This is a genomic window from Sinorhizobium sp. BG8 (assembly GCF_016864555.1).
In the GTDB taxonomy this organism is placed as follows: Bacteria; Pseudomonadota; Alphaproteobacteria; order Rhizobiales; family Rhizobiaceae; genus BG8.
In genome coordinates, this window is record NZ_CP044011.1 from 168819 (window position 1) to 226489 (window position 57671).

At 62.6% G+C, this 57671-nt stretch carries 45 protein-coding genes, 1 tRNA gene and 1 pseudogene (1 of these 47 only partly in view); 23 read left to right on the plus strand and 24 right to left on the minus strand.

The window, feature by feature from the left end:
* Positions 1-396 carry the start of an ATP-binding cassette domain-containing protein gene (locus F3Y30_RS26115; RefSeq protein ID WP_246752831.1) on the minus strand. The gene continues 606 nt to the left of window position 1, outside the view, so the window shows 396 of its 1002 coding nt (coding positions 1-396); it begins with the start codon at positions 394-396; the stop codon falls past the left edge of the window.
* Positions 397-473: 77 nt separating this feature from the next.
* A complete protein-coding gene (locus F3Y30_RS00805; RefSeq protein WP_203424712.1) occupies positions 474-1517 on the minus strand; it encodes a BMP family protein in 1044 nt (347 codons plus the stop codon).
* A gap of 90 nt (positions 1518-1607) precedes the next feature.
* On the opposite strand from F3Y30_RS00805, the gene F3Y30_RS00810 reads away from it, so the two are divergent.
* Both F3Y30_RS00810 and F3Y30_RS00815 read left to right on the plus strand, forming a co-directional pair.
* Positions 1608-2012, plus strand: a complete 405-nt coding sequence (locus tag F3Y30_RS00810) for a hypothetical protein (protein ID WP_203424713.1) — start codon at positions 1608-1610, stop codon at positions 2010-2012.
* A gap of 276 nt (positions 2013-2288) precedes the next feature.
* Positions 2289-3056 (plus strand): SDR family oxidoreductase, encoded by a 768-nt coding sequence (locus F3Y30_RS00815; protein WP_203424714.1) that lies wholly within the window; start codon positions 2289-2291, stop codon positions 3054-3056.
* A 177-nt stretch (positions 3057-3233) separates the two neighbouring features.
* Here the strand turns inward: F3Y30_RS00815 and F3Y30_RS00820 are convergent, their stop codons facing one another.
* The 6 genes from F3Y30_RS00820 to F3Y30_RS00845 all read right to left on the minus strand — a co-directional run bounded on the left by F3Y30_RS00820 (position 3234) and on the right by F3Y30_RS00845 (position 9591).
* Complete coding sequence (locus tag F3Y30_RS00820) at positions 3234-3905, minus strand: GntR family transcriptional regulator (protein ID WP_246752832.1); 672 nt, start codon at positions 3903-3905, stop codon at positions 3234-3236.
* Positions 3906-4481: 576 nt separating this feature from the next.
* Positions 4482-5660: an alanine--glyoxylate aminotransferase family protein gene (locus F3Y30_RS00825; protein WP_203424715.1), complete on the minus strand. Its 1179-nt coding sequence runs from the start codon at positions 5658-5660 to the stop codon at positions 4482-4484.
* Positions 5657-7036, minus strand: coding sequence for an MmgE/PrpD family protein (locus F3Y30_RS00830; RefSeq protein ID WP_203424716.1), 1380 nt, complete (start codon positions 7034-7036; stop codon positions 5657-5659). The genes F3Y30_RS00825 and F3Y30_RS00830 overlap by 4 nt, the downstream gene beginning before the upstream one ends.
* A 1-nt stretch (position 7037) precedes the next feature.
* Positions 7038-7934 (minus strand): NAD(P)-dependent oxidoreductase, encoded by an 897-nt coding sequence (locus F3Y30_RS00835; protein ID WP_203424717.1) that lies wholly within the window; start codon positions 7932-7934, stop codon positions 7038-7040.
* Positions 7935-7963: 29 nt separating this feature from the next.
* Positions 7964-8746 carry an SDR family NAD(P)-dependent oxidoreductase gene (locus F3Y30_RS00840; protein WP_203424718.1) on the minus strand — a complete coding sequence of 261 codons (783 nt, stop codon included), beginning with the start codon at positions 8744-8746 and terminating at the stop codon, positions 7964-7966.
* Positions 8743-9591, minus strand: coding sequence for an N-acyl homoserine lactonase family protein (locus F3Y30_RS00845; protein ID WP_203424719.1), 849 nt, complete (start codon positions 9589-9591; stop codon positions 8743-8745). The genes F3Y30_RS00840 and F3Y30_RS00845 overlap by 4 nt, the downstream gene beginning before the upstream one ends.
* Before the next feature lie 174 nt (positions 9592-9765).
* Here F3Y30_RS00845 and F3Y30_RS00850 point away from each other — a divergent pair, with 174 nt between their 5' ends.
* The 8 genes and pseudogenes from F3Y30_RS00850 (at position 9766) to F3Y30_RS00880 (ending at position 18122) form a co-directional block, all read left to right on the plus strand.
* Entirely contained in the window at positions 9766-10176 is a 411-nt protein-coding gene (locus tag F3Y30_RS00850) for a carboxymuconolactone decarboxylase family protein (protein ID WP_203424720.1), read from the plus strand.
* Between the two features lie 62 nt (positions 10177-10238).
* Positions 10239-11729 (plus strand): 4-hydroxyphenylacetate 3-hydroxylase N-terminal domain-containing protein, encoded by a 1491-nt coding sequence (locus tag F3Y30_RS00855; RefSeq protein ID WP_246752833.1) that lies wholly within the window; start codon positions 10239-10241, stop codon positions 11727-11729.
* 66 nt (positions 11730-11795) lie between these two features.
* A complete protein-coding gene (locus tag F3Y30_RS00860) occupies positions 11796-12185 on the plus strand; it encodes a nuclear transport factor 2 family protein (protein ID WP_203424721.1) in 390 nt (129 codons plus the stop codon).
* A gap of 4 nt (positions 12186-12189) precedes the next feature.
* Positions 12190-13632: an amidase gene (locus F3Y30_RS00865; RefSeq protein WP_203424722.1), complete on the plus strand. Its 1443-nt coding sequence runs from the start codon at positions 12190-12192 to the stop codon at positions 13630-13632.
* Positions 13529-14287: pseudogene (locus F3Y30_RS26570) on the plus strand (amidase); the annotation flags it as partial. The gene F3Y30_RS00865 and the pseudogene F3Y30_RS26570, both read left to right, overlap by 104 nt.
* A gap of 673 nt (positions 14288-14960) precedes the next feature.
* Positions 14961-15428, plus strand: coding sequence for a flavin reductase family protein (locus F3Y30_RS00870; RefSeq protein WP_246752834.1), 468 nt, complete (start codon positions 14961-14963; stop codon positions 15426-15428).
* Between the two features lie 122 nt (positions 15429-15550).
* A complete protein-coding gene (locus F3Y30_RS00875) occupies positions 15551-16594 on the plus strand; it encodes a 2,5-dihydroxypyridine 5,6-dioxygenase (RefSeq protein ID WP_203424724.1) in 1044 nt (347 codons plus the stop codon).
* Between the two features lie 4 nt (positions 16595-16598).
* Positions 16599-18122, plus strand: coding sequence for a GMC family oxidoreductase (locus F3Y30_RS00880; RefSeq protein ID WP_246752835.1), 1524 nt, complete (start codon positions 16599-16601; stop codon positions 18120-18122).
* A gap of 105 nt (positions 18123-18227) precedes the next feature.
* On the opposite strand, the gene F3Y30_RS00885 is transcribed toward F3Y30_RS00880, so the two are convergent.
* Genes F3Y30_RS00885 through F3Y30_RS00895 form a run of 3 tightly spaced genes read right to left on the minus strand, consistent with a single transcriptional unit; the run spans position 18228 to position 23214 of the window.
* Positions 18228-21380, minus strand: coding sequence for an efflux RND transporter permease subunit (locus F3Y30_RS00885; protein WP_203424726.1), 3153 nt, complete (start codon positions 21378-21380; stop codon positions 18228-18230).
* Between the two features lie 31 nt (positions 21381-21411).
* Positions 21412-22551: an efflux RND transporter periplasmic adaptor subunit gene (locus tag F3Y30_RS00890; protein WP_203424727.1), complete on the minus strand. Its 1140-nt coding sequence runs from the start codon at positions 22549-22551 to the stop codon at positions 21412-21414.
* A 54-nt stretch (positions 22552-22605) separates the two neighbouring features.
* Entirely contained in the window at positions 22606-23214 is a 609-nt protein-coding gene (locus F3Y30_RS00895; RefSeq protein ID WP_203424728.1) for a TetR family transcriptional regulator, read from the minus strand.
* Positions 23215-23527: 313 nt separating this feature from the next.
* On the opposite strand from F3Y30_RS00895, the gene F3Y30_RS00900 reads away from it, so the two are divergent.
* Positions 23528-24181, plus strand: a complete 654-nt coding sequence (locus F3Y30_RS00900; protein WP_246752836.1) for a GGDEF domain-containing protein — start codon at positions 23528-23530, stop codon at positions 24179-24181.
* Between the two features lie 63 nt (positions 24182-24244).
* Here the strand turns inward: F3Y30_RS00900 and rfbD are convergent, their stop codons facing one another.
* The 11 genes from rfbD to F3Y30_RS00955 form a co-directional block, all read right to left on the minus strand.
* Positions 24245-25126: a dTDP-4-dehydrorhamnose reductase gene (gene rfbD / locus F3Y30_RS00905; protein WP_203424730.1), complete on the minus strand. Its 882-nt coding sequence runs from the start codon at positions 25124-25126 to the stop codon at positions 24245-24247.
* Positions 25123-26193, minus strand: coding sequence for a dTDP-glucose 4,6-dehydratase (gene rfbB / locus F3Y30_RS00910; protein WP_203426431.1), 1071 nt, complete (start codon positions 26191-26193; stop codon positions 25123-25125). Before rfbB ends, rfbD begins: the two co-directional genes overlap by 4 nt.
* 14 nt (positions 26194-26207) lie before the next feature.
* Positions 26208-26771 (minus strand): dTDP-4-dehydrorhamnose 3,5-epimerase, encoded by a 564-nt coding sequence (rfbC, locus tag F3Y30_RS00915; RefSeq protein ID WP_203424731.1) that lies wholly within the window; start codon positions 26769-26771, stop codon positions 26208-26210.
* Positions 26764-27645, minus strand: a complete 882-nt coding sequence (gene rfbA / locus F3Y30_RS00920; protein ID WP_203424732.1) for a glucose-1-phosphate thymidylyltransferase RfbA — start codon at positions 27643-27645, stop codon at positions 26764-26766. Before rfbA ends, rfbC begins: the two co-directional genes overlap by 8 nt.
* A 37-nt stretch (positions 27646-27682) precedes the next feature.
* Positions 27683-28840 (minus strand): glycoside hydrolase, encoded by a 1158-nt coding sequence (locus F3Y30_RS00925; RefSeq protein ID WP_203424733.1) that lies wholly within the window; start codon positions 28838-28840, stop codon positions 27683-27685.
* Positions 28815-29987 carry a polysaccharide pyruvyl transferase family protein gene (locus tag F3Y30_RS00930; protein ID WP_203424734.1) on the minus strand — a complete coding sequence of 391 codons (1173 nt, stop codon included), beginning with the start codon at positions 29985-29987 and terminating at the stop codon, positions 28815-28817. The genes F3Y30_RS00925 and F3Y30_RS00930 overlap by 26 nt, the downstream gene beginning before the upstream one ends.
* A gap of 137 nt (positions 29988-30124) precedes the next feature.
* Positions 30125-31303: a polysaccharide pyruvyl transferase family protein gene (locus F3Y30_RS00935; protein ID WP_203424735.1), complete on the minus strand. Its 1179-nt coding sequence runs from the start codon at positions 31301-31303 to the stop codon at positions 30125-30127.
* A gap of 36 nt (positions 31304-31339) precedes the next feature.
* Entirely contained in the window at positions 31340-34018 is a 2679-nt protein-coding gene (locus F3Y30_RS00940; RefSeq protein ID WP_203424736.1) for a glycosyltransferase, read from the minus strand.
* Entirely contained in the window at positions 34008-35489 is a 1482-nt protein-coding gene (locus tag F3Y30_RS00945) for a DUF6212 domain-containing protein (RefSeq protein ID WP_203424737.1), read from the minus strand. Before F3Y30_RS00945 ends, F3Y30_RS00940 begins: the two co-directional genes overlap by 11 nt.
* A gap of 184 nt (positions 35490-35673) precedes the next feature.
* Positions 35674-36921: a glycosyltransferase family 4 protein gene (locus tag F3Y30_RS00950; RefSeq protein ID WP_203424738.1), complete on the minus strand. Its 1248-nt coding sequence runs from the start codon at positions 36919-36921 to the stop codon at positions 35674-35676.
* Between the two features lie 44 nt (positions 36922-36965).
* Positions 36966-37541 carry a MarR family transcriptional regulator gene (locus F3Y30_RS00955; RefSeq protein ID WP_203424739.1) on the minus strand — a complete coding sequence of 192 codons (576 nt, stop codon included), beginning with the start codon at positions 37539-37541 and terminating at the stop codon, positions 36966-36968.
* A gap of 196 nt (positions 37542-37737) precedes the next feature.
* On the opposite strand from F3Y30_RS00955, the gene F3Y30_RS00960 reads away from it, so the two are divergent.
* The 10 genes from F3Y30_RS00960 to F3Y30_RS01005 all read left to right on the plus strand — a co-directional run bounded on the left by F3Y30_RS00960 (position 37738) and on the right by F3Y30_RS01005 (position 51514).
* Positions 37738-39498, plus strand: a complete 1761-nt coding sequence (locus tag F3Y30_RS00960; protein WP_203424740.1) for a type I secretion system permease/ATPase — start codon at positions 37738-37740, stop codon at positions 39496-39498.
* Positions 39495-40895: an HlyD family type I secretion periplasmic adaptor subunit gene (locus F3Y30_RS00965; protein WP_203424741.1), complete on the plus strand. Its 1401-nt coding sequence runs from the start codon at positions 39495-39497 to the stop codon at positions 40893-40895. Before F3Y30_RS00960 ends, F3Y30_RS00965 begins: the two co-directional genes overlap by 4 nt.
* Positions 40896-41170: 275 nt before the next feature.
* Positions 41171-41830, plus strand: a complete 660-nt coding sequence (locus F3Y30_RS00970) for a calcium-binding protein (RefSeq protein ID WP_203424742.1) — start codon at positions 41171-41173, stop codon at positions 41828-41830.
* 64 nt (positions 41831-41894) lie between these two features.
* Positions 41895-44150, plus strand: a complete 2256-nt coding sequence (locus F3Y30_RS00975) for a glycosyltransferase (RefSeq protein WP_203424743.1) — start codon at positions 41895-41897, stop codon at positions 44148-44150.
* Positions 44147-44986 carry a class I SAM-dependent methyltransferase gene (locus F3Y30_RS00980; protein WP_203424744.1) on the plus strand — a complete coding sequence of 280 codons (840 nt, stop codon included), beginning with the start codon at positions 44147-44149 and terminating at the stop codon, positions 44984-44986. The genes F3Y30_RS00975 and F3Y30_RS00980 overlap by 4 nt, the downstream gene beginning before the upstream one ends.
* On the plus strand, positions 44983-46236 hold the full coding sequence (locus tag F3Y30_RS00985) for a glycosyltransferase family 4 protein (RefSeq protein WP_203424745.1): 1254 nt from the start codon (positions 44983-44985) through the stop codon (positions 46234-46236). The genes F3Y30_RS00980 and F3Y30_RS00985 overlap by 4 nt, the downstream gene beginning before the upstream one ends.
* A gap of 8 nt (positions 46237-46244) precedes the next feature.
* Positions 46245-46976: a hypothetical protein gene (locus F3Y30_RS00990; RefSeq protein WP_203424746.1), complete on the plus strand. Its 732-nt coding sequence runs from the start codon at positions 46245-46247 to the stop codon at positions 46974-46976.
* A 43-nt stretch (positions 46977-47019) separates the two neighbouring features.
* Entirely contained in the window at positions 47020-49230 is a 2211-nt protein-coding gene (locus F3Y30_RS00995; protein ID WP_246752837.1) for a hypothetical protein, read from the plus strand.
* Positions 49227-50546, plus strand: a complete 1320-nt coding sequence (locus tag F3Y30_RS01000) for a glycosyltransferase family 4 protein (RefSeq protein ID WP_203424747.1) — start codon at positions 49227-49229, stop codon at positions 50544-50546. The genes F3Y30_RS00995 and F3Y30_RS01000 overlap by 4 nt, the downstream gene beginning before the upstream one ends.
* Positions 50547-50626: 80 nt before the next feature.
* Positions 50627-51514: a UTP--glucose-1-phosphate uridylyltransferase gene (locus F3Y30_RS01005; RefSeq protein WP_203424748.1), complete on the plus strand. Its 888-nt coding sequence runs from the start codon at positions 50627-50629 to the stop codon at positions 51512-51514.
* A 120-nt stretch (positions 51515-51634) separates the two neighbouring features.
* Here F3Y30_RS01005 and F3Y30_RS01010 read toward each other — a convergent pair whose 3' ends face one another.
* Positions 51635-52579, minus strand: coding sequence for a hypothetical protein (locus F3Y30_RS01010; protein ID WP_203424749.1), 945 nt, complete (start codon positions 52577-52579; stop codon positions 51635-51637).
* A gap of 317 nt (positions 52580-52896) precedes the next feature.
* Between F3Y30_RS01010 and F3Y30_RS01015 the strand changes: the two genes are divergently transcribed.
* Entirely contained in the window at positions 52897-54762 is a 1866-nt protein-coding gene (locus tag F3Y30_RS01015) for a hypothetical protein (RefSeq protein WP_203424750.1), read from the plus strand.
* 564 nt (positions 54763-55326) lie between these two features.
* Positions 55327-57078: a diguanylate cyclase gene (locus tag F3Y30_RS01020; RefSeq protein WP_246752838.1), complete on the plus strand. Its 1752-nt coding sequence runs from the start codon at positions 55327-55329 to the stop codon at positions 57076-57078.
* A 345-nt stretch (positions 57079-57423) separates the two neighbouring features.
* Here F3Y30_RS01020 and F3Y30_RS01025 read toward each other — a convergent pair.
* Positions 57424-57500 (minus strand) — tRNA-Met (locus F3Y30_RS01025).
* Between the last annotated feature and the right edge of the window lie 171 nt (positions 57501-57671).

Genomic DNA, 57671 nt, shown 5'->3' on the forward strand with positions numbered 1-57671 from the left:
CTTGGCGACGCCGCTTCGATCCGGCTTGCGCCACCAGACGCCATCGAGTGTGAAATTGTCCACGACCGTCAGGCTCGGCACCAGCATGGAATGCTGAAAGACCGTGCCTATTCCCAAGGACAGGGCCTGACGGGGGGAGGTTATGGTGACGGCCGCCTCATCGACCTCGATCGCCCCTTCATCCGGCTGCTGCAGGCCCGAGAGCATACCGACAAGGGTGGATTTTCCGGCGCCATTTTCGCCGAGCAGAACATGCACTTCGCCGGGCCAGATATCGATGTTGACGTTATTGTTGGCGATGACGCCGGGAAAACGTTTGGTTACGCCGCGCAGACCGATGAACGGCCTCGCGGACGCATGTGACGGAGAGGCTGCCGCCTCGATTGTCGCCTGCATCTCATTATCCTTCATGGAACGTCCATCTCGCCGCATGCCCGGAGCATGCGGCGAGACAGCTATCGGAGCAGGATGGCTCAGTCGGCGCTGACGGTCTTTACCAGCGCGTGAACGCTGTCAGCGTCGAACTTGGGCTCGACCTTGATCTTGCCGGAGACGACGTCCGCCCGAAGCGCTTCGATTTCGGCCCAGATGTTGTCGGGAACGTTAGCCGTCTTCAGCAGACGCAGGCTGCCGTCATCGAGCTTGATGTTGTAGTTCTGGCTACCGAACTTCCCGTCCTTGAGATCCTTGATCATCGCGCCATAGACCGGCGTCAGATCCCAGATGACCGACGACAGCAGGTGGCCCTTGTCGATGGACGTTTTGTCACCGATCACGTCGATGAAATAGGCTTTTCCGCCGTCGGTGGCAGGCGTGGTTTCCACGGCCTGCAACATGCCGAAGCTCGAGCCGTTGCCCTGGCCGAAGATGATATCCGCACCCGAAGCGATGACCGTTTCGGTTACGCGCTTGCCGCCGGCCGCATCCGCATAGGCAGCCGGTCCGATAACCGCGTAGCGAACTTCGACCGCCGGGTTTTCCGCCTTCACGCCCTGGGCGAAGGCGACCGACATGTTGTTCCACGACGGCGGTTCGCCCGAGACGACGATGCCGACGACCTTGGTGCGGGACATCTTGGCAGCCAGGCGGCCGGCAAGGTAGGAGCCGTCGCTGCCCGCTGCGGTGTAGTCGGCAACCTTGCCGGCGGCCAGCTTGTCGGGGCTATCGACGATTGCGACCGGGACGCCCAGTTCTTCGCCGATTTCCGGTGCAGCGGTGTTGTAGCCGGAGGCATGGGCGATGAGGAGGTCGGCACCGTCTTCGGCCAACTCGCGCAGGGTGGGACGCACGTCCCCGTAGCCGAGATTTTCGGCGACGATCACCTTGACGCCTGCAGCTTCCCCGGCGGCCTTGGCGGCATCCACGCCCTGCTGGTTCCAGCCCATGTCGGTGCCCATCTCCGGAGCCAGGATCGCGATAGAATCCAGATCTTCGGCCGATGCGAATCCAGCAACACCTCCGCAGATTGCCAGTGCAATTGCGAAACGGCTGACGGACGACTTAATATTTATCCTCATTTTATTGTTCCCATTTTCGATTGTTGTTGACCACTATTTGAAGTCTGTTTAAATTTTACTTGAAAGTAAAATCGAAAAACTGGATTTGATATGAGACTTCACCTCCTTTTTATTTCCGCCTCTCTTGCCATGGCTTGTTCCGCAACGGCCTCCGCAGCCACACAATCGCTGGACTTCGCGGTTGAGAATACGGGCGAGACAACGTTGGCCTGCAGCGCCGCCATCGCACACTGGTTTTCCGCCGATCTCGGAGAAATCGCTCCCGGCGCAAATCTTTCGTTCAGCCTCGGTATCGATGTTGATTCCGGCACCGTTTTCCAGATGAATGCGGTCGGCAACAAAATGGCGGTGCAGCGAGTCTGGTGTGGCCACAAGGGCGACGACTGGCGAACGAGAGAAGAGATACCGCTGGAACGCCGGGCTGGCGTGGTTCCCGAGGCGGTGCACCTGCGCTGCGCGGCAGAAGGGGACAAGACCCGCTGCTCGGCGCCGTAGCCGCCTTCGCGGCGCGGTGTCCGCCGTCTTGCGTCGCGCGACAAGCGACCGCCCTTTTCGTCTGGGGCGGGGTGGCAGCGCAAGAAATCAAAGATTGCCTGGAAACCCATAGCCATGTTCTCGATTGACAGCGTGAGAATACGATAGCATGATCATACCGTAATACAATAATGAAAAAACTTGATCGACGCGAATTTTGGAGTTCGCGACATACCACGATGATTTTAAAAGGAAATTTTGTAAATCATCGTCGCTGCATTCGAGAGGAAACAGGAAATGCGTACTGCAATTGTCACCGGGGCCAGCCGCGGATTGGGGCGGGCTTTCGCGATAGGACTGGCGAAGGACGGGTTCGCGCTGAGCCTTTGCGCACGCGATGCGGCCGCACTGGAAGAAACCGCCGAAATGGCCCGCGCCGCCGGCTCGCCCAAAGTCGTCATCATCGCCGCCGATCTTTCAAAGTCTGGCGTTGCCGAGGAGATCGTCAGCGAGACGCTTGAGGCGACCGGTCGCATCGACGCGTTGATCAACAATGCCGGCGCGACCAAGCGCGGCGACTTCCTCACCCTGACGGAGGAGGATTTTCAGGAAGGCTTCGCACTCAAGTTCCATGCGACGGTGCGTTTCTGCAGGGCGGCCTGGCCGGCGCTTTCCGAAAGCAAGGGTGTGATCGTCAACATTTCCGGCGTCGGCGCGCATACGCCCGAACCGGACTTCACCATCGGCGGCTCGGTCAATTCCGCACTGATCAATTTCACCAAGGCGATCGCGAAGCGCGCGCGCAACACCGGGATGAGGATCAATACGCTCTGCCCCGGCCATATCGTCACGGACCGGCTTGCCCGGCGCATTGAAACCCTTGCCCGCGAACGGAATATTTCACTTGAGGCCGCACGCGAGGAAATGCGCCTGGATCATGGCATCCAGCGCTTTGCCGATCCCGAGGAAGTGGCAAACGTCGTCCGGTTTCTCTGCAGCCCTGCGGCTTCCTATGTCCATGGGACAGTGATCAACGTGGATGGCGGAGCCACGCCGGGGATCTGATCCCCGGCTCTCGGACGGTTCTTAGGAAGTAGTTTAAGGAGGGGCCGGCCTGCTCGAACAGAGCAGGCGGATCGCTCTGAAACCGGCGCCGTCTTGCTCGGGCGCCATACGATATCCTTCGTCTGCCGCGTCGGAGCACTTCGGCCGGGCCTTGAAGGTCCGAGCCGAACCGGTCGGTCAGTTCTCGCCTTCTTCGGCCAGGCGCTCACGCAGAATGGCAATCGCCGTCTTTCCCGCGTTCATCACATGGCGTGCCGCCGCCTTGCGGGCTTCCTTGCCTCGCCGGGCGGCCAGGTGGCCAACCACTTCCTCGAGTTCTTCAAGGCTTTCGCGCGTTCTGCCGGGCGCACCGAGCGATGTTGCGCGCAACACCATGACCCGCGCATTCAGCGAAGACAGCGTATGCCCCAGCGCCTCGTTATGGGCGCCGAAGATCAGGCAATCGTAAAAGGCATTCTTCGCGGTCAGACGCTCCAGCGGATCCGTGATCTGCTCCCCGCGCTTCAGAACCTCGAAAGCCGCCTTCAGCGCCTCGATATCGCCATCGGTCGCATTGCGGGCAAACAGTTCGCAGGCCAGGCCCTCGAGCTCGACGCGCACCTGATAGATGCCTTCGGCCTGCTCCGGCATGAGGCGCGCTACAATCGGTCCGCGATGCGGCACGACCTGTACGAGGCCTTCGCTTTCCAGCTGGCGAAGTGCTTCGCGAACGGCCGTTCGGCTGACGCCGGTCATTTCGCAGAGATCTCGCTCCGTGATGCGCTCTCCAGCCTTGAAATAGCCGATCGCGATCGAATTGCGGATGCTTTCGGTTACGCTGTGGCGGACCGGGGCTGCAGCCTTAACCACTTTAAAATCAATGGGTGGGGTTCTCCCATGCATAGGCTTGACCATCCGTTTTCTCCCCGCTTGCGATACGGGTTCGATAATACCGTATTATTATACGGGAAACGCCTGTTTTGAAAGCGCTAGATTACACTCGGTGCCTGTTTGGGATGCAAAGTCGTACTCTTTCTGACACGTGCTTGCGAATATTATAGCCGCTTTTGTTCGTTCGCCCTGATCTTGCGCCCGTTAACAGGATCGGCGCGCATGGTGTCAGGGACGGTTGGAAAGAAGCGAGGATCCGAAGCAGATCCAGATGAACCAAGATCAGAAAGACCTGGACATCGTGGCGATCCGACTCGAAGAAAGAATCACACTATGACGACACGGATCGACAACGGCAACTGGTTGTGCCGAAAGAACGTAAGCGCCTCCGTCTCCTGGTCAATTCACAGAGTTGCTCGCGATTGTATATCTTTATCTTGATGCCGAACGAGTCTTCTTGTCGCCTGAGGTGTGGTGCCCGTCCACATCCTTCCGGAAAAGAGTTTCATTTCCGGAAGGATGGGAATTCCTGCCTTTAGGAACGAAACATCATGGTTATGCCTCGTCTATGACAGACATTGCTTGGGCCACGCCGGCCCCGACATCAATTCCCTTTGCGCCGGCGGCCTTCAGTCCACCCGCGATGGCCGCGACTGATATGAGCGAATAGGTCGGCCGCGCTGTCGGTCCCATGTGGCCGATGCGTGTCAGCTTGCCGAGCGTCTCGGCCCGGCCTGACGAGAACACCACGCCGTATCGCTCGCGAATGGACGCGCGCAGCTTCGCTTCGTCGATACCCTCGGGGATGGCGACTGCCGTGCAGGTCGGCGAGGAAATCGCTTCGCTTGCGGCCCACAGCTTGAGGCCTGCGGCCTGTATGCCTGCCCGGCACGCCTTGGCCGTCAGCGCATGGCGCGCCCAGACCGCCTCCTCGCCTTCCTCCAAATAGAGATCGAGTGCCGCATCGAGTGCATTGATCTCCGAGACAGAGGGTGTGAACGGGAACGGTTGGCCGGCCTCATGGGCGCGCTTCCAGTCGCTGATCGACAGGATCGAAGCACGTGGCGCATCGGGATTGGCCGCGATCTTCTCCCAGGCCGCTTCGCTGACATGCAGGAGAGACAGTCCCGGCGGGCAGCCGAGGCACTTGTTCGGGCCTGTCACGAAGATGTCGGCACAGGAGGTTTCAGGAAGGACCTCCATTCCCCCGAAGGCCGAGACGGAATCCACGATGAGGAATTTTCCGGCTGCCCTCACGACCGCGCCGATCTCCGCCACCGGATTGACGGTGCCCGACGGCGTATCGTGGTGGCAAAGCGACACGACTGCGATATCCGGGCGCTTCTTCAGCATGTCGGCGACGGCGTCGGCAGTCAGCGCCTCGTTGTAGGGCACTTCCAGTTCCACCAGTTCCTTTGCATAGCGCGCTGCCCAATAGCCGAAGCCCTTCCCGTAGACGCCTGAAACGAGATTGAGCACCACGTCATTCTTCGCGATCAGCGAGGCGGCGGCGGCTTCCAGCCCCAGAACCGGTTCGCCCTGCAGGATCACCGGCGGCGTTTTGGTGTGGAAGGCCCGCTGGACCTTGGCATTCACGGCCTCGTAGTGGGCGAGGAAGGCCGGATCATAGTCGTAGAGCACCGGCCGGGACAGCGCCCGTAGCACGGCCGGATAGGCATCGACCGGGCCGGTCGTCAGCGTGAAGATGGGATCTGCGAATGTCGTGCTGCTCATGACGGTGATTCCCCCTGTTCGTCACGATAATTGGTCTGTGTTGCGCGCAGGAAGGCTGCGCCATCGGCCGCGCCCTCGATGTTTGCAAGGGCGGCAATCAGCGCGTCGCCATCCAGCGGGAGGCGACGCCATTCTATCTGCGTGCGAAATTTTCCGGCGAGGTCGGCATCGCTCATCGGGTGATCGAGCCCGCCCGCGGCGGCGGCCACATGGTGCAAGACCGCGCTTCCGTCGGTCAGGCGCAGGCGGACCTCCACGGCGTCCAGTCGATAGGTGGGATCGTCGCGGAAGAGGAGCTTGTCGCCGAAGGCCCGCAGTTGCGGATCGGCAACCGCCTCGTCGGAAAAGGCTGCCAGATCGGCTCGGCCGCGCAGCAGGCTGACCGCGACCGCGTGCTGGGCGCTGACCTGCGCCAGCCTGCCCGAGGTCACGCCCGGCCGATCCGTGCGCTGGCGCAGGAGCGGATGCCCGGTAAGTTCCACCGAAGCGATATCGGCCGCGTCGAAGCCACCCCTGGCATGGAGGGCCAGGCAGGCCTCGATCACGGGGTTGAGCACGACGCCGCAAGGATAGGGCTTGAAGGTGTTGTTCAGGATCTCCCAGCGCGTGCCGAGTTCTCCGGTCAGCGCGGCATGGTCTGGCGCATCGGAATGAAGGGCAAGAAATCCGCGTTGGCCCTCGAGCGGCGCTTCGGGGCCGGTATACCCATCCGCCGCCAGCAGCGCCGCCATCAGGCCGCCCCGCGCAGCTTGGCCGACCGAGAGGCTTTTCGACATGGTGCCCAGCGTCTCGACCGACCCCGCCCCCTGCGCCAGCGCGTGTCCCAGAGCGTCGACGAGCTGCTGGGGAGACAAGCCCAGGAGCCGTCCTGCCGCCATGGCGGCACCGAAGACGCCGCAGGTCGATGTGATATGCCAGCCGCGCGCATAGTGGACCGGATGAACCGCATTCCCCAGCCGGCAGGTGATCTCCATGCCGAGCACGAGCGCTTCGATCAGCGCATCTCCGCCGACCGGGCGCCCCCTGGATGCCAGTGTCTCCGCCAGCGCCAGGAGAGCGGGCGCGACGGGTGCCGAAGGGTGGATCACCGTCGGGATATGCGTGTCGTCGTTGTCGAAGATGTTGGCCGAAGCCGCATTGATATAGGCGGCCCAGAGCATGTCGCCCCGCTCCGGCCGACCGATCAGCGTTGCCGTCGCCGGACCGGAAAAGACCGGTAGCAGGGCCGCCAGTTTGTCGATCGCCGTTTCGCCCGAACCGCCGATGGCCGTGCCGACCATGTTGAGCAGGGAACGTCGCCCGGCCGCGCGTACCCCCTCGGGCAGCGCAGGCGGACGATGTACGAATTCGGCGAGCGTGGCGCTGAGATCGGCCATGTCAGGCGCCGGCGGCCTTGCCGCGCACCTCGGCGCCGGCCCACTGTTCGAGCGGGCGGATGATCGCGGTCATGTCTGCCTCCGGACCAAGGTCGGCCTTGGTAATCGAGAAGAGCATGCGCACGGCGTTGCCGACCAGCATCGGCACGCCGAGCCGATCCGCCTCTTCAAGGCAAAGCCTGATGTCCTTGAGCGACAGTCCGATAGCGAAGCCGAAATCAAAGCTGCGGGGAAGAACAAAGCGCGGAATCTTGTCGACGCTCGCCGACGTGCGGCCGGAGCCCGCATTGAGCACTTCGATCATGACGTCGGCATCGAGGCCCGCCTTGGCACCCATCACCATCGCTTCCGAAGTGATCGCCAGCGCGGCGGCCGAGCAAATGTTGTTGATGAGCTTCATCACCTGGGCCTTTCCGGGCTCCTCGGCGACGCGGATCACCTTGCCGAGCGCAAGAAGCATTGGCTCCACCACCGCAAAATGCGCGGATGGCCCGGCGGCCATGAGGGCCAGGGTGCCCTTCGTCGCGCCTGCGACGCCGCCAGAAACCGGGCTGTCGATCACGGCAATCCCGGCTGCAGACAGGATCTCCGCGAAATCCATTTCGGCCTTTGGTCCGGTCGTGGACAGATCGACCACGCGCTTCACGACGCCGGGGTTTGCCGCGATGCTCCGGCCCACGGCAATAACGACCTCGGGTGTCGGCAGGGAGAGGAAGATCGTTTCGACCCTTCCGGTCATTTCGGCGATGCTTTCGGCGGCGTGCGCTCCAGCCGCGGTCAGGGCTGCGACCGCCGCTTCGGCACGGTCGTTCACAACGAGCTTGTGGCCGGCACCGATCAGGCGCTCCGCCATCGGGCGCCCCATATTGCCAAGGCCTACAAAACCGATTTCAGTCATTCCACTCTCCTGTTATCGCGGCCACGCCCTCAGGCGAACGACCAGCCGTTGTCCACCGGGATGGCCGCGCCGTTGATTCCCTCGCTGGCGGGGCCGCAAAGGAACTGCGCAAGCGCCGTCACCGTCTCCATCGGAATAAACTTCCCGCCCGGCTGCCGGGTGGAAAGGAAAAGGCTCGTCGCCTCCTCGCTGCTCACTCCCTTTTCGGCCGCCAGCGTCTCGATGCGCGCAAGCGCCGAATCCGTTGCCATCAGGCCGGGGCATATCGCGTTGCAGGTGATGCGTGTGGCGGCGAGTTCGAGCGCGACGGTGCGCGTGAGGCCGATCATTGCGTGCTTGGTGGTGACGTAGTCGGCCCGTCCTGCGAGCGCGATCAGACTGTAGACCGAAGCCATGTTGATGATTCGCCCCCAGCCCCGCTCCCGCATGCTTGGAAGGCAGGAACGTATCAGTCGGAAAGGAGCGGAAAGATTGACCTCCAGCGCCCGATCCCAGTCCGGGTCACCAAGCGCCTCCACCGGCGACATTTTGCGAATGACGGCGTTGTTGACGAGAATGTCGATCCCGCCGAGATGCCTTTCTGCCTCAGTGGCGAGACTGTCTGCCGCGCCTTCCCTGGAAAGGTCGATTTCGAGCGCGCCTACGCGCCGGCCGGTTTCCGCTTCCAATGTGGCCGCCGCATCCGTCACGCCGGGCAGGATGTCCGTCAGGAATACCCGGTCTCCCGCCTTGGCAAAGGTTCGCGCCAGTTCCAGTCCCAGGCCGAGGGCCGAGCCGGTGATCAAGACGCCACGTCCGGCACCGGTCCTCATCGCGACAACTCCTCCCATGAGAGTTTCGGCTGCCTGTCCAGTCGAACGACGATGCCTTCCAGTGCGCTCGATGGTGCCGGATAGGCGCGCATCACCGCCGGATCGTGCCCCGGTACGATGTGATCGAGGCTGGGAGCGAGTTCGGCCAGCCGCGAATAGCCGCGAATGAGAGCGGCTTCGTCAAACAGGACGGGAAAGGGATTGCGCCGCTCCATATTGGCGTAGAAATGCGTGGCGTCGGAGGCCAAAACCACCCATCCGCGCTCGGTGAAGACCCGAATGACCTGCAATCCCGCGCTATGACCGGGAACCGCGTGCAGCCAGAAACCCGGCGCGATCTCCCTGTCTCCTCGGTGGAACTCGATTCGCCCGGCATAGAGGCTTCGGATGTAGGCGACGATGTTCTCGACGTCGAACGGTGCGCGCGCCTTGGGGTCGCACATGCAGGGTCCCGTGGCGTGCCCGGCCTCGTCGACCTGAAGGTGAAAGCGCGCCGCCGGAAAGGCGCCCAGCGTTCCCGCGTGATCATAGTGAAGGTGCGTCAGAACCACCTGCGGCACCTCGCGCGCGTCGACGCCGAGAAGCGCAAGCGCCTCCGCTGGGTCGCGCAATAGCGTACGTCCACGTGCCTTGGCGGCATCCGCGCCGAAACCGGTATCGATGACGATAACCTCCTCGCCGCGGCGCGCGAGCCAGACATAGTAGTCGAGATCTGCGCCCGATTCATGCGGGTCCGCATGGAGGAAATTGTCCTTGGCGGCCCGGCCTGCGTGGGTGGCGTAGCGCAGAGCGTAAAGCTCGAAAGGCACTATTTCTGCGTCAGGCGTTGCGGCCGGATCCACCATGATCGTTCCAACTCTTGAGCCCGCATCTGCATCCGGCTCGCTTTCAGTATGACCGTAATCTTGTCATACAATCTATTGACAGGTCAAGTCTGGCATGTCTAGATTTGAGGCAATCAGAACGGCAAGGCTCTGAACTCGACAACCGCCGGACTGCCCACCTTAACGGAGAGATGCATGACTCGTCCCGAATTCAGCGGTGAACAATTCCAGAAAGGGTTGCAGGTGAGGCGCGAAGTCCTCGGCGATGCATATGTCGCCCCTTCGCTGGCCAATGCCGACGACCTGACTGCCCCCTTGCAGAAGCTCGTTACCGAGTGGTGCTGGGGCGAAATCTGGACCCGCCCCGGACTGGAGCGCAAGACCCGCAGCTTTCTCAATCTGGCGATGCTGACGGCGTTGAACCGTCCGCACGAGATCAAGATTCACGTTCGCGGCGCGCTCAACAATGGCGTGACCGAGGAAGAAATCGTCGAAGTGATTCTGCAGGCCGCGATCTATTGCGGCGTACCGGCTGCGCTCGACGCAATGCGCGTGGCCACGGAAGTAATCCGCCAGATACGCGACGAAAAGGCTTCGAACACCTGACTTTAACCGCAGGCGCCCTTTCGGGGCGTCGTCGGCTATTCCAATTTCAACAGGAGGCCCAAGTGACAGAAACGGGAACGCTCAAGTCTGCAAAAGAGATACCGCACAGACTTAAAACTGGAGAGGAATACAAGGAATCGCTCAAGGACAACCGCCAGATCTGGGTTGGCGGCGAGAAGCTGAACTCGGTCTATGACGAGCCGGCGCTGGCCAGGGGCATCGATCTTCTGGCGTCGATGTTCGACGACCAGTTCACCGAAGAGCATGCCGACGCCACGACCTACTATGATGAAAAGGCTGGCGCCGTCCTCAGCCGCTCGTGGCAGATTCCGCGCACCAAGGAAGATCTTGCCGCTCGTCGCAAGATGATCGAGTACACCTCGCTCAAGACCGCCGGCACCTTTGGCCGTCCGCCGGATCTAGCCCCTTCCATCGTTGTCGGCCTCTATGCCTATCTGCCGACCTTCAAGAAGAAGAAGTCGCTGATCGAGGGGATCGATCCCGATTTCGCCGAGAACATCGAGCGCTACATGGAGTTCGGTCAGAACAACAATCTGACCGCATCGGAAAGCCTTGCCGGCCCGCAGGCGGACCGCTCGTCGCCCAAGGCCTCCGAGGCTTCGCTGCTCAAGGCACGCAAGGTCACGAAGGATGGCGTCTACATCTATGGCGCCAAGACCGTCGGTTCCATCGCCGCCCAGGCGAACGACATCTTCTTCACCAACCTCGGAGGCATCCAGGAAACACCGGCTGACGCCTGCATCTGGGGTTCGGTTCCGATCGACACCCCCGGTATCAAGATGATCTCGCGCGAAATGGTCTCGCAGCCGCTGTCGAGCAAGTTCGACCACCCGGTGTCCAGCCTCGGTGAGGAAGCCGACCAGTTCATCGTCTTCGACAACGTCTTCGTGCCGAAGGAGCGTCTCTTCAATCTCGGCGACCCGACGGCCATGAGCTACTACGGTCCGGTCTGCGTTTTCGCGCATTGGCACGTACTGACGCGTCTGGCGGTAAAGGCCGAGCTGTTCGTCGGCGCTGGCCAGATGGTGCTGGACTATCTCGGAACGGGCAAGATCCCGGCCGTTCAGATGATGCTCGGCCAGCTCGTCGAGTATGCCCAGACGCTGCGCGCCTTCGTGACGGCGGCCGAGGCGCTCGCCGTTCCGACTGAGGGCGACGTCATGCGCCCGGATGTCGGCATGTTGACCGCCGGCCGTCTCTACTCGATCGAGAACTATCCGAAGATCATCCATATCCTGCAGGAAATGTGCGGCCAGGGCCTGGTCATGCGCTTCGGCAAGAAGGCCTTCGACAATCCGGACGTCGGTCACTTCCTGCACGAGCTCCTGCCCGGACACGGCGTCTCGGCAATGGTCAAGGAACAGCTGATGAACTTCATCTGGGACATGACCTCGGGTTCGCTCGCCGGCCGCGTGGCGCTGTTCGAGAATGTCAACGCCACACCGGCGCCCGCCCTTCGCGCGCGGCTTTACAACGAAGTCAAGCGCGACGGCTATGTCGCCCAGGTGAAGAAGATCGCCGGGATCGAGTAAGCCCTCGACGACCCCGCCCGACCACTGATCGGGCGGGGTTCTTTTTTAGTGCATGTGGAGGCCGCGATGGATCATGCCGACCTAATCGACCGCTTTTATCGCGCTTACGCGTCACGCGACGCGGAGGAGGCGGCATCCCTTTATCATCCCGACGGCTGGCACGAAGAAGTCGCCATGGCAAAGCGCCGCGAGGGGCACGCCGCCCTTGCCGAAGGGCTGGTCGGCTTCTGGCGCATGCTGCCTGACGTCTCCTGGGACCGGCGCGGCTATGTCCGGGCGGGCAACAGCGTCGCCGTCCCCTACCACATGACCGGCACGTTTACGCCACGTGGCGAGGGCGCGGCGCCACGTCTGATCGCGCTCGACGGTCTGCATCTCTTCGAATTCCGCGACGGGCTGCTCGCCGGAACCAGGGACATGTGGGACCTCGATCTTTTCAAAGCGCAGATGAGTTGAGACGATGGACGATCTTGAAAGAATCGACGGGATCGCCCTTTCCGCGCTGATCGCGAAGGGCGAGATCAGCGCTGGCGAGGTGCTGGAGACCACGATCGCGCGCGTCGAACGGCTGAACCCGAAACTGAACGCGGTCGTCCATGAGCATTTCGATCTCGCACGCCAGCAGGTTGCGAGCGGGCTACCAGAGAGCCCGCTTTCGGGCGTGCCCACTCTCTTGAAGAACACCGGCTTCGAAGCCGAAGGCATGATCCTCTCGACCGGCTCGGAGCTGCTGCGCAACAACGTCAGCAAGCGCGACTCCACGATCACCGCGCGCTACAAGGCGGCGGGCCTGGTGATCCTGGGCAAGTCCAACACGCCGGAATTCGCGCTGAGCTTCACCACGGAGCCCGATGCCTTCGGTCCGACGCGCAATCCCTGGGATCTGAACCGCACGGCGGGCGGCTCCTCCGGCGGCTCCACCGCCGCGGTCGCAAGCGGATTGGTACCTCTCGCCAACAGTTCGGACGGAGCGGGATCGACAAGGCTTCCGGCAAGCCATTGCGGGCTGTTCGGTTTCAAGCCCTCGCGGCTCGTCAATCCCGTCGGTCCCGTCGTCGCCGAAGCAATCGGTGGCATGTCGACACCGCATGCCGTCAGCTGGTCGGTGCGCGACAACGCCGCCATGCTCGATGTTTCGGCAGGTGCCGACCTGGGCGATCCCTGGGCATCGCCGGCCGCGCCCGGCAGCTATCTTTCCGCGCTGGAGACGGCGCCGTCCCGCCTCAAGGTGGCATTGCTCGTCACCTCCCCTACCGGCAACGTCATCGAGCCGGAAATGACCCGGAGCGTTCGCGACACGGCGCAGCTCTTGCAGGACATGGGCCATCATGTCGAGGAAGTCGAAAGCGCAGGCTATGATGCGGAAGCGCTGAAGGCTGCCTGGCGCATCGTCGTCGGCGTCAATGTCGCTCTGGGCGTGACGGGCGGAGATCCGGCGTCGGCGAACATTTCGAAGCTCGAGCCGGTCAACCAGGAATGGGTGCGCGAAGCTCTATCCGTTCCCGGCACGCGCTATCTCTGGGCGATCGGCCAGCTTCATGCCTCTTCCCGCGCCCTGGCTCGGTTCTTCGACCGTTACGATGTCATGCTCACCCCGGCGGCGGCCGAGCCGGCGCCCCTCTTGGGCAAGCTCGCCGGCAGAGGCAAAAGCCTCGACGAGTTCTACGATCTGTTCTGGTCCCATTCGCCGTTTACCGCGGTCTTCAACACCTCGGGCTGCCCTGCAATGTCGGTGCCGCTCGGCATGAGCCCCACCGGTCTGCCAATCGGATCGCATCTCGGCGCAGCCTTCGGGAAGGATGCCATGCTCTTCTCGCTGGCAGCGGAACTGGAACGCGCCGCCCCATGGATCGACCGGCGTCCCCCTCTTTTCGGTTGCGGAGAATCCCGTGAAAAATACTGAAATCCTCGCCCTGACCGCCCGGGAAATCGCTTCAGCCGTCGGCTCCGGTGCGCTTACCGTCCGTGCGGTCGCTGAGGCGCATCTGGAACATGTTGCGAAGACCGACGGCCCCGTTATGGCCTGGCAGCATCTCGACGCGGATCATGCACTGGCGTGTGCCGCCGCGATGGATCGCAAAGGGGTCAAGGGCGCCTTGGCGGGCGTGCCGATCGGCGTCAAGGACGTGATCGACACGGCCGACATGCCCACCGGCTACGGCACCGCGATTTATGAGGGATTTCAGCCGCCGTGGGATGCCCCGGCAGTGCAGATCGCGAAGAATTCGGACGCTCTCATTCTCGGCAAGACGGTCAGCACCGAACTGGCGATGGCGAGCCCCAACAAGACGCGCAATCCGCACAATCCCGCCCATACGCCCGGCGGCTCGTCGTCTGGTTCCTGCGCCGCGGTCGCTGCCGGCATGGTGCCGCTGGCTTTCGGCACGCAGACTTCCGGCTCCGTGATCCGTCCGGCGAGCTTTTGCGGCGTAACCGCCTTCAAGCCGACCTTCGGCATGATCAACACGGTCGGCATCAAGGTTCTGTGCCACGGACTCGATACGCTTGGCATCATTTCCCGCAACATAGGCGACGCAGCCCACTGCGCCGCAGTGCTCGGCGGAAGGCCGGAGCTGGCACAGCTGACGCCGCCCGCGCGTCCGCGCATCGGCATCCTGCTTGGAACCCGTCTCGAGAAGGCCGAAACCAGTTCGATCGAGGCGGTCAACCGACTCGCCTCCATCGCTCAAGTCGCGGGCGCGGAAGTCACGACCATCCCGGTTCCCGCCTGGTACGACGGCATCTTCGACCTGCATGAGGCGGTCATGGGATGGGAAGTGACCCAGTCGCTCGCCTTCGAGATCGGCCGTCACTGGGATGAACTGACGCCGGTCACGCGCGCCATGCTGGCAGACCAGGGCCGCGTCGGCGAGGTCCGCTATCGCTCCGCGATGGCCGAAATCCCGCCCATTCGTCACCTGATGGATTCGATCCTGTCGCGCTTCGACGCCGTTCTCACGCTTGCCGCTCCCGGCGAGGCCCCCGAGGGCACGGCGACCGGCGATCCGATCTTCAACCGCCTCTGGAGCGTGCTGCAGGTGCCGTTGATCTGCCTGCCCGTCGCCAAGGGCCCAAGGGCCTGCCGGTCGGGGTTCAGCTCGTCGGGGCTCGCGGCGCGGATCACCGCCTCGGTTCCGCCGCCCTGTTTCTCGAAACCGCCATCGCGGCAAATGGAGAGATCGCATGACCCAACTCCCGACCGATCAGCTGGCCGACGATTTTCGCACGGCAATGCGGCAGTTGGCGGCAACGGTGAACATCATCACCGCCGGGGAGGGCGAGTCCCGGCGCGGATTGACCGCGACCGCGGTCTGCTCGATGTCGGTGACCCCGCCCTCGATGCTCGTCTGCGTCAATCGCTTCGGCGAGGCGCACAAGGCGATCACGGCGGCTGGCAGCTTCTGCGTCAACATTCTCGCTGACGGACAGCGCGAAATCGCGATGCGCTTCGCAGGCCAGATCGGAGAGCGGGGAGAAGACAAGTTTGCGCCTTACGGCTGGACGCGTCTGGCAACCGGTGCGCCGGCGCTCGATGGCGCTATGGCCAACCTCGACTGCGAAATCGCATCGGTGTCCGAGACGGAGAGCCACTCCATTTTCATCGGCAATGTGAGGGCCATCCGCTTCGGTCCGGAAACATCGCCGCTACTGCACTACAATCGCAACTTTTTTTCACTGGCCAATCAGATCGCGCTCTAGAGAGGCCCACAAAAGAACGGGAACGGGCTTCGACTTTTAGCGTCTGCGAGCATGCTCGCCAGGCGCACGCGGTCGCGGTCACAAACATCAAACGGGCGACGCCCAACAGGAGGTATCAAACCATGTCTATCAGTGACGCTCAGTTCTTGAAGGGCTGGAGGCAGGTGCTCGAAATGTGCAACCTGAAAGCCGGCGAGCAGGTCACGATCCTGACCAGCGACGACAGCAACAAGCAGATCGCCTATATCGCCAAGCTTGCCGCTTCCGATCTGGGCGCCGTCGTCACCGAACTGAACCTTGCCCCGGTCAACAGCGAAAAGGCGATCTCGCCCGACAAGTCCGGCTACATCGGCAAGACGCCGCTGGACGGCAACTCGGCCGCGCTCGCCTGCCTGAAGGCGTCGGACATGGTGATCGACACGCTGCAGCTCTTGTTCTCGAAGGAGCAGGAAGAGGTGCTGAAGACGGGCACGCGCATGCTGCTGGCCGTCGAGCCGCCGGCGATCATGATGCGTCAGATCCCCCGCCCCGAGGACAAGCTGCGCGTTCTGGCCGCGGCCAAGAAGATCGGCGCGGCGAAGGAAATGCACGTCACCTCCAAGGCGGGCACGGATTTCCGCTGCCGTCTCGGTCAGTACCCCGTGCTCACGCAATATGGCCTTGCCGACGAACCCGGCCGCTGGGATCACTGGCCGAGCTGCTTCTCTGCCCGCTGGCCGGATGAAGGCAGTGCGGAAGGCACCATCGTCATCGACGAAGGCGACATCCTGCTGCCGTTCAAGAAATATGCCCGTGCGCCGATCACCGTCACGATCGAGAAAGGCTACATCGTCGACATCAAGGGCGGCTACGACGCCGAGTTCATGCGCAAGTTCATGGAAAGCTTCAACGATCCGCGCGCCTACGCCATGGCCCATGTCGGCTGGGGTCTCGAGAACCGCGCGAACTGGACCGTGCTCGGCCTCTACAATCCGGAAGCCCAGCTCGGCATGGATGCGCGCTCGTTCGCCGGCAATTTCCTCTGGTCCTCCGGTCCGAACACCGAGGCTGGCGGCGACCGCGATACGCCCTGCCACCTCGACATTCCGCTTCGCAACTGCTCGGTCTCGCTCGACGGAGAAGTCATGACGCTGGATGGCGTGGTCGTTCCCGAAGACCAGAAGTAAGCCTATGGCCCAATATGATGTGGCAATCATTGGCGCCGGTTCCGCCGGCGCCCTCCTCGCGGCACGTCTGAGTGAGGACCCGTCACGCTCGGTGGTGCTGATCGAGGCGGGCGGTGAACCGACGGATCCGGACATCTGGAAGCCCGCCATGTGGCCGGCGATCCAGCATCGCAGCTACGACTGGGACTATCGCACCGTGCCGCAACAGGGCACTGCCGGACGCGTCCATTCCTGGGCGCGCGGCAAGGCCCTGGGTGGATCGAGCCTGCTGCACGCAATGGGCTATATGCGCGGACACCCCGCCGATTTCGCCGCCTGGGCCGAGGCAACGGGCGACGAGCGCTGGAGCTGGGAGGGGCTGCTGCCGGCCTTCCTGGCGATCGAAGACCATTCGCTCGGAGGTGACGGCGTGCACGGGAAAGACGGACCGATGCCGGTCTGGATCCCGGGCGAGGAAGTCAGCCCGCTAGCGCGGGCCTATATGCAAGCCGGCGCCGCACTGGGCCTGCCCCACATCGCCGGCCACAGCAGCGGTGAGATGATCGGCGTCACGCCCAATTCGCTGATGATCCGGGACAATCGCCGGATCACCGTATCGGAAGCGTGGCTTACGCCGGCCGTACGTGCAAGACCGAACCTGACGATCATGACGGGAGCCCTTGTCCGGTTGCTGGAGCTCGAGGGAACCCACGTCGCGGGCCTCGACCTCGACGGACCGGACGGTCGCGTCAGGATCGGTGCCGGCCAGATCATCCTGTCGGCCGGATCGCTGGAGAGCCCGGCGCTCCTTATGCGCTCCGGCATCGGCCCCGAGGACGTCCTGAGCCAGGCGGGCGTGACCTGCCTCGTCAAGTCGCCGGAACTCGGGCGCAATCTGATGGATCATCTATTGGGAGCCGGCAATCTCTATGCCGCAAGACGAGAGGTAGCGCCGTCCCGCCTGCAGCATTCCGAAAGCATGGCATACATGCGCGCGGGCGATTTTTCGGCAGGCGGTCAGCCCGAGATCGTCGTCGGATGCGGTGTCGCGCCGATTGTCTCGGAATGCTTTGATGCGCCCGCGCCTGGCAGGGCCTACTCCTTCCTCTTTGGCGTCACCCATCCGACCAGCCGCGGGGAAATCCGCATCACCGGGCCGGAGCCGGACGATCCCTTGCGGATCGACCCGTGCTACCTCCAGACCGAACACGACCGGCGTCTGTTCCGCGCCGCGCTTGCCGCAGCCCGCGAAATAGGTCATCGCCCGGAGCTGGACGAATGGCGCGATCATGAAATACTGCCGGGACCGCTCAATACTGTCGATGAAATCGATGCATTCATTGCAAGGGCGGCGATAACGCACCACCACCCGTCTGGAACCTGCCGCATGGGCAAGGACGATGCCGCAGTTGTTGATTCCGGCCTGCGCTTGCAGGGTCTGGACAATCTCTACGTCGTTGACGGTTCCGTATTGCCGAGCCTGACCGCGGGTCCGATCCATGCCGCCATTCTTGCGATCGCCGAAACCTTTGCCGGTAGCTGGGCCTGATCGCACGAAGGTCTGTAACGAGAGCCGTGTGCAACGGCGCTCCGTCTCTCTCCGCTCGCCCTCACATCGGAAGGCACGACCCATCGATGTAGCAGGCGCTGGCTGCTACTCGGCCGCGATCGCCACCGGGACGGGAAGGGCTCGATCATCGTCGTCGCCGACGACGTCCGCAGGCGATGCATCGGCCTCCGGGACCGTCTTCTGCTTGCCGAAGAACAGCGCGTAGGCGGCCGGCAGGACGAGGATGGTCAGCACCGTCGCGACCAGGATGCCGCCCATCATGGCGTAGGCGAGCGGTCCCCAGAAGACGCCCCGCGAGATCGGGATGAGCGCCAGCACAGCCACCAGGGCCGTCAGCATGATCGGGCGGAAGCGGCGCACGGCCGCCCCGATGATCGCCTCGGAGCGTTCCATGCCGGCCGCGATGTCCTGGTCGATCTGGTCGACGAGGATGATCGAGTTGCGGATGATGATGCCGAGAAGCGCGATGACGCCGAGGATCGCCACGAAGCCGAAGGGAGCGCCACTGATCAGAAGGGCCGCCGCCGCACCGATGATGCCGAGCGGACCGGTGGCAAGCACCAGCATTGCCTTGCCGAAGTGCTGCAGCTGAATCATCAGCAGCACGACGATGACGAGCAGCATGATCGGTGCTTTCGCCGCGATCGAGGCCTGGCTTTCGGCCGCGTCTTCGGCACCGCCCTGGATCTCGATCTTGTAGCCGGGGGCGAGGCCCTCGCGCAGGCCCTTGAGCTCGTCGTAGAGCTTCATCGTCACATCATTCGACTGGATACCATCTGGCAGGGTAGCGCGAACGGTGATCGTCGGCAGGCGGTCGCGCCGCCATTCGATGCCCTGTTCCAGCACCGGGACCACCTTGGCGACCTGCGAGACCGGGACGAAGCCACCGAAATCGGTCGGAACGTAGATCGAATTGACGGCCGACAGCAGGCGGCGGTTGGCATCGGGCTCACGGGCGACGATGGAGACCGTCTCCTCGCCGTCACGGAAATCATCGAGCGGCACGCCGGACATGGTCGCCTGCAGCATCTGGCGGATCCGTTGCGAGGTAACGCCAAGTGCGCGCGCCCGATCCTGGTCGATCACCAGCTTCATTGCCGGCACTGGCTCCAGCCAGTCGTCATGAACGGCACCGAGCAGGGGATTCTCCTCGAATTTCGCCTTCACCTCGTCTGCGATGCGACGAACCTCCTGGCGATCCGACCCGATCACGCGCAGCTGCACCGGCCAGCCTGTCGGCGGCCCGAGGAACAGGCGGTCGACCTTTGAGCGGATCGAGGGGAAGTCCTCGGAAAGAATGGTCCTGAGCTTGACGATCAGCCGCTCGCGCGCGGGTTCGTCGTTGGCCATGACGAGAAGCTGGGCGAAGTTGGGATTGCGCAGTTGCTGGTCGAGCGGCAGGAAGAAGCGCGGCGCACCCTCGCCGATATAGGTGGCGATGAAACGCTTGTCCGGATCGTCCATCATCCGCGCCTCGAGCGCCTTCGCCTGATTTTCGACCTCCTTGATGCTGGTGCCCTCGGGCAGCCACAGGTCGACGAGGATCTCCGGCCGCGACGACTGCGGGAAGAAGTTCTGCGGAATGAATTGGAAGGCCCAAAGGCTGGTGGCAAATGTGCCGAGCGTGAGCAGCAGTACGGCGATGCGATGGCGAACCGCCCAGCCGACGGTCGCCCGCAACCGCTTGTAGAAGCGCGTGTCGAAGACGTCGTGGTGCTCACCAGCATGCGCGCGCTGCTTCAGGATCATGTGGCCGAGCCACGGGGTGAAGTAGACGGCGACAAACCACGAGACGATGAGCGCGATGCCGACCACATAGAACAGCGAGCGGACATATTCGCCGGCGGTCGATTCCGCGAACCCGACGGGAATGAAGCCGGCGGTGGTGATCAGTGTACCGGTCAGCATCGGGAATGCGGTCGAGGAATAGGCGAAGCTTGCCGCCTCGACCTTTTCGAGGCCCTCCTCGAGCTTGCGCTCCATCATCTCCACGACGATCATCGCGTCATCGACAAGCAGGCCTAGAGCGATGATGAGCGCGCCGAGCGAGATGCGCTGCAGGTCGATGCCGAGCTCGTACATGATGGCAAAGGTCGCGGCGAGCACCAGCGGAATGGCGATCGCGATCACCAGGCCGGAGCGCCAGCCGATCGACAGGAAGGACACCACCAGCACGATGATGAGAGCCTCGCCGAGCGCCTTCATGAATTCGCCGATCGCCTCGGTGACGACCTCCGGCTGGTTGGAGATCTGGTCGACGGTCACGCCATAAGGCAAGGCGCTCTCGAACCGGGCGTAGGTCTCCTCGACCGCCTTGCCGACATCGGTAACCTTGAATCCCTTGGCCATGACCACACCGACCTGGACGCTGTCGTGGCCGTTGAAGCGGTACTTGCGCTGGTAGGGATCCTCGAGTCCGGAGGTGACGGTTGCGATATCGCCGAGGCGGATGACCTGGCTTCCGGCGCGCAGCCGAAGTTCGCGGATGTCCCCTGCCCGGTCGACACCGCCTTCGACGGAAATGCGGACCGACCGCGTGCCGGTGTCGACGCTACCGGCCGGATCGACGTTGTTCTGGCCCTTGATGGCGTTCTGCAGGTCGACGATCGTCAGCCCGCGCTCGGCCAGCGCCTTCGATGAGACGTCCACATAGATCTTCTCCGGCTGGTCGCCGATGATGACGGCCTTCTCGACGCCGGGTGTCGTCAGCAACATGTCGCGTGCCTGGAGCGCGAACTTCTTCAGTTCCGGATAGCTGTAGCCGTCGCCGCTGAGCGAGTGGAGGGTGATGAAGGTGTCGCCGAACTCGTCGTTGAAATACGGGCCGAGCAAGCCCTCGGGCAGCTCCCCGGAGATGTCGTCCACCTTCTTGCGGACCTGGTAGAAGGCGTCGGCGACGTCGGCGGCGTTGGTGTCGCCCTTGACCTGGAGGGTGATGATGGAGCTGCCGGCGCGCGTATAGGATTTCACCCAGTCGAGGTGCGGCGTTTCCTGCAACTTGCGCTCGATCTTGTTGACCACCTGGTCCTGCATCTCCTCGATGGAGGCGCCGGGCCAGATCGCCTGGACCACCATGACGCGGAAGGTGAAATCCGGGTCCTCCTTCTGGCCCATGCGCATCAGGCCGAGAACGCCGGTGACGATGATCAGCCCGAAAAGGAAGCGGGCAATGCTCGGATGGCCGATCGCCCAGCGGGAGAGGTTGAACGGCTTGCGGTTGGAGGTCGAGGCACTCATGGACGTCATTCCGTTCTGTCGATGTCGGGGGTCAGCGGACGAGCTGGGTTTCTGCCTGGGCGGACAACGCTTCGGTGTCCGGCAGCTTCACCTTCAGATCCTCGCTCATGAACTGCGTGCCTGCGGCCACCACGATGTCGCCGGACTGCAGGCCTTGCGTGACGTTGACACCGTCGCCGCTGAAGTCGGCGACAACGATCTCGCGCGCGTGCACCGTCGCGGTATCGCGCTTGACGACCCACACGATCTTCCGGCCATCCTTCTCGGAAAGCGCGCTGAGGGGAACGGAAATGACGCGCCGTTCGCTTTCGCCGGCCGTCTCGACCGTGGCGGTCATGCCGAGCAGCACCCGCTGGTCCTTGGGAAGGCTGACGCGCACGGTGAACGTACGGGACAGCCGGTCGGCGCTGCCTGCGACCTCGCGGACCTGTCCGTCCAGAATAAGCCCGTCGTCGGACCAGAACCGGGCCGTAACTTTCTGGCCCGGCCTGAACTTGGCGATGTCCATTTCGGGAACGGCGATTTCGGCTTCCTTCTCTCCGTCGACAGCGACGGTCACCACCGGCGATCCTGAACCGATCACCTGGCCGATGTCGGCATTCACAGCCGTCACGATGCCGTTCTGGTCGGATTTGAGATCCGTGTAGCGCACCTGGTTTTTCGCCTGGTCGAGGGAGGCGATGGCGGCGTCCCGCGTCGAAACCGCCTGGTCATGGGAAAGCGTCGCCTCCTCGAGCTGGGACTTGGAGGTGACATTCTTGGCGAAGAGCTGTTCGGCGCGCTCCTTGGCAAGCCTTGTCGTATCGACCTGCTTCTCGGCGGCGACGAGGCTCGCCTCTGCAGACTTCACGGCGAGCTGGTAGTCCGTCGCATCGATGCGCGCCAGCAGATCACCGGGCTCCACCCGGTCGCCGATGTTGACGTGCCGCTCGGTGATCTTGCCGGCCACGCGGAAGCCGAGGTTCATCTCCGTGCGGGCCCTGACCGAGCCGGAGTAGTCGAGCTTGCGCGCCTCGCCGGCGCCTGCAACTTCAACGACCTTGACGGGTCGAACGATCTCCTTCGTCTCGGCCTTTTCCTCCGAGCATCCGGAAAGCATGAGGCCAAGAGCCGTCATGACAGCGATGCTCGGCAGCGAAATAGGCATGCGTGTAGCCTTCGGCGAAAACATCGCTCGCACTCCTGATCCAAAAATGTGTGTCGAATGGCGGCCTTGCCGCCGCGTTTACTTCTGCAGTGCCCTGATCGCGAAATCGATCAGTTCGTCGGGTGTCGCGCGATTGTCCTTCGCGAGACACTGGGCCACCATCTGCGGATGGCAAAGCGTCACCGTCGCCGCGCCGAAGCAACGTGCCGCGACGTCGGCGTCCTGTTCCGGAAACTCTCCGGCTGCAATTCCTTCGCGGATGACTTCGGCAAGCAGCGCATTCACTCGGTCGATGTGCTTGTCGATGACGTGCCAGTCTCGCTCCAGCGCGACGACCACCATCTCGTGGACCTTTTCCTGGTCCATCATCGTATCCACGGTCAGCCGATACTGCGCCTGGCTGTAACGGCGCAGACGCTCGGTCGCACTGTCCTTCGAACGGCAGATCTCCAGCGCCATGGAATGGGCGGCATCGAGCATTCGCGCGCAGAGCGCCTGGTGGATCTCGGTCTTCGAGGCGAAGAAGCGATAGATGTTGGCGGGCGACATGCCGAGATCGCGGGCGATGTCGGCAACGTTCGTCTTCGCATAGCCGTAGTGCCTGAAAAGACGTTCGGCGGCATCGAGTATGCGGGTAATGTTCTCCTGCCGCGTGGCATCCGCGACGGTATCGATTGCTCCTGCCATGCCTCATCGGCTCCGTATTACGACTGACGATTTTCTTATTTCGTCAGTTGTAATGCGTCAGGATCCTTTCGTCAAGCCTCGGACAAGTAGGACGGCGCAACGATAAATTTCAGCGCAGGGCAATGCTGCGATTCCATCAAATCCAGTCACCTGATAGTCTGATCCAATCCATCAACGACAACGACAACTGAAACAGCTCCGTCCGCCGATGAACTTTCAATTCCGTCGTCACCAAGCCGCAATCGCCCCTCATCTCAAGATTGCAATAGCCGGCGCCCTCACCTGTGCAGCCGGGGTAGCCGCAGTGATTTGCGTGTTGAGCCTGGCTTTTCCCGAACGTTCGCTCTGGTGGGAATTGGCGGTTGTCGCATTGCTGTCTGCGGCGGTTGCATTTCCGCTGCTGCTGACCATCTGCCTGCGCGAAGAAGCGCTTCGCAAGGCCGAGGAACAGCTTCAGCACGCACTGAACCATGATCCCGTGACCGGCACCATAAGCGCCAACGCATTCGTGAGTTCGGTCGAGGATGCGATGGACCGCCGGCGCGTGAACGATGAGGAAAGTATCGACGGAATCATGCTCGTTCTTAGGGTCGGCAATCTCGATGAGATCGGTCGGCGCTATGGTCCGCAATGGGCGGAAACGTTGCTTCAATCGCTTGTCCGGATCGTGCAAGCCTCCGTACGCTACGGCGATCTCGTCGCCCGCCTCGCCTCCGACGAACTCGGGATCTACCTGCCGGGAGCGACGACGGAAAACACCAGGGACATATGCGAGCGGATCCGCGCGCGGGTGAGCGAGACCACCTTTGTTACCGGCCAGGAGCGTCAGATCTCCGTGTCGGTGCGCCTCGGCGGTACCAGGGTGGAAGACCGGGCTGACTTCCAGGCGCTCCGCGAGGCGGCTAACCGCGCCGCCCTTGCGGAAGAAGAGGCTGGCCCTCTCCTTTTCCGGGAACTCTTTTCGTGACCCGGCGGGCCAGTGCCCGCCCCCGCAATTATTGATCCGGCATCATTGATCCGGCATCGTTGATTATAGGGAATCGCTGATTATCCGGCTCACGATCCCGTCGACCGACTGCCGCCAGTACGGCATGGTCCAGCCGAAGGTCGAGCCGAATTTGGTGCTGGACAGTTGCGTGTTCATCGGACGAGGCGCCGGCGCGGCGAATTCGGCGGCGGTTATGTCACGAACCTCCGCCCATGCGCCACCGAGGGCCCGGCTGGCGGAGAACACATGGCGCGCGAAATCGGCCCATGAGGTGGTGCCGGTTCCCGCGAGGTGATAGGTCCCGTAATGCACGCCCTCCCCCGACGCGGCGACTACGCGCAGGATAGCGTCGGCAATGTCGAGCGCCGAAGACGGGTTGCCCTGCTGGTCCGCGACGACAGCGATTTCGTCGCGACCGCTCGCCAGCCGCAGCATGGTCTTTACGAAGTTCGTTCCGAACGGGCTGTAAACCCAGCTCGTCCGCAGGATGAAGTGGCGGGGTGCTGCCGCTGCCACGGCCATTTCGCCCGCAAGCTTGGAAGCGCCATAGACATTCAGCGGCGCCGGCGCGTCCGTCTCATGGTAGGCGCCCTGCCTTTTTCCGTCGAAGACGTAGTCGGTCGACAGATGGATGATCGGCACCCCGAGACGGGACGCCGCCTCGGCGACTGCCCCGGCACCGGTGCCGTTGATCCTGTGGGCCAGTTCAGGCTCATCCTCGGCCAGGTCGACGGCCGTATAGGCGGCAGCCGAAACCACGAGGTCGGGGCGCGAGGATGCCAGCACCGGCCAGATGGTCTCCGGTCGAGCCAGATCGAGATCGGGGCGCCCCAGAGCGACCACCTCGACCTGGGGCAGCGCCATCGCCCGCTCCATCAGGGCCAGGGCGACCTGGCCCCGGGTTCCGGTTACGGCGATCCTCATGCCGAGCGTCGCTGACGTTCGCCGAGCCGCGCGCCCGAGTAGCGCCCGTCCCGGATCGGCTCCCACCACCACCGATTGGCCAGATACCAGTCGACGGTCATGCTCAGCCCGTCGTCGAACCCCAACTGCGGCTTCCACCCAAGCTCTCGTTCGATCTTGGCGGGGTCGATGGCATAGCGCCGGTCATGGCCGGGCCGGTCGGAGACGTGGGTTATGAGATCCCGGTAGCTTTTTCCCTGCCCGCGCGGCCGCCGGGTATCGAGACGATCGCAAATGCCCTCGACAACGGCAAGATTGCTGCGCTCGGCGCGTGCGCCGATGTTGTAGCTTTCCCCCGGCCTGCCCTGTCTCACCACCAGTTCCAGCGCGCGCGCATGATCCTCCACATGCAGCCAGTCGCGCACGTTCGCCCCGGTGCCATAGATTGGCAGAGGCTTCTCCTCGATGGCGTTGATGATCGCGAGCGGGATTAGCTTTTCGGGAAAGTGATACGGACCGAAGTTGTTGGAGCAGTTGGACAACACGACGGGCAGCCCATAGGTGTGAGCCCATGCGCGTACCATGTGATCCGAGGCGGCCTTCGACGCCGCGTAGGGCGAAGACGGGGCGTATGCCGTCTCTTCGGTGAACACGCCTCCGTCGAAGGGAAGATCTCCGAACACCTCGTCCGTGGAGATGTGATGGAACCGGAAACGCTCGCGCTTTCCCGTCGCGAGCTCGCTCCAGTGGGCAAGTGCCGCGTTGAGCAGGCTAACGGTTCCGACGATATTCGTCTTGACGAAGACGTCCGGGCCTTCGATCGAGCGGTCGACATGGCTTTCGGCCGCAAGGTGCATCACCGCGCCGATCTTCTCGCGGCGCATGATCTCGAGCATATGCCGCTCGTCACCGATATCAGCGCGATAGTGCACGTAGTTCGCCTGCGTTTCGATCATCCGGAGGGAGTCGAGATTGCCCGCATAGGTCAGCTTGTCGACATTGACGACGCGCTCCGCGCCATCCGCCACCAGATGGCGGCAGACAGCGGAACCGATGAAACCGGCCCCGCCCGTGACGAGAATCCGCATGCCTCCCGCCGCCATCACGCGATCTCCCTGAAAACCGCTGCATCCGCCAGGTGCGGTGCCTCCCGGTCCTTCGCGGACATCCGCAGGCTGCCGGCCGCGACAGGCCAATCTATGCCGATTTCGGGATCATCAAAGCGCAGGGCCCGGTCATGATCAGGCGAGTAGAAGTCGCTCACCTTGTAGAGGACCTCCGTATCCGGCTCCAGCGTGAGGAAGCCGTGCGCAAAGCCGGCCGGCACGAGGATCTGGTTACCGGTCGCAGCCGAGAGCTCGATGCCGAGCCACTTTGCAAAGGTGGGCGAGCCCCGGCGAATATCGACCACCACATCGAAAACCCGCCCGCGAACGACCCTGACGAGCTTCACCTGTGCCCGCGGCGGCAACTGGTAGTGCAGTCCTCGCAAGGTACCCGCTTCGGCGGAGTAGGAATGATTGTCCTGTACGAAGGTCGTATCGATGCCATCCGCTGCAAACCTCGCCGCATTGTAGGTCTCGACGAAGAAGCCGCGATCGTCTTGGAACCTTCGCGGCGTCAGCTCAAACACACCATCGAGGCCGAGGGGACGGATCTCAGGCATCCGCGAGCTCCCTGATCCGTCGCTGAAGGTAGGCTGCGTAGTCCGTTTTTCCCATCGTGGCGGCGCGGGCCAGGACCTGGTCCGCCGACAGATAGCCGAGTTCATAGGCGATCTCTTCCGGGCACATGATCTTCACACCCTGCCGGTACTCGATCGTGCGCACGAAGGATGCCGCGTCGTGCAGGCTCTCATGCGTCCCCGTATCGAGCCATGCGTAGCCGCGACCGAGTCGGCGCACGTGGAGGTCGCCACGGTCAAGATAGGTGCGGTTGACATCGGTGATCTCCAATTCGCCCCGCCCCGAAGGCCGGATCGAGGCGGCGATATCGAGCACGTCGTTGTCGTAGAAATAGAGGCCGGTGACAGCCCAGTTCGAACGAGGTTCGGCAGGCTTCTCCTCGATCGCATGGGCCTTGCCCGTCACGGCATCGAAGCTGACCACGCCGTAGCGGCGGGGGTCATCCACGTGGTAGGCGAAGATCGTGGCCCCGGCTCTCTGGGCGGCGGCGTCCCGGCAGATCTCGGCCAATCCCGCCCCGTAGAAGATGTTGTCTCCGAGAATGAGCGCGACCGGGCTGTTCCCCACGAATTCGCGGCCGATGACGAAGGCTTCCGCCAATCCGTTCGGCTGCGGCTGCTCGGCATAGGAAATCGAGAGGCCGAGCGCACTCCCGTCTCCGAGCAAGCCCTCGAACAGCGGCCGGTCCCGCGGCAGCGTGATCACCAGTATCTCGCGGATGCCCGCCAGCATGAGGGTGCCGAGCGGATAGTAGATCATCGGCTTGTCATGGACGGGGAGCAATTGTTTCGAGACCGATATCGTCACGGGGTAGAGCCGCGTGCCGCAGCCGCCCGCCAGAATGATGCCCTTCATGCGGTGTCTCCGGTTAGCGTTCCAAAATCGGTCGCAGTCATCGTGCCGCCGCTCCCGCGAAGTCCGGTGCGATGGCCGCCGCGCCGGCCGGGCTCAGTTCTCCGCAACGCCAGACGCCGTAGGAGGGTTGCGTATCCCAGTCATAGTAGAAGGCCGCCGCCAGCCGCCCCTCCGCCATCAGCGCCTCAAAGGCGCCGCGTACGGCACGAACGGCGCGCTCCCGATCCCGGTCATCGATCGGGCAGGAGCGCGCCACGTTGGCGATGCCCCATTCGGTCACCCAGCACGGTTTGCCCGCATTCGCCGCCTGGCAAAACTCGAGCAGGCCCTTCACCTTGGCGCGGAGCGCGGCATCGGTCCTGCGGCCGGGATAGACGTGGATGCCGTAGCCGTCGATCAGATGATCGATCCCGCGAGCGCGCAGCAGATTGATGACCTCGCCGGGATCAAGCCGCTCCATGCCGCGCTGGTCCGCCTCGCCGGCGCTCATGTCGGAAAGCCCCGCGGAGACAAGCGCCGCATCACGGCTATGCACCGTTTCCCGCAATTCCTCGCGAGTGATCCGGACGGCGCCGACATAGGCGTCGAGGCCGCGCGCGAAGGCATCCCGGTCCGCAACCTCGCCGACGCTGCGCGGCGTTCGTTGGCCCGGCTTGCGGTAGACCAGAAGATCGCCGTTGTAGGCGCTGTAGTTGATCTCGTTTCCTGGCTCGACCACGTCCAGGCGAATGCCCTTCCTGTCGATGGCCTGAAGTGCAGCCCGCAGGCCCGCGCGGTAGCGGTCGAGGTCCAGATCTGAAAGTCGCTGGACATCCCAGATGCGATCGAACCCGTCCCGGGGGACGGTGCCTTCAGGGTAGTAGTCCTTGTTCCCGAGCTGGATCTCGAGAAGGATCCGCAGGCCGAGCCGGTCTGCGATCTCAAGGGCTGCGATGCTTTTGTCCACCGGCCTCGACAGCGACAGCCGAACATGTGTGGCTCCGCTCGCCGCGATCTCGGACAGCACGCGCTTCTGGTCCTCATCTGATAGCCAGGCAAGGTTGACGCGGTTGATCCCGATGCGACCTTGCAGCGCCTCGCTCGCAACGGCCGGTGCTGGACCGAGGACACCAAGCACCAGCAGCGCGCAGGACAGTACCTTGCGCGCCCTCGCCTGGCCGTATTTGCGCTTAGAGACCGATTTGCCCGAGAGCATTGCGGAAATTGACTTCGCAAGCGTTGTACCGGTCGATCACGGCCTGCGCATCGATCTGGCCAAGGAAGTTTGCCAGATACGCGCGCTTGTCGGTCTCGCGGTTCCAGGTCGCCGCCTCGATGTAGGGGAAGCCGATGAACTCCAGCATCTCCCGCATACGGTCGTCGACGGCGATCATCAGCGCCGGAGTTCCAGCCTGCATGCCGATGATGCAGCCGTGGAAGCGTCGGCCGAAGCAGAGGTCGCGCACCGACATGGCGCTTCGCCACTGGTGCGTGTCGAAATAGACCAGGAGCTCGTGCTTGCGCTGCCATTTCTCCGAGTGCTTGTACTCTGTCGCCCCGGTTATGCGTCCGCTCGCCGGGTCGTAGACGATCTGGTTGTCGTCGCCGGTCAGGGCAAGATTGTAGGCCACCACCTCGTCCTGAACGACATAGGATGCGACGCTATCGGGCTTTAGCAGCGCATGCGCGTCCACGATCGTGTCGGCAACGCTGCCGAGATAGCCGCCGAACGCAATCTTCTGCGCTTCCGCCAGTTGCGGATTGGCGAGACTTGTCAGCGAGCGCCGCATCTCGTTGGGGGCGAAGTAGAGCGAGGGGCAGCCCGTCGGCTTCACGAACTTCATGCCCTGTTCCTTGAGGAACTCGGCTGTGAAATAGCCGCGGGTGAGGAAGAAGCTCTCCTTGTTCCTCAAGACCTCGAGGAACTTGAGCGTGCCGGCCGGCAGCAGTTCCTTCAGGCCTTCCTTCTTCTGAATGCCGATGCCCATCACCACGACCGGCATCTTCAGCTTTGCGAAGATTTCCGCTTCCAGATCGGCGGAATAGCCCGGCCGCAGGAGATTGGCGGAGGCAAACACGCAAAGATCGAACTCGCTGTTGACGCGCTCGTAGAGCTCGTTCGAGTCACGGTTGTTGGCGAGATGCCAGAACGGCAGGTAGGTGACGTCATGACCACGCAGGCTCTCGGCCGCGCCTTCGCCGATCAGGTAGTTGCCGGTGTTGGCAATCCTCCTGACCTGGGAGATCAGATCCTTCCTGGTCCTGGTCTGGTCGAAATAGGGGCGGTGAATGACGGTCGTACCGGAGACGTCCGCAATCGTCCGCTGCAGATAGGATGGAATTCCCGTAAGCAAGATACGCATAACAGTCCTCTGAACCGAAAGAGATGGCTCTTGGAGCGCCGCGCGTCCTTTCGGACGCACTAAGGACGCTCTAAATCTTTGAATCTACGCATTGGCCCGGAAATCGATTCCGCTTTTCGGGCCAATGCGCTGGGCCGTTAGAGCCCGATGCCGATTTCGCGAAGCGTGATCCGGAAGGCGCGTTCGCGATCGGAATACCTGTCGACAAGTTCGGTCGTGTTGATCTTTGCCAGATGATCGGCGACGAACTCGGCGCGGTTTTCCGCCTTGTCGATCTCGTTGATGTCGACTGCAGGAAGGCCGGTGAAGCCGAGCATTTCGCGCATCCGGTCGTCCACCGCCACCATCAGGCTCGGCACGGCCGCCTGCATGGCGATGATCGACCCATGGAAGCGTCGGCCGAGGTTGAAGTCCATCGACGAGGCCCAGGCGCGCCAGGAATTGTTGTCGAAGAATGTGCGAATCTCGAAGCGCTGCTTCTCGCGTTCCGTACCGGGATAGGCGACTTCGCCGATCATGAGCCCCGAGGCCGAGTCGTAGACGCGGTTTTCCTCGTTGGGCTCGACCTTCATGTCGAAGTGGAGGAACTCGTCCTGCACCACATACTGCGGCACGGTATCCTGCGGGGCCAGCGCGTTCGCATCGAGGATCGCATCCTGATTGCCGCCGAGATAGCCGGAAAAGATCGTCCTCGCCTTGCCGATTTTTACGCTCGGCAGCCTCTTCATGGACTTGCGCATGTTGTCAGGCATGAAATAGACGGAGGGGCAACCTGTCGGACGCACGAACGAAAAACCCTGATCCTTCAGGAAGCCCGCCGTCTCGTAACCGCGCGTCAGGAAGTAGTGCTCGCGCTCCTTCAGGACCGCCAGCAGCCGCTTTGTGCCTTCCGGAAGGTTGTTTTCCAGATCCTTCCGGCTCTGAAGGCCGATGCCCAGCATCACGATCGGCATGTTGAGCTGGCTCAGCACCTCCGCTTCCGCGTCAGCGGAAAGTCCCTTGCGCAAGAGGTTCGCGCAGGTGAAGACGCAGATGTCGAAATTGGCATTGAACTCCTGGAGTCCCGTGCCGTTCTTGCTCAGATTGTAGAGATGCCAGAAGGGAACCTGCTTGGCATGCGGTGCGAGCGCGCGCAGGGCGCCCTCACCGATCAGGTAGTTACCGGTGTTGCTGATGTTCCGCATTTCCTGCAGGAAATCGTCTTTGGTCTCGGGTTGCTTCTGGCGCTCCGCATAGGAGACCGACAATCCGTGAGCGCCGTTTGCAAGGCGCGTATAGTGACCAGGAATACCCGTCACAAGAATTCTTGGACGCATTGAGCTGGACCTTTCTGCTTAAGATTGGCGGGGCATTCAGCCCAACGCCGCGACCTCGGGGTTGGCCGTCGACTGCTCGCGGAAGACCGCGGCTCGCGACAGCGACGAATTCTTCACGGAACCATCGCACCACGACAGGAACTCCGAGAATGAGGATGACCAGGAGCGCCGCGCGGCGGTCCTGATACAGCCCTCCATGAGCGGAGCGAGTCTGTCGCGGCCATGCGCGACTTCTTCGATTATCCGCGCCAGATCCCTCACCACCTGGGGATCGGAAGGTGCATTGATGAGGATGCCGTCCTCGCCGTCCACAATGAGTTCGTCGACCGCGCCGACGGCTGTGGCGATGGGAACGCAGCCGAGTTGCTGCGCCTCTGCGATCATCAGCGGAGCACCCTCCCAACGCGAGGGCATGACGAGAACGTCGGCCCAGCCGAGCGCCTTGATCAGATCCTTGCTGGCAAAGACGGGCGGCCGCACGTCTACGCCCAGGTCCTTCAGTCGCTCGCTCCAGGAGACGGTGGAATCGGCAAGGATTTCCCCACCGATTGCACGGGCATCGAAGGGCACATCGGACGCGCGCAGTTCCCCGAGCGCCGCCGCCAGCCGGTCAATGCCCTTCTGCTGATCGAGCCGCCCCATGTAGAGAAGCCGCAGGCGGTCGTCCTTGCGTTCGATCCGCCGGACAGCCAGGACCTCTGCCAGCGCCTTGGGCGGCACCGAGAAGCTCGCGCCGTTCGCAACCGCGAAGACCTTCTCGTGAGGGACGCCGTAGCTGTGGAGATAGATCTTGAGCTGCTCCGAGCAGGTCAGGAAGGCGTCGTAGCAATGCTCGTGGGCGATCGCCGCGAAGGGCTGGCCGGCGGGCCGCTTGAAGGCGGTGTTGTCGACGACGTGAAGATAGCAGGCAGTGCGCGTCCCTTCGGAGCGAAGCCGCGCGATGAGGGGGTGCACGGCCATCACGTGGTTGTTGATGACCAGGTCGAAACCCGAAAGCTGTCCCTTCAGCGCTTCCCAGTCAACCGGATGCCCTTCGGCGATGAAGTCGTGTCCAAGGAAGGACCCCGACCCGCCCCAGGCCGGTATCCCGGCATCCCAGAAATGGATGTAGTCGAAGCTTGCGTCGAATTCGTCGATCACATCCATCCGGGACGTGCCGAGAACGAAGAGATGGGTCTCGTAGCCCACCGCTTTCAACTCGCGCGCAGCGGCATAGACGACCTTCTCGGCCCCACCGAACGAAGCGTTCGGCACGAGCAGCGCCACGGTCTTCTTGCCCTCGCTGTGCCCGAGCGGCAGAACCGGCGAGCCGCCGATCTCCCTGCGCAGCGCCTTGTGCATGTCCGTGTAGGGCACGAGCCGCGCCGGGCGCCAGGTCCACCGCTTTCCGGCGGTGTGGCGCAGCGAACTGGACGCGATCGCGTTGACGCAATTGACCATCACCTGCTGGGGCGTGATGAGGGAACGACGCGGCAGGCTCCGCGGGAAGGGAAAGCGCACCTTGAGCACGGTCGAGGTCGGCCACACCTGTTGGCCGCCGATGGAGGCGAACCAGTCCAGCGCGTTGTTGTGGATCACATCCTGAACCAGCCGGGTCGGCAGAAAGATGAGATCGGAAGAACCGATGTTCTGCCCGCCCGCCCCGTGCTCGATTGGCTCGATCTTGCGCTGGGCGGCGTCGTTGGCGAGCTGGACGAAGACGACGTTGCTGTTCTCGCTGAGCCGCTCCAGGTGTGCGAGCACGTTCGGCAGCATGCGCGAACGCCGCAGGAGGTCGAGAGCCGCACCGCTTCCAGCGACCATGAATGGCGGGAAATGCACGTTGTCCGGCTCGCCGATGTTCGCCCAGAACGCTGGGATGATGTCGTCAAGGCGCAACACCGTCGGCGGCTTGTTGGGGTCGGTGAAGAAGGAGAGCCCACCGTCTTCCGTGCGGGCAAACAGGTAGCGCGGGCACTCCTCGTGCTCGAAATCCACGAGCATCGGCCGCTGGAACAGCGGCCTGTGACGCTTTCTGAGGAAGCTGACCGAGGTCGCACGTTCGCGATTGGCCTCCTTGAAGCGGCTCTCCGCCCTCAGCCGGTATTCGAAGGCGGTGTCGTGGCAGGGCGTGCCGACAAAGCCGCTTTCGATGCAGGACAGCCAGAACTCCCAGTCCTCGAATCCGTTTTGCCGGTCGTCGTTGAAGCGGACGCCTTCCTTGAAAACGTCGATCGAGATCATCGATCCGGTATCGCAAATATTGTCGGTGATGCAGTGGACCAGCCGAGAGTAACGGTTGCCGTAGTGGGCACGCCAGCTCACCGAAAACGTGTCGATATTGGTATAGACCCAGCCGCAGCCACTGGAACGGAGCTCACTATACAGCGTCTCTATGGTGCCGGGCAGGATGCGGTTGTCGGCGTCGAGGAAGTAGACGCCACGCGCCTCGGGGAAATGCTCGAGGACGAATTCGATCGCGCGATTGCGCGCGCCGCCCGGCCCGGCGTTCTGGCCGAACACGACGTGGACGGAAGGATGGGTTGCCGCGTAGAGCAACAATTGATCGAACGTCTCATGTCGCGGATCGCCGTCGACCGAGATGACGACGACCACTCTGCAGGAGTGAAGGTTCGACGCCAGGACCGACTCGATCGCTTCAAGCGCCAGTGCCGCATGACCGTAGAGCGGCATGGCCACGGCAATCAGGTCAGAAAGCTCGGCGTCACCGGACATCGGCGACCTCCGTCGATTGCTTGACCAGCCTGAAACCGGAAACCTTCAGCCAGGAGAAATCGACCGAGTCCGTCACCGCACGGCTGAGAATCATCAGGTCCATCGGGCCGCGTATCGGCTCATCCAGCTGGATGTTGATGTTGACGGTCTGCTTGGAGGTGACTTCGCGCCAGCCGCTGAAGTAAGCCGACGGCTTGGCCGCGCCCTTTCGCGCAAGCTCGGCCACTTCGGATCGCGCATTTGAGTTCGCCGGGGCGAGCAGGAAGCTGACCGCCGCGGGCGCACCTTGCGGATGATCGATAACGGCGCTGGCCGAGAAAGATATCGTTCCGGGCTCGACGGCACGGCTGATTGCGCCGGCAGTGATGCCGCTCGGCAGCGGATGGCAGACGATGGCGTGCTCATGATCGAGGAAGCGCACCGTCTGGAACTCCGGCACGATGGGCGTGACCGAAACGTCCGCGATCTGGCTCAACGTGTCGACCGCAAGACGATAGTCGACGGTGAACTGTCCTTCGAGCAGATTGCTCGGCGCGATCATATTGGGTGCGCTGGCGGGCTTGACCCCAGGCAGGCCCGTGAACACGCGGAACGCCAACGGACGCAGGTCGAGATCAGGATGCGGAACCTCCGAGCGCGCCGAATACCGTTCGCCGGCTATCGGGTGGCCGAGCGAGAGCCCCGCGGTCTCGGGTCCGGTCGCGGAGACCCGCAGCCGGAGCGTACGCGCCCCGCCCCCACAGGCCCGCGGCAGCGAGAAGAAGTTCCAGGTCGGGACGAGCTGCGCATACGGCACCGTCCACTCGGCGATGCCTTCACCGCTCTCCAGATAGCTCAATGCGACGACGAGCTCGCCACTGGCCTTCGGTACGCTGTGGAAGTGAAGCGCAAACCCTGCCACGCCAAGGCTCGATACCGGCAGCAACTGCTCGATAAAGGCATTGGCAAGCAGTTGCCCTATCCCCTCGTCCTTTGGATCGGAATAGGGGTCGTGGGCAAAAATCTCGGAGACCGGCTCCCAGTTGCGGGCCTGGAATGCATCCTCGAGCGACCGGTAGTTTTCCAGAAGCGTTTCGCGTTCCCGCCGCAGGATTGCAAGTTCCGAGGTGATCGAGGCGCTGTACCGGGCAAGCCGGCCGACACCGCCCTCGGTCAACGCCTGCAACAGCGCGAAGCTGTCCGATCTGGCTGCCGGATCCAGCCGCTGGACGGGAAGCGCAGGCACGGTCCCAAGTGATTCGAGCAGCGGCAAGCGCTCCCGCAGATCAGCCTCCCCGTCATCGGAGAGGGCCACGGCGATCAAGGGAAACGCATTCTGCAAGGTCGCAGAGCGATAGTCACTCGCCTCGAGATAGGTGACCAGATGTTCGACTTCACTCCCCTCGAAAGCGGAGCGATCACGGCCCGAGGCCGCTATCAGCTTTCTTGCCGCCAGTCGTTTTCCAATGCCGGAAGACTTCAATTCTTGCACGCACAGCCTCTGAAGAATTTTGCCGCAACAAAACCAAAAGACGCTGGACATTCAGTTGTTTAGCCAAATCATCAGGCGTCGTTAGATGGAACGTAGCAACTAATCTTGCGCCGCACAATAATAATATTCAATACAAGTCAAGAAATGTAATTCGGATATACTTAAAAATTCAAAGTAATATTCTTTAATTTTCCGCCGCTGCGTGATGGCGAAGTGATTTTCCTGCCAATTTTTCGATAATGCCCTGCTGACGATCAAGGCACTCGGCCAGTCGGAAGCGTCTCTCGACCGTCCGGCGCGCCGCGGCACGCATCGCCAGGTGGCTTTCCGGGCTCTTCAGGGCGCCGAGGATGGCCTCGGCGAGCGCATCGGTGTCGAAGAATGGCACCAGCAGGCCATTCCGCCCGGCGCGTATGACTTCCTGAACGGGCGCGGTGCCCGATCCGATGATCAAGGCGCCACAAGCCATTGCCTCCAGCACCGACCAGGACAGTACAAACGGATAGGTCAGATAGAGATGCGCCGAGGATATCTGGAACAGTTGCCGTAAAACCGAATGCGGAACCACACCGGTAAAGACGATGTTCTCCTGCGGTATGTCCAACGACGCGAGCAGGTGGTCTTTCCACGGCCCGCCGCCTGGCGGTGGCACACCGTAACTGGTTCCATCGCCTCCAACGAAGACGAACAACGCATCAGGACGCTGCCGCACAACCTTGGCTGCCGCCTCCAAAGCCTGTGGAAACCCGCGATACGGCTCGAGGTCGCGTGCCGCGAACGTGACGATGGGAGAGCCACCAGCGCTGAGTACGCGCCCGTCCGGAAGTTTGACGGAGGCCGTGGGGTCCGGCCGAAACCGCGCCGTATCGACACCTTCATGGCACACCGAAATGCGCTCCTGGGCGTCGGCCGGGTAAAGACTTCTCTGCCAGTGGGTGGGGCTGATGCCGGCCTCGATCGCATCGAGGGTCAAGAGCTGGGCGATGTTGCGAAGCCGCAGCCTCTTGCGCGTCTCGAGATCAGGCTGATCGTCGGGGGAGAAACCGATGTCTGCCCCTTCCGATCGATAGAAAAATTCGCAGTAACCCAGTGTGGGCACCTGAGGCAGGACGTCCTTCAGGAACATCATGCTGCCCCAGCCGATATGGCCGACGACCACATCAGGCACCAGACCCTGCCGTGCCATGACGTCGAGCGTTTCGGCAACGCGATGGCCGATTCGCGTATGGTGATCGGGAATTCCCATGTGCCGGGCCATGTGAGGATTTGCACGCGGGCCCGGCTCCGCTCGATGTCGAATGACCCGAACGGAAGGAATTTTCTGGTCGATGGTCTCAGTGATGAGGCTGACCTCATTGCCAGTCTGCAAGAGCTGGTTGGCCAAGGCGGCGAATTGGCCGAAGCCACGTCGATGGACAAACGCTACGTGCATCACGACCAGCTCGCCACTGCCAAGACCACCGCCCGACTCACTGCTTAGATGCCAAACCGTGAAGCGCTGCCCCAGGCCAGTTCGAGCCTGTGCAACGTCTGGAAGGCGGTCTCCAGCATACGCTGGTCGTGATCGCCACGATTGACTGCGCGCTCATAGATCATCGCTGCATCTCTGAGACTTGCCCGCAGTCGCCGCCCTTTCTCCGTCAACTTGATTCGCGCAGAGCGCTTGTCGCGCTGGGAGGCAACGCGATCGATGTAGTCGCCGTCGGCGAGCTGCTTCAAATAGTATGAAACATTTGAACCAACATAATGCCCACGGTCCAGAAGTTCGGCCACCGAAAGTTCTGAATCGCCGATGGCGAGAAGAACCATCGCCTGCGCCGGACCGATATCATCCACACGAAGCTTGGTTAGCTCCGCGCGCACAAGACCAGAAAAACGCCGACTTGCCCGTTCCATGAGACGAGCAAGTTCGAAATACGTAAGCTGCCGGACGTCGCCAAACTCGGCATCCTTAGGATGCTGGAAATCAGCTTGAGCCCCCTGACTCTTACCTTGAACTATAGAATCATCAGCAAGTTCTGCGGATAGGTAGAGCACACTCTCTTCTTTCATCCCACTCTCCAGTATGGAAAAATACTTCAAAAATTGAAGTAGTTTTCAAACATGCCCATTCCTCCCAATTAAGCTGAGCTTGCATAACTCCTCCCTTCTGTGCCAGATTGTCCGAAGCAATACTATGCATCTGTCCAATTATAACCGAATCTGCCCTCCAACAGATTGACGTAACGTTAACTTTAGGCAAATCGCCATGCGTGATACTGTTCAAAACGAGACAAGAAGCAAGAGTCAAAATTTGGGTATCGGAGAACAAAAAAACTCCGGGTTACTCATCTTGCAAGCGAAGCGTGTATTCTTGTCCGGCTTGCTATATGCTGCCTCACTCAGCGTATGCCTGAACATACTGCAACTCACGATGCCTTTATTCATGCTGCAAGTGCATGACCGGGTGCTCAATAGTCAGAGCTTGGACACGCTTGTCATGCTGACCGTGCTTGCGATCGGCGCCCTCGTGGTTCTCGGCATCCTGGAGTACATCAGAGCCCTCTCTTTCCAGGCAATCGGGGGCGCGCTCGTGCGCCGCCTGAACATGCCGGTCCTGGCCGCCGCCGTTCAGGCTTCGGTCGACCAGGGCCTGTCGCGCGCGACCCAGTCGCTTCGGGATATTGCGGAGTTGAGAAGCTTCCTGACCTCTTCAGCGGTGAGCGCGCCGCTCGATGCGGCCTGGTCGCCGATCTTCCTCGGTGCCCTTTTCCTCTTGCACCCGCTTTTCGGCCTCATCGGAGCCGTCTCCGTAGCGCTCCTGCTTTGCGGCGGCCTGGTGACCGACATGTTGACGCGTCAACTGACCAAGGAAGCGAATCAGACGAACGTCGAAGCCTTGTCCAAGATTGGCGCATCCCTGCGCCATGCGGAGGCGATCGAGTCCATGGGAATGCTGCCGGCCCTGGCCAGCCGTTGGCGCGCCCTGCAGCTGCAATCCCTCGGCGCCTTTGAAACGAGTGGAAGCAGGAGCAAGGCGATGTCATCCATCACCCGCAGCCTGCGCTATTCCATCCAGATCGTCACCCTGGCCGCCGGGGCGTTCCTCGTCCTGGAGCAGGCAATCACGCCCGGCGCGATGATGGCATCGAGTATTCTCGTCGGACGCCTCCTGATCCCCTTTGACACGATCATCGACAACTGGCGGCAATGGGTTCTCGCGATCGCAGGCTGGCGTCGACTTGAGGCCACTCTCAAGGCGGACCTTGCAATCCGCCAGACGATGCCGACGCCGCATTCGTCGGGCGACATCGTGATCGACAAGCTGGTTTACGCGGCCCCGGGCGTTGACGTGCCGATCATCAAGGGTATCTCGTTTTCCCTCTCCCCGGGCGAGGTGCTCGGCGTGATCGGCCCGTCGGCCGCCGGCAAGTCGACGCTCGCGCGTCTGCTGGTCGGGATACTGCGGCCCACGTCCGGTGGCGTCTTCCTCGACGGCAACAACACCTTTCTCTGGGAGCGCAGCTCGTTCGGCCAGGTAGTCGGATATCTTCCGCAATCGGTCTCGCTGCTGGAAGGCACGATCCGCGAAAACATCGGGCGAATGGCGGACAGCGATCCGTACAAGATACTGGAGGCGGCCCGGCTGGCCGACGTTCACGAGATGATCGGACGCCTGCCGCTCGGGTACGACACGCCCGTCGGCGACGGACATCTCACCCTCTCCGGTGGGCAGCGGCAGCGCATAGCGCTGGCTCGCTGCCTCTACAACCGGCCCCGCCTCATCGTGCTCGACGAGCCGAACGCAAACCTGGACTCGATTGGCGAGCGGGCCCTCATCCGGGCGATCCAGCATGCGCGTGAGGACGGCGCCATGGTCATCATCATCGCGCACCGGCCGGCCATCATGCAGGTCGCCGACAAGCTGCTCGTGCTCGAGAATGGCCGCATCACCCAATTCGGTCCACGCGCTGACGTGGTCCCAGCCACATTGCCCGGCGAACCGCGCCGCGAGGTAACCGCGATATGACCGAGAAGAAGACCCTTGCGGTTCGCCCCGACGTTGCCGAAAACGCCGTGCGGCGACACCATCCGATTTATCTGGGCTCCGGCCACCCGGATCTGGAACACGAACAGTTCGATAACCGTTCGCCGCTCCGCCGACTTGTCATAGCGGGGCTTGCCACGGTCATGGTGTCCTTCGGCGGTTTTTTTGCCTGGGCGTTTTCGACCGAACTCAGCAGCGCGACGGTCGCCAACGGCACCGTGATCGTCGATTCGAAGCGCAAGACCGTCAGCCATTTTGAGGGCGGCGTGATGAGCCGCCTCCTCGTACAGGAGGGCGACAAGGTATCCGCCGGCCAGCCCCTGATTGAGTTGGAGGACACCCGAGCCCGTTCCAGCCTGCAGTCGCTCCAAAGCCGGCGCATCGGCCTGATCGCAAAACTGGCCAGATTGAAGGCCGAACAGGCTGACGCGCCGCAGATCGATTTTCCAGACGATTTCGAAGGCACCCGGAACCTTGCGATCGACGACTCCGTCAAGGCAGAGACAATCTTCTTCGAAAAGCGGCGCGAGGCCAAGATCGGACGGGTAGACGTCCAGAAGAAGACCATCGAGGAATATCTCGAACAGGCGAAGTCTCTCGGCATTCAGATCCAGGCGACCGACCGGCAGATCGGCCTCATCAACGAGCATCGGACGGTGATAGCGACGCTGGTAGAGAAAGGCGCCGCATCGCGCACGCAGCTCATCGAGGTCGAATCCAAGCTCAGCGAGCTTGCGAGGGAACGGAGCGAACTCGTCGGCGACAAGGCCCAGGCAGAAAAGGCCGGCGCCGGGGCGCAGCTTGCACTGACCGGAATCGAAAGCGAGTTTCAGTCGACGATTGCCGGCGAAATCACAACGGCACGCGTCGAACTCGCGGATGTTGAAGAGCAGATCACCGCCTCGAAGGATGTGTTGCGGCGCCTTGAGATCCGCTCTCCGCAGGACGGCATCATCAGTGACATCTTCCTGCGCACCCCCGGCAGCGCGGTCACGGCCGGCCAGGCGCTGCTCGAGATTGTTCCGGAAAATGAGCCACTCCTGATCGAGATGCGCGTCAATCCTCGTGACATCGACAGCATCGCCGTCGGTTCCCACACGCAAATCCGGTTGACGGCCTACAATCAGCGTTCCCGCCTGCCTATGGAAGGCGCCATCACCTATGTCGCCGCCGACCAGTCTGTAGATGAGAAGTCGAACTCCGCATACTTCGTCGCACGCGCCAGGATCGATGCGGCCTCGCTCGCGGCCAGCCCAGATGTGCGCCTCTATCCCGGCATGCCCGCGGAGGTGCTGATCATCCACAAACCGCGCCTTGCAATTGACTACCTCACCTCTCCAGTCGTCGAGAGCTTCAACCGCGCCTTCCGGGAAGATTGATACGTCGGTACCGAAGTCGACGTATATTGCGCCGAAACTACTTCAATTTTTGAAGTTATTTGCGAATAAAATGGGATGATTTTACTACCTAAGAACCGATATTACTAAAATAGTACATCACTAAATCTAACTAAACGAAATATATTTTCCATTCCCAGGCATTTATATCCTGAGATATGCTTGCCTTGTCCTTCTTTCCAGTGCACATTCCCCACGCGCAATCGTCGCACCCAGCGCCGATTACGCGTCAGTGTAACCCTGTAGAGGAGAGGCAGATGGCCACTTTGGAAGGCGGCGCATATGACGACGCCCTGTTCGGCTCACGCTTCAACGACTTCATTCGCGCCCACGGGGGCGATGATTTCGTGAGCGGAGGCAACGGGCACGACCTCATGTTCGGTGAGGACGGTGACGACATCATGTTCGGCGGAAAGGGGAACGACACCCTGTTCGGCGGCGAAGGTAATGATCTGCTGAACGGCGAGAATGGTGACGACACCCTCGTCGGCGGCTGGGGCGACGATCTCCTGTACGGCGACAAGGGCAATGACATCCTGCTCGGCGGACATGGAAGCGATCTGTTGTCCGGCGGCAAGGGCAATGATGTGCTCTACGGCGGCGATGGCGACGACCTCATCGACGGCGGTGCTGGCAACGACGTCATGGCAGGTGGTGCCGGACACGACATCTTCGTCTTCGACGGCGGTGGCGGAAATGACGTCATTCTCGACTTCACCCCCGGCGAGGATCTCCTGCAGATCTCGAAGGACATCAACGGTCTCGACGTGTCTTCGCCCGAAGACGTCGCCTCGCGTGTCACGCAGGTCGGCGGCAATGTCGTCGTGGATCTCGGCCATGGCGATACGCTCACATTGGTTGACGTCGATGCAGACGACATCCAGGCCAATCCCGAGAACTACTTCACAGTTCACTGAGCGTGAGCTCGGCGCGCCCTGCTTCCTCCCGTGGGGCGCGCTTTCCGATCCAGAGGGGTAGCGCGTGACGTTGGACGAATCGAGAAACGCCGCTGGCGATTTCAGGAATGCAAAGATCTTCCGGCTCGGTACTGACCTGGCCGTCCTGATCTGGGATCTCCCCCCATCCCCGTCAGCCGCGACACGGTTCACGTTGTCCATTGACCAGCCGCCGGTACCGCTCGTCAGCATGCTGCTGCCGCTGGAGAACGGCCGGCAACGCATGTTCTGGGCGATGCGGCCGTCAAATCGGTCGGAGCGTGTTGATATCCGCGCGGAAGACGGCCGGACCGCCGACACCCTCGTGATGCAGCCTGCGCACACATATGCACCTGTCGATGTGGAGTCGCTGTTTGCCGATCTCGCGCCGGAAGCCCGCATCAAGTTCGTCAACAACCTGCTGACCGTGTGGCGGAGCGCCTTCCGCATCTCCAGAGACCATCTCTTCAGCATGGTGGTTGAAGACGCCCTCTACGCGCTCGTACCCGAGCCGCGGTCCGCCAGCATCGTGTGTCAGGTTGCGCAAGGGCGCCACCTCATTGAGACGGCAATCAATCGGGATCTGGGCGACATCACCGCGATCTATGCGGTCGGTGCAGCGTCGATCTCGCGCATGTCCGTGAGCCTGGTCCTCGGACGCAACGCGAAACAGGGCTTGCAGCCGTGCCACTTCATCGGTGAGGCGCCGTTCCCTTCCCCTCCGTATCTGATCGTGCTCCTCAGCAAGAACGGCGTCGCCGTTCGTCAGCTTTCCGACAGCAGGCCGCGTCATCCCAGCCTCCAGAGCTGGTGGGGCAAGAACCGCGATGCGGTGGAACTGCGCGAGTTGATCGTGCGCAGTCTTGCGTCGTTGCCCGAAGCGGGATCGGCCACGGCCATCGACCTGCAAGTCCGGGCACCGCTGGCAACCCGCCAGGTCGCCAAGTCGTCCATGCATCCGTCCGGAGAGGTCGATCTCGCGCTTGCGCTCCAGGATGGTCTGCTGGCCGGCGGCTGGTTTCATGCGCCCTCATCCGCGCTCGCCGGTATCGACTACGTCAAGGAGGACGGCACAGCCGTACCACTCGACGCAAACAGCTACGAATTCCCCGCATGGGCACAGGGCAAGGACGAGAAAAGCAGGACCGATGTGACCGGCTTCGTCGCCTGGGTCCCGCTGGCAAAATCTCCGGGACCGCTCCTGCAGCCACGCTTCCAGATGCGCCTTGCCTCGGGAGCGGTAACCCCGTTGGTCCCGAAGCTCCAGCCTTTCGAGCCTGCGGCACAACGAAACCATGTCCTGCGCGCCGTGCCGCCGCAGCACGCAATCGACGGTGCCTTCCGCACGATCCTTGCCCCCGCCCTCCAGGACGTGGAACGGCGGTTGGGCAAAACCATAGAGGTCAGCTCTACGAAGGACTACAGCCTCACCAGGACTGCGCCCCTCGTTTCCATCGTCGTGCCCCTCTACAAGGTCCTCGACTTCCTGCGCTTCCAGTTGTCGGGGATGGCGACGGACCCATGGCTCGCCGAGAACGCGGAGATCATCTTTGTCCTTGATTCACCGGAGTTCCAGGACGAGACGGAGCACCTGCTGGGCGGCCTGCACCTTCTGCACGGGCTGTCGATGAAACTGGTCGTCATGAACCGCAACGGCGGCTACGCGCGAGCCTGCAATGCCGGCGCCCGTTTTGCGCGTGGCACCATCCTAGTGATGCTCAATTCGGATGTCGTGCCATGCGGCCCAGGCTGGCTCCAGGTGTTGTCGCGGCCGCTCCTGGAAAGCAGCACGCTGGGTGCAATCGGCCCCAAACTGATCTTTGAAGACGGATCGCTGCAGCATGCCGGGCTCTACTTCGCCCGCGACCAGCGCGGAATCTGGCTGAACCACCACTTCTACAAGGGCATGCCTGGCGACTACGCGCCAGCGCAACGTGCCCGTAACGTGCCGGGTGTGACCGGGGCTTGCCTTGTGAGCCGCAGGGAAACCTATGAGCAGGTTGGCGGCTTTACCGAGGACTACGTGATCGGCGACTACGAGGACAGCGACCTGTGTCTCAAGATTCGTGACCTGGGGCTCCAGATCGCCTACGAGCCGGCGGCCTGCCTCTATCATTTCGAGCGTCGCTCGATCCGCCGCAGTCAGGACTACATGCGCGGCGTCGCAAGCCAATACAATTCATGGCTTCACACACAGCGTTGGGATGACGACATCACCGAACTGATGGCGAACCAGTTCGGGAAAGACCCGGATCAGCCTGCTGTCGCGGGTGGCAGAATCCGGGAAAGGAATGCAGCATGACGCAAGTGGCACTCGTACAGCCCTCCGCGCCGGCCCGGCTGATCGATGAAGATCGCGTTCGCTGGCTACTCGATTCCATTCGTGGCAACCGTTTTCTGCCGCAACCGGATTCGAACAACGTCTTCGTGGGAGATGGGGATTTTCGCGCTATCGGAGCGGAATTTCTCGGCCATTTCATTCGCATCGGCGGCCTGCGCGAAGATAGCCGCGTGCTCGACATTGGTTGCGGCATCGGCCGGATGGCGGTGCCGCTTACCCAGTATCTGGACCCGCAGGCTGGCCGCTACGATGGCATCGATCCGGTCGAGGGTGGCATCGACTGGTGCCAGCGGACGATCACGCCGGTCTATCCCAATTTCAACTTCCAGCGACTGGACATCGCACACGAGCTCTACAATCCGGGCGGCAAGATCAGCGGCAAAACCTTGGCGCTGCCTTTCCCGGATCGTCATTTCGACTTCGTCCTCATGACGTCCGTCATCACACATCTGCCGCCGGCCGAGATCCTCGCCTACCTCGCCGAGGTTCGCAGGATCCTGGTGCCCGGCGGCCGCCTGTTCATGACCGCGTTCGTGGTCGACAGGATCGCTGCGGCAAACGAGAACGGGCGGCGCGACCCGCGCCTGGCTTTCCGGCGCTATGGCGAAAGCCCGTGCTGGTTCGTACCCGACCAGCCGCCGCTCGCAGCGGTCGGCTTCGAGGATGGCTTCCTGGACAAGGCGCTCGGGAGGTCCGGTCTCTCGCTTGCCCTGAAGTCGCTTGGGCATTGGCGCGGCACGAACGCGGCCCACCATCAGGACTTCATCGTGGCCAAGCGCCGGGGAGACGGTCGATGAGCAAGCGCATCCTGGTCGCCGCCCACAACCATCCGTCCCTCCATCCGGGTGGCACGGAGATCTTCGCCCACGACCTGTTCCGCGCCTATCAGCGCGCGGGGCACGAGGCACTGTTTCTCGGAGCGACGAACCAGATCCATCGCGAGGCGCGGCCGGGCACGAGCTTTCAGGGCATCGGTCCGGCGGGGGACGAGGTCCTGCTGTGGTCCGGACACTTCGACCGCTTCTTCATGAGCCAGATCGACCTCTATGGCGTGGTGCCTGACGTGACGGAGCTGCTGCGCGATTTCCGGCCGGACGTGGTCCACCTCCATCACCTGCTTCTGCTTGGGGCCGAGTTTCCTCACATTGTCCGCCGCACCCTGCCTAACTGCCAGATCGTGATGACGCTCCATGACTATTACTCCATTTGCCATCACGATGGCCTCATGGTGCGGACCGGCAGCAAGGAGCTTTGCTACCAGGCCAGCCCGGACCGCTGCCATGGGTGTTTCAAGGACATTCCGCTCGATCGCTTTACCTTGCGCGAACGCCATCTGAAGGCCCTGCTGAGTACCGTCGATCACTTCGTTTCGCCGAGCGCCTTTCTAAAGGAGCGCTACGTGCAGTGGGGATTGGCGGAAGATGCGATCAGCGTCATTCCCAATGGCATCCCCACTCGAAACGTCAGTGCGCAAAGGGAGATGCTCGAGGGCGGACGACCGGTCTTCGGATACTTCGGAAATCTCAACCCCTGGAAAGGGGCGACCGTCCTGCTCGAGGCCGCGCGCCAGCTTCTGGCCGATGGCATCGACTTCGAGCTTCGCATGCACGGCGGCGCTCCGTTCCAGAGCAAGAATTTCGTCGAGGAAATAGATCTTCTCTTTGCCGAAACCGCGCCTTCCGTGCAGCGCCGGGGCCCCTATCGGCGCGAGGATATCGGCGACCTGGTGGCCGCGGTCGATTGCACCATCGTTCCCTCCATCTGGTGGGAGAACGCACCGCTGGTCATTCAGGAAGCCCAGGCGCAGGGGCGTCCCGTCATCGCCAGCAACATCGGCGGAATGGCCGAAATGGTCGAGCACGGCGTCAACGGCCTGACGGTTCCGCCCAATGATGCCCGCGCGCTCGCCTCGGCGATGCGCCACGTACTGGAACAACCGAACCTGCTGCGTCAGCTCTCCGCGAACACTCGCGAGCCCGATGACATAGACACGACCGCCCGCCGCTACCTCAAGCTGATGGAACCGGCACAGGTTCAGGCAGCATAGGAGAATGCATGGCAAACCCCGCTGAACGACCGGACCCCGCACCGGAACAGGACAACGCCAAACCTATGAACGGCCGGGTCGATGCCATCGACCAGGGCCGGATCTTTGGCTGGGCATTCGATCCGACGGCGCCGGACCAACGGCTGACCATCCGTGTCCTTCTCGATGGCAAGGTAATCGCCGAGGCGGTTGCCGATCGCAATCGTCCCGACCTCAGACGCAACGGAATCGGCGACGGCAAGCACGCCTTTGAAATCGCGCTGCCCGATCCCGTCCAGTCGCGCGCGAACGAGCTCGTCGTCGTCGCCCTGAACAAGAGCGGCTCCGAGCAGACACTGCGCGTTCCCCAGCCGAACGAGCAGGCGGCCGAAGCTCTGATCGCCGCGCCGCTGGCGAAAGTGCTCGACAAGCTCGATGTGCTGATGGCGTCGCAACGGCAGTTGCAGGTCTCGCAGCGCTCCCTGCAGCGCTCACCCGAAATCGATGCCGACAAGACCGAGACCGCTGGTCTGACCGAGATTGGTACCGCCATCGAAGGCCTCGGGGCGAATATCAGTCAAAGACTGAACGATCTCGATGTCCATCTGATGCGGCTCGATGGCGTGATCGCCGGAATGGAGAAGAGCCTGACGACGCTGCAGAAGCGTACGAACGGCGATTTCAAGCCGCTGCTGCTGTTGCTGTTCGTCCTTGTGGGATTTGTCGCGGGTTCCGGCCTCGCCTTGATGGCCAGGCTCTGATGCAAGGAGGGAAAAGCGTGCTGGTTGCAGAACAGTCCCCCCGGTGACGAACGCCGCAGCAGGCAAGCATGGCGCAGGCAGGACAATGCGCCCGGGAAGGGTTATCGGCTGCCCGATTGACGAGACGACCATGCTGATCATCGGGCTCGGCGGCATTGCGACCGGCGAAGTGGTGGTCTACGTCGACGGGGATCGAGCGCGGGCGCGTCACGCATTTGTCTCGAACTGGCGATTGGCCGCCCCCTCGCCGCGGGCCAAGCAGGGCTTCGCGGCGCTGATGCCGACAAGAGGTACGGACCGGGCCCTGACCACGATACAGTTCGGCGAGGAGGGGTCGGGCGCAAGCTACATCTTCGCGCCTCGTCCCGCCTCAGCGGAGGAAGCAGCCACACTGGTGGCGGAATCCGCGGGACCACAATCCGCCGCCGTCATTGACCGGCTCGTTGACATTCTGATGGCCGGCAACATCGGCCGCCGCACTCTCCAGAGCATCACCGCACTGCTGCGGACAGCCAACGCGAGCGATGGTTTTGTCGAGCTGGTCGGCGAAAGCCATGATGGCGCGACCTTCCTGCAGGGCTGGAGCCGCGGCATGGCGCCGGGGCGTTGCCTGGTATCCGTGGTCGGCGCTGCGAAACCGGTCGCAACCGAGTGCGGCATCGCCGTCTTTCCCCGCCCGGACGCTCCCGATGGCGCCTCTGGTTTTGTCGGCCTTCTCGATGCCAACGACGCCACCCGCGCGCTCGACATCGAAGGCCTGGTCTTTCAGGGCCGCGCCGGCTGGCGGTATGCCCCGGCCCATCCGCGAAAGCGCATAGCCGGCCCGCTGGATACGCCAGAACATATCCGGTCGATTCTCATGCGCACGCAAAGCGCACCGGAAGTGCTTCTGTCCCTGCGCGCGGCCGCCAACAGTTTTGAGGGCAAGGATACGGTCTCCTCCCTGCCGTATCCCGTCCGGATGGGAATAGACCGCGCCTACGAGGCAGATGGTGGAAATCTCCTTGTCTCCGGCTGGCTCTATGACCCCGACGATCACGTCGCAGCAGTGAGATTGCGTCGACGCGATGCCGGGGCTCGCCTCGACGAACGCTGGACACGGCTCGATCGACTCGACGTCACGGACAGTTTCGACGAGCAACAGGACTTAGCACCGGGCTTTCAGGGCGGGACGCATGCGCACGGCTTCATCGCCCACGCCCAATTGCCGGGTGGAGACCCTGACACGCCACTTTACTTCGAGCTGACCCTCAGGGATTCACGCCGTGCGTTCCTGCCCGTGAAGCCGACGAAGGTTTCGGCGCGCGTGGCGGCCCTGCGCCAGATCGGTTCCTTCGACCCCACGACCTACGCATTGCCGTCGATCGTCGATGCGCAAATCGTCCCGTTCCTCAGCGAATCCGGAAAGTCCGCGCCGGTCATTGACGCAATTCAGGACGTTGGCCCCTTCGACCAGGAAAACGGCCCGCCGATCATCATAGGCGCCGGAGAAAGTGAAGAGGATATTTCTCCGCTGCTGGCCTTGCTGGCTCTCGATCCGGAGACACGGCACGTGCCGATCGTGGTCGCCATGCCTGCCGACCGCTTTTCGAGGCATGCTGCCCGCCTGAGCGAGCTCGCGCGGTTCTATCGCCTTTCGGTCAGGCTGGTGGCGGCAAAGGGAACCGGCGACGTCTACGACTTGCTTGAAGCAGGCACTGAGGCACTCTCCTGCGAAACCGTCGTGTTGCTCTCCGCCTCGCTGATCCCGCACGGAACAGGCTGGTACGGCAAGCTGGTGTCCACGGCGGCGACCCTGAAAGGAAGCATTGTTTCACCTGTCCTCGCTTACGAGGACCATTCGGTTCGCTGGGCGGGAAGCTGGGTCAATGACGCCCACGACGACCAACCAATCGTCGGACGCTATGCCGGATATCCGCTCAAAGCCGTCACGGCGATGAAGCTGACCCGTATCGCGGCAGCCTCCCTCGAATGTTGCATCCTGCCCAGGGATGCTCTTTCACGCGGAGGCGGCTTTTCCAGCGGTTACCTGGGCTCGCAGGAAAAGGGCTTGGATCTCGGCCTGCGCCTCAGCAAGGCAGGCATCGATTCCTATCTGCTGCCGTCGGTTCACATGTGGGGTTGTGACGAGACGCCCTGCCCGGACACGCCGGCGATTGCGGCGCTTGTGAAAGAGATCGATGGAAAGATCTTCAAGGCCCGATGGCGGCCCACTCTCACCCTGGAAAAGCACTCGCAAGAGGGATCCGCATGAACGAGCAGCTTCGCGTCCTCGTCGTGTCTCACGCGCATCCGACCGTTTCGCTCGGCGGGGCTGAGATCGCATCCCACAATCTGCATCGGGGCCTGAATTCACTGGCGAACGTGGAATCGGTCTACCTGGCGCGTGTCGGCCATCCGGTGCCGCGGCATGCCGCTTCCGCGCTGATGAGCAATCGCCTTGCCGATGACGAGTTGCTCTTCCACACGGACGACTACGACCACTTCTTCCTGTCCAACGGCGATACGCAGGCGATCAGCCGGGACCTTTTGCGTTTCGCGCGCGATCTCAGACCCCATGTCGTGCATTTCCATCATGTTCTCGGCATTGGTCTCGAAGCCCTTTACGCTCTGAGAGACGCACTTCCGCACGCGGCCATACTCGTCACGTTCCACGAATACCTGTCGATCTGCCACAATCACGGGCAGATGGTGAAAAAGCCTTCCGGCCAGCTATGCGAAAGCGCCTCGCCCACCGCCTGCCACGGCTGCTTTCCCGAGATCCCGATCTCGCGCTTCCTGAAGCGGGAGGTTTTTGCGCGCGGGATGCTTGGCCTCGCCGACGCTTACGTTTCCCCCAGCCGGTTTCTGGCGGAACGCTATGTCGACTGGGGCCTCGAGGAGGAGAAGCTCTGCGTCATCGAGAACGGGATCGCCTTGGAAGCAGCGGTGCCCGCGCGAGAATTGCAGGGTCCCAAGCCGCGCCGCAACCGTTTTGCCTATTTCGGTCAGATCACGCCGTTCAAGGGCGTCGACGTCCTGATCGACGCCGTTTCGCGCATACCGAAGGAGATATGGGGCGAAGACTCCTGCCTGATGATCTTCGGCGGCAACCTCGAGCGGCAACCGGTCGAGTTCCAGGAGCGGATGAAGAAGCTCATCGCAGACGCCGGCCAGCGCGTCCGCTTCTACGGCGCGTACCAGAATGCGGACATGCCGCGGCTAATGCGATCCGTCGACTGGGTGGTTCTGCCGTCGGTCTGGTGGGAGAATTCGCCCGTCGTCATCCAGGAGGCCCTGCTCCATGGCCGGCCGATGATCTGCTCCGACATCGGCGGAATGGCCGAGAAGGTGCGTGACGGGAAGGACGGCCTCCACTTCCGCGCCGGCAGCAGCCAGGATCTCGCGGACCGCATCGTCGAGGTATTGAGCGATACCAGAAGCTGGGATCGCCTGCGCGCGACCATGCGTCAGCCGGTCGACCACATGGGCTGCGCGCGTGAACACGTCAAACTCTATCGCAGGCTACTGCGGCAAAGGCTCGATGCTGCGGAGGCCGAGAACCCTGCGCTTCTCTCGCACGCACTTTAGCGAAGCGCACCCGTCTAGACTGAACCAACCCCTTTTGAGCAAGACCGTTCCCAAGGTCGCATGAACTGGAGGCTACCTACATGCACACCAAAGTCCGCAAGGCCATCATCCCCGCCGCCGGTTTCGGAACGAGGATGCTGCCGGCAACAAAGAGCGTTCCCAAGGAACTGCTGCCGATCGTCGACAGGCCGATCCTCGACTACATCGTCGCTGAGGCCTTCGCCTCCGGGATCGAGCACGTCGTCATCGTCACCGGACGCATGAAGGGTGCGATCGAAGACTACTTCGACCACGCCTTCGAGATCGACGTCACCCTACGCAACGCCGGCAAACATGGCCTGGCGGACCGGATGTCGCAGCATACGCCGGGCACGGGAAGCATTTCCTTCGTCCGTCAGCAGCAGGCGCGCGGCCTGGGGCACGCGGTCTGGACGGCGCGCCATATCATCGGCGACGAACCCTTTGCCGTCCTCCTCCCGGACATGCTGATGGTCGACGATGAACCCTGCCTCAAGTCGATGATGGACCTCCATGGCCGTCATGGCGGCAACGTTATCGCGGTCGAAAAGTGCGCGCCCGAGGAGGCTCACAAATTTGGCATCGTGTCCCTGAAGCCGACAGGTGACGGACCTGTCGTGACAGGTCTCGTGGAGAAGCCGGCGCCGGGCACTGCGCAGAGCAACCTGTTCATCTCCGGACGCTACATCCTGCAGCCCGAGATCTTCGACCTCTTGGAGAACCAGTCTCCGGGCGCCGGTGGCGAAGTCCAGCTCACCGACGCGATGATCGCGCTCCTTGGCAAGCAGGAGATCAGGCCGTTCGAGTTCTGCGGTCGCACCTTCGATTGCGGTTCGCCTGCAGGCTTCGTGAGTGCCAACCTGCACATGGCGATTGCCCGCGCCGACCTCGGCGCCAGCGTCAAGATCGAGATCGAAAGCCTTGCCGCGGAGCGGCGCGCGGTCGCCTGAGCCCTGCCGTCCGATCTGCTGCTGCATGTTTCCTCTCCCGAAACCAGGACCTGGTTTCGGGAGATTTGCATTTCTCAGCGGGCCCGACCCGGCGATCGATCCGACTTGGCCCTTGCCCTCCTACACAACCGCCGCTCGGCTACGTGCGATACGGCCGTCCAGTTCCATGATCCGATGGGCGAGACCGGGATCGCCCGGCAGATGCGTCAGGGCGTCTTCGAGCATGATCCGCGCCGTCGCGAGGTTGCCGTCACGAATGTGGCGGTTGGCACGATGGTAGAGAAAGTTTGCCCGCTCGACCCTGGAGAAGTTGGCGCCGAAGTGCGCGTGAAATCGGTCGGCCCAGGCATGGTGGCGCGCTATCGCCGCCACGGCGATCTGATAGGGCCGCATCGGTGCCTCAACTCTGGCTGAGCGGACCAGCGCACGCAGCTTCGCCAGATCGTTTTCGCGGCAGGCCTCGATCAGCGACAGCGCGCGCGCCGTCCCGGTGAAAGCCCTGACCGTGCCATGGCCTGTCATGTGGACCGACATGAGATGCGTCCGCTCCTGCAACGCCGCGATCCGCTCTGCATGTCGGCGATCGACGGCATGGAACGGATCGAAGAAGAGATAGGCGCGGCCGGCTGCGTGATCGGGCGCGACCCCCATGGTGGCGTGGAGGTCGGGCGAAAAATGGCGTGCGAACCGGCCGTCGAATGGAACGGCCTTCGGATCAATCGATACCTGCGGGCAAAACGCGATGGCAACGGTGGCGTCGAAGCGCCTGCGGTAGCGCAACGCCGCGTAGCCGCCCTGCGAGTGTCCGTAAAGAATCCGCTCGGGTGCCGCGCGCAGGATGGGTGCGACCGCCTCGACCGCCTTGACGATGCTCGCCGCCGGAAACCAGTTCGGCCGTCGGCTGATGAAGCCAAGCGCCGAAATATCCGCCTTCTCGCAGAACCGCTGCCCCCAGAACCGCTTGCCGTCCGCCTTCATCTCCATCTCGTTGAACGTGACAAGCAGATAGGGCGACGAACCTATATGATGTATTACTTCAACATTGTCATCGGAAAATACGTTCATATCGATCGCCCGCGATTTAGTTATACTTCAATATTTGAAATATTTCCTCTTACATCAAAGTAAATATAAAACCCGCCCCGAAATCAACAGCGACCCTCGGTCGATTTCATCTTGCGGTGGGTCGCACGATCTCGACGGGCGACGGACGGTCGAGCGAGTGCACAAGAAACCGGAAGGACGGGTACGGACGCATCAAATGGCGACGGTTCCGCGCGGCCCCCCGCGGCTCGCCTCGCCACGGTTGCCTTGAATTTGGACCGGCAACCTGTGTAGAGTACGGGACTTCCGAAGCTCGCATCATCTTCAAGAGTAAAGCCGTGCCAAATCTGGGTGGCTATCTTGCGGTATCGTACTTCGCCGAGCACATCTTCACCGATGCGCTCGATGCTCTCTGGCGGACGAAATGGGAAGAAGCGCACGGTTCCGCCGAGTGGAGCACCGGCACGCCCTTCGGCCTGCTGCGGGCCGAAGGCGCCGTCTCGCTCGGCAAGCCGGCGTTGCGGTTCCGTGGCGCCACGAACGACGTCGAACTCCATCTCACGGGCGCCTGCCGCTTCGCGCTGACCCTCGAGGGTAACGCGGCCGGGGGTGTCTTCGCCGAGATCGATGCGCGCGTGTCGGTTCCGATAAAGCTCATTCCGGCGGAAGTCCTTCTCATCGACAAGACCACGCTCGATCTGACCGGCGTCGCGCTGGACGTGGCCGAGTTGCGGCTGACATGGTTTGACGGCCCCCATGACGGCAATGCGGAACCGGCGTTCCTGAGCGCGGAAGCGCGCGCGGCGCTGACCGATGAGTTCCGCAGGCGGGCGGCGAGATATCTGACCTTCCACATTCCGACCGACCGGATCTTCACCGCGGAACTCGCGGTGATGACGAAGGGCAATCCCGGCTCGATCATCGTCATGCCGTTCGTCAGGGTGGGGCATCTCCGCGTTCTCGACGGCTGGCTGGCGGTTGGCATCGATGCCACGAGTACGGTCGGCGAAACCCATGGCGACGCCATGCTGATCGGACCGCCGCCGGACGTGCCGCCGCCAGGCGTCACCGCCATGCCGCAAGCGGATGCGCAGAACGCCGGCGCGCGGCTGATCGTCGATGCCGCCACGGCCATTGTCTACCTCAAGGCGAATGCGAAATTCGCCCTCCTGATGGCCGCCGCGACACGTCCGAACCTGCACCCGGATATGAACAGCATCGACGTGTCTCTGCAGGAGGATACCGTTGTCCTCACCGCCGTCGGCACGATCGATGCGCCGGATCCCTTCCCCGGGCAAATCCCGTTCTCTGCCGAAATCAGGATCCGCCCCTTCATTGCGCGCAGTACCAGAACCCTCTACGCCAGCATCAAGCCGAAAGTGCAAGCGGACACTCCGTTCTTCCTGGACCTTCTCGCGGGCATCATCGATTTTTTCGGCGGCGACTCGTTTGCCCAGCTGCGGCGTGCGAACAAGAGCGAAATGGCCGCTTTCTTCGGCGTCAGGATCGAGGAGAAAGTGCCCGACGCGCCCGCCCTGACCGTGCGTCTCGAGGGGCGGCAGCTTTCCGTGCGGCCCGATTTCATCGGCCTCTTCGGAGAGGTCGCCATGACGACGACTTACTCGGAGCCGAGATCCGACCCGACGCCGTCCGTGGTCGGCGGCGTCCATATCCGCGAACATTTCCTGAGCCTTAGGCTCACCAACTGGCTGCTCATGATCGATCCCACCTTCCGGATCCGATACCGCGTCCGGCGGGGGTCGAACGGTGCCGAACTCGTGTCGGGAACCACGTGGTCCGGCACGCTGCAGCCCTTCAGCGAACCGATCGACATGTGGGACGACGCCAATGTGCTGGAAACCTTCTACACCGCCGAATTGTCGGTGGAGCGCCCGCCCGGAACCGTCGTCGCCGAGAGCGTCTCGAAGGTGAACGTGATCGATCCCTTCGACCGGTCGCATCCATACGTCCGCTGGCGGAAGCTTCACTACTACACGCCCACCCCAGCGGGCCACGGGCCTCAACCGGTGCCGATCCTCTCGGCCGTCCACCGCACCGCCATTCGGGAGCGCTGCAAATTCTGCGACGACCGCCGCTCACGCTTCGGGACCCCCTATGTCATGCAGGCGCTGGACGCTGTGCCGGCTCCGGAGGAGGAGGGATTGTCGACCCGACTCTGCGCGTACTGCTTCCCGAGCCCATAGGCGACGCACTCATTTCTTCTCATGAGCGATCGGCGAGAGAAACAGAAACGCCGGGCAGCCCATGGGCTGACACCGGCGTCTGTTGCCACTGGCAGAAAATGGCCAACAACAGAGTTCCCGTCGATGACCTAACTTCTGAGAACCCGACAACGGAGGATCAGAGAGCCAGCGATGACGAGAACGATCCGCGAGATTTTACGACAGGTCTTATTGTTGACCTCGAGTTCCGAAGAGACCCGCCCCTCATTTGTACCACAGCATCCGCTCCGGACCAAAACGTTACTGCCCCGGATCCGATCATCCCGTGCGCGCCAGCCGAGTCAGCGCACTGCGCAGCTCGTCCCCTCCTCCCCTTTCAGCATCGCCACTGCCTCGCTGGCGACCTTGCTATGATATCCCGAACGCAGAAAGTCCCGCGGATTTCTCCGCGCGGGGCTTGTTGCAATTTTGGTCGCCGCGGCCTGGGCAGCAATCTTCGTACACACCACCTCCATCCGTAACCGCGTCTCAATGTTTGGCGTTTAGCGTGAACCAATGTTCTGGAATGACCTCCGAAATGTGCTTGTGACGATCGTGCTGAGCTTCGTGATGCTTGCATCTGTGGGCACCGCGCCTCTTGGCGCGGCTGACCAGGCGGACATCAGCAGCTCTTGCTGGACGTCCGGCAGTCTGTCGGAGGACTTGGCCGCTCTTGTTCGCTCGCACGGACGGTGGGCTTGCGGAGACCGGATCTATTCGCTCGAAGGCGAGCGGACGCTGCTGCGTTTTGAAATTGGTCCGGGCGATGTCCTTCCCCGATACCTCTTTTCAAGGCGAAGCGCACTCGCGGCCGTGCATCTGCTGGCGATCGACCGGGACGGCGCGATGCGCCAGACGTCCTTGCCGGCCGGTGAACTGCGCAGCGCTCTTACTGGCGGGTATTTCAAGGCCCCTCTGCCGGTTGTAACCGGCGACACGCGACAGGTCGTCGTCGCGTTCGATTTGCCGAGCCACCGGATGACGCTGGAGAGAGCCTATCTGTCGCCGTCCGACCTTGCTCTCGGCCCGGACCTTCTGCAGCCCCTGCTTCTCTTGGCTGCCCTTGCCGGAATGCTGTCCATGCCGCTCATTTTCAACGCGGCCTTCTACCGGATCCTGCGCGAGCCGTTCGTGCTTTGGCATTCCATGCTCACGATCTCCTTGCTGCTGACCATCCTGGTCTCCTCGGGCCTTGCAGTCGTTCTCTTCGATCCGCCGGCAATGACGTTGAGCTGGATGACGACGGTGATCTTCGGCCTTACGGTCGCTTCAGGGGCGATGTTTACCCACAGCTTCATCGAGCCCGGCCGCATGCATCCGCTCCTCCGGCGGGCACTGCTCTGGTGCGCCGCATGGGCGATGTTTCTGAGCACGTCTCACGCCGCATTCCCGTTCGTGGGACGCTCTGTCCAGTCGACCATATACACGGCGGCCTTTGCTCCGGTGGTCGTCATCTTCATGTTGTCGGTTGCCGACGCACTGAGGCGCGGAAGTCGCGCCGCCAAGTTCCAGGCGATCGGCTATACGCCTGTGATCATTGCCGGATTGGTACGCCTGGCAACGGGAGTGATGCCCTGGCTGCACAGCAATGATGCCATGCTCCTCTTCTATGTGGGTTGCGTATGCGAAGTCCTGTTCACCGCGCTCGGCGTGGCGGACCGCTTCATGACCATCAAGCGCCAGCGGGACAGCGCACGCTTCGAAGCTGAAACGCTTGAGCGCCTGTCCGAACGCGACCCATTGACGGGATTGCTCAACCGGCGCGCAATCGAGCGGAACTTCGAGAAGCTCCGCGCCGAAGGCTACCGCACCCTTGCCGTGCTCGACCTCGACCACTTCAAGGCAATCAACGATGTTCACGGCCATGTGGTCGGCGACGCCGTGCTGAAAGCCGCCGCAGAAGCGCTCCAGGCGGACCCGCAGGTTCATGCATTCCGCCTCGGCGGCGAGGAATTCGTGCTGCTCGCGCACGGGAAAGATGCTGCAGTCCGGGCGGAGCGTCGACGCCAGGCTATCCCTGCCGTCGTCGCCAATGCCGTTCCTGTCCTCGGGCGCCCCGTAACTGCCAGCATGGGCGTCACGGATGCGTCGCCGGGTGCTGACGTGGCGTTCGCAGAACTCTACGAACGGGCCGACAAACTACTCTACAAAGCCAAGCTTGCCGGCCGCAATCGAACCAGAACGGCGTTCGCACAAGGATCGGAGACCGATGTGAATCCGGTTCTTGAACCTGTCGCTCAGCAATCGCTTTCCTCCACCGGAAAGATTTCCGACGTCCGTATGCCGGCTTGCGATTGAAGACGACATTGCCGACTGAGCTGCCATGCCCGACGCCGATGCGGCGAAGGCAGCGATCTCCCTCGCCGGCGCGACGCGCTGTGCCTTCAGCGGCAACCTCGACAAAGCTCCAAATGAGCACGTTCCCGCCGCACTCGACGCTCGTCCACCAGTTCCGCAGGAAGGTCCGCTGTCATTCGGAAGGCGAACTTGCTTGGGGATCTGGTTGTTGGCGCAGGATTTGGCGTTTCTCGGTCGCCCCCTCCCCTCTCAGCCTTGCCGCTTTCCCGCTTGGGTCGGTGCTTTGGTGTGCGCTTTAACGCAGAAAGCCCCGCCGGATTTCTCCGAGCGGGGCTTTGTGATGTTTGGTTGCGGGGGCAGGATTTGAACCTGCGGCCTTCAGGTTATGAGCCTGACGAGCTACCGGGCTGCTCCACCCCGCGTTACCTGGCTTTTGCCTTGGCAAAATACCGACCGGTTTTTGCCATTGGGCAAAATACCGTTGAGTTCGAAGACCTCGAAGCTGTCGAGGATTATAACGCATAAAGGCCGCTTTGCGCGGCCCTTTTTTTGATCGGCTTGGGCCGAGTGTGTGATGAGAAGGGGATCTATGT

Excerpts from the sequence above, each read along its gene's own strand:
- F3Y30_RS00985 (WP_203424745.1), top strand. The coding sequence starts at position 44,983 with ATGAGCAAGCGCATCCTGGTCGCCGCCCACAACCATCCGTCCCTCCAT.
- F3Y30_RS00850 (WP_203424720.1), top strand. The coding sequence starts at position 9,766 with ATGACTCGTCCCGAATTCAGCGGTGAACAATTCCAGAAAGGGTTGCAG.
- F3Y30_RS00890 (WP_203424727.1), bottom strand. The coding sequence starts at position 22,551 with ATGTTTTCGCCGAAGGCTACACGCATGCCTATTTCGCTGCCGAGCATC.
- F3Y30_RS00805 (WP_203424712.1), bottom strand. The coding sequence starts at position 1,517 with ATGAGGATAAATATTAAGTCGTCCGTCAGCCGTTTCGCAATTGCACTG.
- F3Y30_RS00965 (WP_203424741.1), top strand. The coding sequence starts at position 39,495 with ATGACCGAGAAGAAGACCCTTGCGGTTCGCCCCGACGTTGCCGAAAAC.
- F3Y30_RS00810 (WP_203424713.1), top strand. The coding sequence starts at position 1,608 with ATGAGACTTCACCTCCTTTTTATTTCCGCCTCTCTTGCCATGGCTTGT.
- F3Y30_RS00815 (WP_203424714.1), top strand. The coding sequence starts at position 2,289 with ATGCGTACTGCAATTGTCACCGGGGCCAGCCGCGGATTGGGGCGGGCT.
- F3Y30_RS00955 (WP_203424739.1), bottom strand. The coding sequence starts at position 37,541 with ATGAAAGAAGAGAGTGTGCTCTACCTATCCGCAGAACTTGCTGATGAT.
- F3Y30_RS00875 (WP_203424724.1), top strand. The coding sequence starts at position 15,551 with ATGTCTATCAGTGACGCTCAGTTCTTGAAGGGCTGGAGGCAGGTGCTC.
- F3Y30_RS00980 (WP_203424744.1), top strand. The coding sequence starts at position 44,147 with ATGACGCAAGTGGCACTCGTACAGCCCTCCGCGCCGGCCCGGCTGATC.
- F3Y30_RS00830 (WP_203424716.1), bottom strand. The coding sequence starts at position 7,036 with ATGGCCGATCTCAGCGCCACGCTCGCCGAATTCGTACATCGTCCGCCT.
- F3Y30_RS00990 (WP_203424746.1), top strand. The coding sequence starts at position 46,245 with ATGGCAAACCCCGCTGAACGACCGGACCCCGCACCGGAACAGGACAAC.
- F3Y30_RS00950 (WP_203424738.1), bottom strand. The coding sequence starts at position 36,921 with ATGCACGTAGCGTTTGTCCATCGACGTGGCTTCGGCCAATTCGCCGCC.
- F3Y30_RS00860 (WP_203424721.1), top strand. The coding sequence starts at position 11,796 with ATGGATCATGCCGACCTAATCGACCGCTTTTATCGCGCTTACGCGTCA.
- F3Y30_RS00925 (WP_203424733.1), bottom strand. The coding sequence starts at position 28,840 with ATGCTCTCGGGCAAATCGGTCTCTAAGCGCAAATACGGCCAGGCGAGG.
- F3Y30_RS00865 (WP_203424722.1), top strand. The coding sequence starts at position 12,190 with ATGGACGATCTTGAAAGAATCGACGGGATCGCCCTTTCCGCGCTGATC.
- F3Y30_RS00825 (WP_203424715.1), bottom strand. The coding sequence starts at position 5,660 with ATGAGCAGCACGACATTCGCAGATCCCATCTTCACGCTGACGACCGGC.
- F3Y30_RS00880 (WP_246752835.1), top strand. The coding sequence starts at position 16,599 with ATGGCCCAATATGATGTGGCAATCATTGGCGCCGGTTCCGCCGGCGCC.
- F3Y30_RS00840 (WP_203424718.1), bottom strand. The coding sequence starts at position 8,746 with ATGAGGACCGGTGCCGGACGTGGCGTCTTGATCACCGGCTCGGCCCTC.
- F3Y30_RS00930 (WP_203424734.1), bottom strand. The coding sequence starts at position 29,987 with ATGCGTATCTTGCTTACGGGAATTCCATCCTATCTGCAGCGGACGATT.
- rfbC (WP_203424731.1), bottom strand. The coding sequence starts at position 26,771 with ATGCCTGAGATCCGTCCCCTCGGCCTCGATGGTGTGTTTGAGCTGACG.
- F3Y30_RS00870 (WP_246752834.1), top strand. The coding sequence starts at position 14,961 with ATGCGGCAGTTGGCGGCAACGGTGAACATCATCACCGCCGGGGAGGGC.
- F3Y30_RS01000 (WP_203424747.1), top strand. The coding sequence starts at position 49,227 with ATGAACGAGCAGCTTCGCGTCCTCGTCGTGTCTCACGCGCATCCGACC.
- F3Y30_RS00960 (WP_203424740.1), top strand. The coding sequence starts at position 37,738 with ATGCGTGATACTGTTCAAAACGAGACAAGAAGCAAGAGTCAAAATTTG.
- F3Y30_RS00885 (WP_203424726.1), bottom strand. The coding sequence starts at position 21,380 with ATGAGTGCCTCGACCTCCAACCGCAAGCCGTTCAACCTCTCCCGCTGG.
- F3Y30_RS00835 (WP_203424717.1), bottom strand. The coding sequence starts at position 7,934 with ATGACTGAAATCGGTTTTGTAGGCCTTGGCAATATGGGGCGCCCGATG.
- rfbD (WP_203424730.1), bottom strand. The coding sequence starts at position 25,126 with ATGAGGATCGCCGTAACCGGAACCCGGGGCCAGGTCGCCCTGGCCCTG.
- F3Y30_RS01010 (WP_203424749.1), bottom strand. The coding sequence starts at position 52,579 with ATGAACGTATTTTCCGATGACAATGTTGAAGTAATACATCATATAGGT.
- F3Y30_RS00970 (WP_203424742.1), top strand. The coding sequence starts at position 41,171 with ATGGCCACTTTGGAAGGCGGCGCATATGACGACGCCCTGTTCGGCTCA.
- F3Y30_RS00845 (WP_203424719.1), bottom strand. The coding sequence starts at position 9,591 with ATGGTGGATCCGGCCGCAACGCCTGACGCAGAAATAGTGCCTTTCGAG.
- rfbA (WP_203424732.1), bottom strand. The coding sequence starts at position 27,645 with ATGAAGGGCATCATTCTGGCGGGCGGCTGCGGCACGCGGCTCTACCCC.
- F3Y30_RS00895 (WP_203424728.1), bottom strand. The coding sequence starts at position 23,214 with ATGGCAGGAGCAATCGATACCGTCGCGGATGCCACGCGGCAGGAGAAC.
- F3Y30_RS00940 (WP_203424736.1), bottom strand. The coding sequence starts at position 34,018 with ATGTCCGGTGACGCCGAGCTTTCTGACCTGATTGCCGTGGCCATGCCG.
- F3Y30_RS00935 (WP_203424735.1), bottom strand. The coding sequence starts at position 31,303 with ATGCGTCCAAGAATTCTTGTGACGGGTATTCCTGGTCACTATACGCGC.
- rfbB (WP_203426431.1), bottom strand. The coding sequence starts at position 26,193 with ATGCGGATTCTCGTCACGGGCGGGGCCGGTTTCATCGGTTCCGCTGTC.
- F3Y30_RS01005 (WP_203424748.1), top strand. The coding sequence starts at position 50,627 with ATGCACACCAAAGTCCGCAAGGCCATCATCCCCGCCGCCGGTTTCGGA.